We start from the raw sequence: 57,671 nt of genomic DNA, 5'->3' as shown, positions 1-57,671 counted from the left end.
GGTACTAGTCTGAAAGCGTAACTCATCGACCAGATTGACCACTTCACGAAGAGCGTAGCCACTTTGAACTTTGTTCTTTATCTCGCCAAAGATCTCACCGATTTTGTATTCAATCGTGTCGGTGGACTCGGCAGACGTTTTGAACTTCGCCAGATACGGGAACAGCTTTCCATTCACAAAGTCGATTAGGTCGTCGCCACTTAGTGCGGCGTGATGGTCGATCTCTCCATCCGCTTTGCGTGGCATTGCCCAGACTCCCCAGCGGTACTTCTTGCTGAGGATCGGCTTGTATTCCGTGCCCGACAGACTCGCGGCGGACTCTCGCTCTCGCTCCAGATCGTCAAGGTATTTCAGAAACAGCACCCACGAAGACTGCTCGACGTAGTCAAGCTCACTGCCGCATCCAGCATCCTTGTGAAGTACGTCGTCGATATTCTTGAATGTCTGCTCGAACAATTTGGTTTATCTCCGTAAAAGCTCGGTTCCTGCTAGCAGCGGAAGGCAAATCTAAGCTTCCGCGATTGATCGCACAATTTACCAAGCCTCGAGAGGGTCGGGAACGCTGCCCGGCAGAGATAGATCTCCACTGGACACCGCCCAACTTCGCCACGCTTTCCCTCGCAAACAACCAAATTGTCAAAGATCAACGAAGGTGCAGCCTTCACGGTCAAGCTGATTTTCTGACCATCAGTTCCCTCAGCCGATCTTCGTCAGCATTGTGGAACTTTCCATAGTGACGCTTCCTGACCTCGGCTGAATTTCCAATCCAAGCGTTCAGCTCAATTTCGGTGGCTCCATTCCTCGCAAGCTCGGCGGCTCGAAAACTTCGGAATCCATGCAGTGGCTGTGCCCACGTCGCGATCCCGTTGCGTTTTAGAATCTTGGTGAACGTCGTCGAAAGATTGGTCTCCCATCGTCCCTGTCGAATCCTTTCGCCTTTGGCGTTGGTCGTTTCAAACTCGGGCTTGGTGTCCAAGTTGCCGATCTTGTTCAATACGAACTCTGTACCTTCGGGTTGCAATGCCTTTAGACGCTTCAGCGACTCGACCATCTCGAAGAACAAAGGGACAACCTGAGTACGCTTCGCACCCTTGACGAACTTCCGCTTCGTTGCTGTGCGTTTCATCCGTAGCAAAATCTGATGTCTGTCGAAGTCAATGTCTCTCCAACGCAAGACCAGATAGCTTGAAACTCGACCACCACCAAAACGAAGCAAGTGAACCAACGCATTCCATTCGGCATCCTCAATTTCACTCCGTAGTGACTTCTTGCATTGAAGCAGACGCTCCATTGTTTCCAGCGTCATGTTCTGCGTTTGCGTCTGGCTTCGTTCTTCCGTCAGCAGAATCGTGAAAGCGGAACAAAGCTGAGATATGCTGTCCCTCTTGAACGGATTGGCTCGCAAGTGGCCCTTGTCAACTGCGTAGCCAACAAACGCCTTTGCTCGCTTGATCTGCGTTGCCACAGTGCTCTGGGCGTAGCTCTTATCGGCTGTGCGAATGAACTTGACTAGGTCATCGGAATCCAGGGTGCTGACTTTTCTTTGACCGTCAATGCTTCTTAAAAGACCGTTGTCCAAGGCGTTCCGATATTTACGGACTGACCTCGGATCAGCTGTCATCAGCTTGTCAGCAAGGAACTGGTCACGCAGTTCTTTGAGGGTTGGCCCCTTGTCCGCCTCGGCAATCAGATCGTGCTTACGCAACTTCTTCACCACACCAGACGGAAGTCGTCCCAGTCGCTTTCTAAGCTCAAGATTTGGCTCCTGGCCTCGGATAATCGAAGTCTCTAGCATCTCCAGGGTCGTGAAAATGCTTTGCTCTTTTGGCGTTCCGTCCACGTAGCCAATGCCAATTGTGACCTTACGTCCAATGTCCAGCACCACGTTTTTGTAAACGCCATTGTCGGTGCGATTTCCCACTCGTAATTTTGCCATGATTAGTTCCTCCTCAGGCTGCTGTATCGAAAGGGCCATCAGCACGATGCTGGTTGACAAAACGCTCTACGTCTTCTTTGGCGATGCAACGCACCTTTCCCATCGTGTACGACACCAGTGCCTTCGATCTGATCCAGGTCTTCACCATCGATACTGACACGCCGAGCACATCCGCGACCTCATCAACTCGATATTGAAGACGGTTGCTCCAATCTTTCTCCTTCAAATGGCATCCACACAAACTGCACTTGCATACCTTCATCTCTCATTTCTCCGATCCAAGGGGAATAGAGTCGCATCTTCTTGACATAAAGAAGATGGCCTCAGGAAATACTTAAAAGAAAGTTGATAAACAACTTGACGAAACAGATTGGCAAGGCAATAATTGTCGGTAATTAGTCGGGTTTGCCTGCCTTCGGTTGTGCTGGGCATTGTACAGTACCCTTCTTTTATGTCAAGGTGTTGCCTGCGAAAAGATTGACATAAAGGGGCTCGCACTGCATTCCGCTGCGTAAAACACGTGCTTCCTGAGGAGAAAATATTTTGCAAACACAGCGTGCATTTACGATCGATGAGCTGCGAGAATTCCGCGATCTGAAAAAGAGGCTTTCCGATGCGTATTCCAAGCGAATGGATATCAGCCTCAAATTTGCTGAGCTTTACGAGATCGACGAAAAGAACGAGGCCGAGATAGAGAAGCTTACAGCTCTGCTGGAATCTAGCTTCGAGGAGCTGGGCAAGGTTGAAGACCTGTTCGCTGCCAGTGAAAACCCCACTGACGCGGAATTGGCAGAGGTCAAAATTGAAGACACCGACTATGTGAAGAAAGAGACCAAGGGCAAGTTGTTGAAGAAGATCTTCGCCGATTACCAGACTGCGAATCCAAAGGCCACAACCATCAGCTACAAGCACATTAAAGAGACGCTGAAGCGAGAGTACAGCATCGAGTGCAAGAGCATTGCCAACTTCTTTGTCGGCATGTTGGATGGATACGAGACAGAGGGTGGAAATCGCAACAAGGCGATTGTTCTGCCCAAGGGGTGAGGGCCGCCTGCCATTGGCAGCATTTTGGCGGTCTTTACCGGTCAGAGAGGATTTTGGCCGGTTTTTGGCGAAAGCCAGAATCGCGAAACCCTGCAAATAACGCCATCTCCCTAAGCGGAGAGATGGGGTAGTACACCCGGCGGGGTTCGAACCCACAACCTTCGGCTTCGGAGGCCGACGCGCTATCCAATTGTGCCACGGGTGCGTGTGGATGAGCGGGGCTCATTCACGAAGTCAATTGTGACGGATCGAGAGAGGTTGCAACAGATGACTGTCGCGTGGCCTTCACTGCGGGTTGGGGCTGCAAGTCAGGGTTGGTGGCGACGGTGTTTCGGATGGTCAACCAAAGCGATGCGGATGTCGCAAACGTTCGTGCCAGTGGGGCCGGTGAGGAGCAGCCCGCCGACTTGGCGAAGGAAACTGTGCGAGTCGTTGCGTCGCAAGGCGTCGTGGACGTCGAGTCCGAGCTCAACGATTCGCCGGTGGACGCTGCCGTCGATCATCCCGCCCGCGGCGTCGCTGGGGCCGTCTTCGCCGTCCGTGCCGCCGGACAGAATGGCGAGTCGTGACCATTGATCGTCGGGCAGATTCAGTTCCAGCAGTCGAGCGTAGGCAGCCAGGACGAGTTGTCCGTTGCGGCCTCCGACGCCTCGGATCGATGCGTCCGCGAGTGAGACGGTTGGTTCGCCGCCGCTTAAGAACGCGTCTTGTCGATGCACGGTCGGGTCGGCTTGCAACATTGTGAGCGTGAGGTCGGCCAAGTGTCTGCCCACAGTTTCCGCGTCGCCTTCGGATTGGCGATGGCAATGCATGACGTGGTTGTAACCCAGGGCTTCCGCGGTGATTCCGGCTGCGTCGACGGCGACCGCGTTGTTGCCAAGCACAAACGTGGAATGTTCGGAAGCGTCGATCGAGGGTGCGGGGTGATCGGCCGCTCTTTGTAGGTGTTCACGAACGACCGCGGGCAGTTGGTGGTCGGGATCAAACTGGTCCAGGACAGTCAGCGCATCCGTCGCCGTGGAAGTGTCGGGGACGGTCGGTCCAGATGCGATCAGGTCGAGTGGATCGCCGAGGACATCCGAGAGCACGAGGGTGAGAAACTGGCCGGCCTGGTTGGCTCGCAGGAGTCCACCGCCTTTGACTTCGCTGAGGTGTTTGCGGACCGTGTTGAGAGCCACGATGTCGGCACCGTGTGAGCTGAGCCAACGTGTCACGGTCAGTTTGTCGTCCAGCGAAATGCCGGGCGATGGTCGGCAGAGGAGCGCGCTGCCGCCACCCGAGATCAGGCCAATCACCAAGTCGCGAGGGCCGGCGTCCGCGACCAGTTGGAGGATCCGATCGGTGCCTTGAATGGCGGCAACGGTGGGCTCGTTGACTCCTGCCGGTCGGGCTTCTCGAATCGTGATGCCCGGCAGATCGCGGTGACATCCTTCGGGCACATTGACGTGTCCGATGATGGGAAAGTCCTGACCGTCTCTGCTGGTCAGTTTGGTCCGGATGACTTTCGACAACCCCGCAGCCATCGCCGCGGATGCTTTGCCAGCACCGACGACGACAATGCGATCAAAGGAGTCTTTGCGGATCACGTGGTCGGCGACCAGCATGGCGGTCTCGTCAAACGAAACCGAATCCATGATCAGCCGGTCTCCCAGAACCGCTACGACGCCATGCGAGAACATGGCTTGGGCGTCGGTCAAAAGCGTTCCGGGAGTCATCGAGTTCACGCGGTGCCGTTGGGATCGAAGTAGGTCGGCTCTTTGCCTTCTTTCCACTTGATGTTGCAACCGATCGAGGGACGTTGCTCGGCTTTGGGCGAGCGACCCGCGATGGTTTCGTCGAGTGCCGCACGCAGGTCCGCTCCGGTGACGGGCAAGTCAGACTTGGGACGGCTGGCATCAAGCTGTCCGCGATAGGTCAGTTTGTGATCGCCATCGAACAAGAAGAAGTCCGGCGTGCATGCCGCTCCGTAGGCGACGGCGACCGATTGGTCTTCGTCCAAGGCATAAGGAAACGCGTAGCCGCGAGATTCCTTTTCGGCTTTCATGGCGTCGAAGTCATCATCGGCGTACTTCTCGATGTCATTGCTGTTGATGCCGACAACGCCGACACCATGTTGCATGTATTCATCGGTCAGCAACTTGAGTTGCTCGGCGACGTGTTTGACGTAGGGGCAGTGGTTGCAAAGAAAGATGACCAGCAGGGCCTTGTGATCTTTGAAGTCGGCCAGGGAAACCGTTTCGCCATCGGTTTCGGGCAACGAAAAGTCAGGCGCGGCGGTGCCCAGTGGCATCATCGTCGAAGCGGTGCGAACCATGGTCAGTCCTTGGGGATGGGGTGGGGGAGCAGTTAGCAGTTAGCTAGGAGCTACTTCGTTTGCTTTTTGATTTCGTCGAGCAGTCGGCCGGGGCTGCCCATGGCGTGGTAGCCACCGTCGACGTGCAGGATTTCGCCGCTAATTCCGGAGCTGGCGTCGCTGAGCAGGAAGGCGCCAGATTTTCCGACTTCTTCGTGGGTCACGTTGCGGCCCATCGGTGCCATGTGTTCGTACATGGTCAGCATCTCTTCGACACCCGCGGCGCGTCCGGCCAGGGTTCGAATGGGGCCGGCGGACAGAGCGTTGACGCGGACTCCGCGGGCACCCATGTCGAACGCCAGGTAACGCATCGAGGCGTCCAGAGCGGCTTTGCAGACTCCCATGACGTTGTAGCCAGGGACGCACTTTTCGCCGCCGTAGTAGGTCATTGTCAGCACGGAACCGCCTTGGTTCATGATCGGTTCGGCGGCGGAGGTGACTGCCAGCAGCGAGTAAACGCTGGATTCCATGGCCAATTTAAAGCCAGGACGCGAGGTGTGCATCGTTTCGCGGCCCAGGTCGTCCCGGTCGGCGAAGGCGATCGAATGCAGCAAAAAGTCAATTTTCCCGAAGGTTTTCTCGGTGTGTTCAAAAACCGTGCGGATGTCGTCGTCGTTATTCGCGTCCATGGGTAGCAGGAATTCCGCGCCATCTTCTGGATCTGTCAATTTGGCAACTCGGCGACGATTGCGTTGTTTTTCGTCGTCTGCACGGTCGGGAAGGTGGGTGAATCCGCATTTACCACCGTGGTTCAGGATCTCCTGAGCGATCGCCCATGCGATCGAATGGTCGTTCGCGACCCCAATGATCAGACCCTTTTTTCCTTCAAATTGCATCTTCAACCTTTTCGGCTTAGTTCTATTTGATTGTCCAGCGGTGAACATCATCGCGGCGGTTTCCATGACCGACAAGCCGACGTTCTTCTCTGGGCACCAAAGCGTGATTGGTTATTCCTCCCCCAATGTCGTCAAAGCAAATTCAACCATGGATCGGTCGCAATCTGTTTTGCCCCCGCATGTTCACTCCGCAAGTTCGGAGGCGACGATGACGCACGGCAATGCACTGTCTTCTTTTTTGCCAGTTCTGCTGGGGTTGTTTGGAAATCAAGCATCGCTTCGCGGCGGCGTGGTCAGCCAGATCCAAGATCGTTGGCAGCCGACATTTTGGACCGGAGAACGTTGGGGACAAGCGGAATCTTTGGCCAGCCAAGCTGGCGCGGACGATCAATTCGTCACCGCCGATGGTTTTGCGGCATTGAGCATCCCCGTCGCACCGGGGGCCGACATGGCCACTTCGGCGAGGAAGGAATCCGGTTCGGACAGCCTCGGATCGAGCCAAGATATTTTGCCAGGCATCGGCAGCGATGCGATTGTTCTGTCGATCGACGGCAAGCCGGCTGATTCCAGCAGTTTGAAGATGTTGGCGACCGCGGTGGGACGATTTTTGTGGTTGCAACGCAATCATCAAAACGACGCTCGGCGGTTGTGGCAAACCTCCAAGATGCTGCAGCATGCTGCGGAGTGGCAGCAGTTGGATAGCGACGAACAGTTGCTGGCTTCGATGGCCGATTGTGCCTGCGAAGTTTTGAACTGCGAACGCGCCACCATTTTCCTATGGGACAAACGAACGAAGAAGTTGATCGGCCGCCCGGCCATCGGCATCGAGGGCGGTGTTCTGGAAGTCGAAGACAACGCCGGGATCGTTGGCGAAGCCCTGCACAGTGGCAGTCCGCGATGGTGGTCGGCGGGCGGGACGGATGAAGGTCGCGTCAACCGACGCATTGACCAAGCTCAAAACTTCACGACGAGATCGTTGTTGGCCGTGCCGATGGTCAACGCTCGTGATCAAGTCATCGGTGTCTTCGAAGGCATCAACGCGCGTCCGGGCGATCATCGCAACGAGAGCTTTGATGCAGCGGATGTTCGAACGTTGACCGAGTTGGCGATGCACGCGTCGATCGCGATCGATTCGTATCGGACGCGGACCGACTTGACGGAGACTCGCGATCGATTGGTTGAACAAGCGGCGCAGTCCAAGCCGTTGATCGGCAATCATCAATCCATCCAGGAAATCCGCCGCAACGCCACAAAGGTGGCTCCGACAGATCTCAGCGTTCTGGTGCTGGGAAGCAACGGAACGGGCAAAGAAGTTTTGGCGCAACATATTCACTATCAGAGCGAACGTCGCAATGGCCCGTTTGTCGCGGTCAACTGCGCCGCTTTGGTGGAAACGCTGCTCGAGAGCGAATTGTTCGGGCACGAGAAAGGTGCGTTCACGGACGCTTCGGACACTCGAGTCGGCAAGTTTGAACTGGCCAACGGTGGCACATTGTTCTTGGACGAAGTTGGCGACATGAGCGCCGGTGGCCAAGCCAAGTTGCTGCGTGTGTTGGAAGAGAAAGTCGTCGCTCGAGTTGGCGGGTCGCGTTCGATTCCCGTTGATGTTCGTGTGATCGCGGCGACCAATCAACCGTTGCAGGAGCTGATCTCGGCAAAGCGGTTCCGAGAAGACTTGTTCTTTCGTTTGAACGTCGTGTCGTTGACGTTGCCGCCGTTGTCGCATCGGGGTGACGATGTGATGGAGTTGGCCGAGCATTTCTTGGCCGATTTCTGTCGGCAAATTGGTCGTGCGGTTCCAACGTTCGCAGCCAGTGCTCGGGATGCGATGCTGTCGCATGATTGGCCAGGCAATGTGCGGGAACTGCGTAATACAGTCGAGCGAATTTGTTATCTGACCACGACGGATGTTGTTGAGTCGAGCGATTTGATGATGTCGCCTTCAACGACTCGCAAGTCGGTGGACATGCCGATGTTGGATGATGCGGACGGCAACCTGAACTCGGCCACGCGAGAGTTTCAAGTTCAGCACATTGAGCGTTTGATTGCCTCTTGTGGTGGCAACATGACCGAAGCGGCCGGCAAGCTTGGTTTGCATCGATCAAATTTGTATCGAAAGATGCGTCAGCTCGGGATGCCGACCTCCAGTTAACCGGCAACGAGTTGAGCAACTTCGAACCACTGTCCCAATTGCGATTGATGACGCGAGTTTCGCTGAATGATTCGAGACAGTCATTCAGCGGGCTCTCAAACGATCGATTGGGCCGGTGGTTCGATTTGCTTCTGGGCTGACTCAACCGCCGCCCACTCACTATCCTGGGAGGCATGAACACTCCCAAGAAATCTTTTCATGAATCGTCATTCGGCGATCTCGCTTGCACCGTGGTGGATGGCTCCGACGAGCCTTGGTTGCCGGTCATTCTTTGTCACGGCTACGGGGCTTCCGGAGACGACTTGGTCGGTTTGACGGATTACCTGATCAGTAAACTTGGCGATGCGGCAGAGGCGGTTCGGTTTGTCTATCCGGTCGCGCCCGGTGATTTGGCCGATCAAGGCATGCCCGGTGGCCGAGCGTGGTGGCCGCTCAACATGGCTTCGCTTCAGCAGTTGCTGCAGACATCCCAGTTCGATCAGTTGCACGACCAGACTCCGCCCGGGATCGAAGCCGCCAGCGGCCAACTGGTGTCAACCGTCAAGGCTGTCTTGAACAGCATGCCCGCGGACCCGCCTGCATCTGATTCGTCGGCAACGAGTGTCGAGGGGACTCGGCCGTACGTGTTGGGTGGCTTCTCACAGGGTGCGATGGTGACCATGAACGCGGCGCTGACCGGGGACATTCCGCCGCCGGACGTCTTGGTTCAATTCTCAGGCACGTTGGTGTGTGGTCCGCAGTGGATTGAAGCCGCATCGAAGTCGGGAATCGGCCGATTGAAAGCGACGCGAGTTCTGCAGTCGCATGGCACGGTGGATCAAGTCCTTCCGTTTTCGAGTGCGGCGACTTTGGCGGACACGTTGCACGAAGAAGCCGAGGAATGGGAGTTCCTCGCATTCCAAGGGCCACACACGATTGAAGCGGGGACGCTGGACCATTTGGCCCAATGGATTCTTGATTTGACGGATCGCAAGTGACGTTCTTCAACGCAACGCTGATTCTCGGAACGCTGGCAGCGGTGGTGCCGATTGCATTGCACCTGCTGGCTCGCCGTGAACCGCAACGCGTTGTGTTTCCGGGTGTTCAGTTTCTGCGTCCTAAGTTGACCTCGCAGCGCAGTCGGTTGCGAATCCGGCGTTGGTGGTTGCTGGCACTTCGAGTGTTGGCGGTCATCGCCTTGGCGGTTGCTTTGGCTCGGCCGCACATCGATTCGGCTTTGTCATCGACGTGGTGGACCGTCGGTCTGATGGGGCTGACCGGAGTCGGTTTTTTGATTTTGGCCAGCGTCGCGGTTGCCCGTGGGATGGGGCGGTCGTTGGCCGTCGGCGTGGCGGTGGCAGGCGTGGTCGCCCTGCTCGGTTCGTTGTTCCTTGGGACACGAACTTGGGCGACATCGGGTGATCTATCAGAAGGCAACGAGCAACCTGTCGCCATGGCGTTGTTGATTGACAATGGCCCCTCGTCCAAGCGATTGATTGCGAGTTCAAACGGAACCAGTATCAGTCGTTTGGAGCAGGCAATCCGCGAAGCGGCGACGGTGATTGAACGATTGCCCGAAGGGAGTCGCTTGACGGTGCTGGATCGTTCCGCGACGCCGATCGGGTTTGCACTGGATTCCGCGTCGGCACGATTGCGTTTGTCTCAAATGAAACCGCTCGCCAATCCGTTGCCTGTTCAAGAACGCATGGACGCAGCGATCGAGTTGTTGCGTTCCAGCGATTTGCCGGGCAAGCAATTGGTTGTGGTATCGGATTGGAACGCGGCGTCGTGGAAGCCGTCTGCGCAAACGCCCGCGATGCAACCGGAAGACGTTGCGATCTCAATGTTGCAAGTCGATGCGATGGGGAATGGCAAAGCCGATGCCGCAGAGAGCAATCAGATCAATCGCTTTTTGTCCTCGCCGAAGTTGGTTGATGTGGCACCGGCGCCGGGGGTCTCCATCCCAATCTCGGTTTCGGTTGGAATGGAATCGACATCATCGAGCGAAGGTCAGTCCCTCAACGTGACGGTGCAATTGAGTTTGTATGAACGCGACCCGTCGTTGCCCGTCATTCGCGATGGCGATTTGGTGCTGCCAAGGCTTCGTGGCGTCGACCGAGCCTCGGTGACCGTTGCTCCGGGAGCCAACGCGAATGTGGTGATGACCTTGCCACCGTTGGATTTAGGAACTCATCACGCGGTGGTTGAACTCGTTGGCGATGACGCGTTCGATTGGGACGATCGGCGTTACTTGACGCTCAGCATTCCGGTGCCTCCACGAGTGCTGTTGGTGGGAGCCGACGCTGATGAACGTAATTTGCTGGGAAGTGCTCTGACGGCCCCAAAAGCGCCGGACGATGATGGAGCGGGTTTTCGTGTTGCCGGTGTGGCGTACTCTGATTTGTCAGCGGTTGATTGGCAGCTGATCGATGCGGTCGCGATGATTGACCCACCGATCCAAATTGATGCCGCATCTCAGTCTGTTGTTTCAGGAACCGGCCTGTCAAAGAATTCGGTGGATCAACTGATCGAGTTGTCTCTTCGTGGCGGTGGTGTGGTGATGATGTTGGGGCCGTCCACGGAAGTTTTGGGCGTCGCGAAATCAAACATGGCCACTGATGGCTCGCCAGCGACCGATCGGTTGTTGCCGCGATTGATCCGATCGTGGCGAGTGCCCTCGCCCGGTACTTTTTGGGAAGTGCGATCGCCTTCGCACCCTATTCTGCGACCGCTGGTTCAATTGGATGATCAACCCTCGTGGAGCTCGTTTCGAGTCAATCGCTACTGGCAAACGGAGCCCACGACGGGCGCCGGTTGGCAGTCATTGGTTCAGTACGCGGGGAATCAGCACGGTGCAATTTTGGCGAGGTCAATTGAGCCGAATGAACCCAAGGGAAAGAATGGCCGCGTCGCGGTGTTGACCACCCCGCTGCCTGCATTGTCCAAGGAAACAAGATCATGGAACCAATTGTTCAGCGCCGCGGATGCTTGGCCCGCGTTCGTCACTTGGCGTGGTCTGATGCAATGGGCGACCGGGGTTTCTGATCAAGCGATGACGGTGTCGGTGGGGGCAACCGCTTTGGTCCCCGAGAGTGATGCTGCGAACCAAGCCATTGGCGTTTCGAAGCTGTCGGCCGAAGCGATCGCAGAACTCAGCGTGCGACTGTACCCGCCTATGACGGAAGCCAGGGAGTCCAATGGTGAAGTGGTTATCAGCGAAGTGGACGTTGCCGAGCGTGGGGGCGTGTTCACCGAAACGAACGAAGTTGGAACAACGTTCTTGCGTGGGCCCGGCTATTGGGGCGGCTATTCGACGAACTTGGATCCTGTTTGGTCGCTGGACGATCGGGTGACCGCGACTGAGATGGACCAGCGGTTCGGTGCCGAACAATGGATTTCATCGGATTCCGGAGAGCAATTGTCGATCCGAGGCCGCGTCGGCGGATCGCCTCCGGTTTCGCTGCACGGACCGATGATGTTGTTGGCGGTGGTTGTGTTCCTCGCCGAGCAATTGCTGAGCAATCGGTTCTACCGAACATCGGGAGCGGCAGCGTGAGTTGGAGCCTCGACCCGATTTACGATTCGTTGCCGGTGGCTTTGCTGTTGGTGGGTTTGATCGCGACGATGTTGTTTACGATTCTGCCACCGGGAGTCAGCGGGCGTCGACGACGGGGCTTGTTGGTGCTGCGTGGTCTGGCATCCATCGCGTTGGCTCTGGTATTGCTTCGTCCGGCGCTGGTGAGATCCGATAATCGTCCCGCGGCAGCGACGCTTGCCATTGCAGTCGATACGTCGGCTAGCACGAATTTGCCATCCGATGGATCGGAGGATCGTTGGGAACAGCAGCGGCGGACGCTTGAACGATTGGCTGCCGGTTTGTCGGATTCTGACCAAGCGTTGCATGTCGTCGTGATGGGGTTTGATGCATCGGCGAACGTGATTGGCGAGAGCGGAACGAGTGACCTGCAAACGCTGACGCAACGCGTGGGCGAGATCGAGCATTCGGGGAAAGAGACCGATCTGTCGTCACCGTTGTTGATGGCGATGAACCGAGGACGGAACAGTCCGCTGACCGGAGTCGCCGTGTTCAGTGACGGAACGCAAATCACCAATCGGTCCGAAGGCAGCGATGCGGAGCAGTCGGACCCACGTCGTGAAGCCCGCTTGGTCGGTGCAATGGGCGTCCCGGTCTGGACCGTTCCATTGGGCCCGCCCGCCGAGGCTTCTCGCCGGATTGATTTGGCGATTGAATCGTTGCCCGAGACGTTTCGCATGTTCACCGGCAACGAATCGAACGTGTCCTTTGATGTGCTGACGCGTGGCATCGTCCAATCGCCTGCGAAGGTTTCGCTGCAGTGGATCGATTCGGCCGGGCAAACGTCGATCGCGGCGACTCGCACGGTCACACCTGAATCGCTGGAGCAAACCACCGCGATCGATGTGCCTGTGTTGGCTCCTAAGCCAGGCCAATATCGATTGGTCGCGAGCGTCGAAACCCGATCGGGCGAAACGATCACGGACAACAATTCGCAAGTCGCGTTTGTCGACGTTCGCGAAGGTGGCGGCCGAGTTTTGTACTTGGAGGGAACACCGCGATTGGAGCAAAAGGATCTGCGCTGGGCGCTCGGTCGCTTCCTCGATTTGGAATTGACCTATCGATGGATTCCGCGAGACACGGTTGGCGCTTGGCCGATCGATTTGGTCGATGACTTCAGTCGTGGTCGCTACGACGTTGTGATTTTGGGTGACTTGCACTCATCAGCACTCGGGAATGAACAACTGCAGGAGCTAGCGGACTCGGTGGGCGAAGGCACCGCCTTGATCATGCTGGGCGGCGAGCACACTTATTCGCGAGGCGGCTACGCGACAACTCCACTGGCGAAGGTCTTGCCGGTGCAACTGGATGATCGCCAGCGTCAGCCACCTGGACCGTTGGATGCATCGCGGCGGTTGGGTGACGAGGATGATCCCATGCGTCAGGCGGTAATGTTGCAACCGTCGACTGCGCATCCGATCACGTCGATCCAAGCGAGCCAACGAGGCGGGCCGATTGGTTGGTCTGATTTACCGCCGATGCCAGGTGCGAATCGGTGGCCTTCGGTTCGAGTCGCTGCTGGGGTTCAGGTGTTGTTGTCGACCGCTCGCGACGAACCGATGATGGTAGTTGGCGAATATGGCCGCGGCCGAGTGGCAACACTGGCGTTTGATTCGACTTGGACATGGCGACGTGCGGGACTGGGTGATTTTCACCGGCGGTTTTGGCGGCAGTTGATTCTGTGGTCGCTTGCTCGTGAGGATTCTTCGCAGCAAACGATTCAGCTGGAATTGTCACCGCGACGTTTCGTGGCGACCGAGCCACCTTCGTTCAACGCGACGATACGAGGCGAGTTGTCGGCGTTGCCCAGCAATCGATCGCTTCAAGCGGAAGTGATCCTGTCATCGGGTGAAACGATCGTGGTTCCGATGTCGAGCACCAGTTCAACTGGCGAGTCGGCGGTTTCGCTGGCGGGGCAGTTGCCAACCATGCCGGCCGGTTTTCATCGATTGCGTGTTGCTCCGGCAGCGGATGGCTCGTCGTCGGATTCTGGTGAGCCGATTGAGGCGGCGGAGGTCGCTTTTCAGGTGCTCGACGACACCCGGGAATTGACCGCTTCGGCGACCGATCACTCGTTGCTTCGTCAAATTGCTTCGGCGACCTCGGGATCGGGCGGCCGTGTGTTTGAGCCGGAACAGATCGACGAATTGGTGGAATTGATCCAGTCACGCCGGACGGAATCGACTCGCACGGTGATCGAAAAATTCAGATTGGGTGACGGACCGGTGAGCGGTTGGTTCATTTTCCTACTGTTTGCTGGGGCTTTGTCGGTCGAGTGGTTCTTGCGACGTCAATGGGGTTTGGCATGAGCGACGGATGCGTTCAACTAATGCTCCATCCCGCCTGATCTCCCACCTCGATTGCCGCCCCTCTTTAGGACTCCCGCATGCAACCGTTTGATCTTCATCCACGAACGCGAATCGTGTTTGGGCCGAACGTTTCAAATCAGATCAACGAGCTGGCTCGTTCGCTCGGCGGAGTGCTGACCTCGGGACGACCTCGAGTGTTGGTGGTTTGCGATTCGGGAATCGTCGCGGCGGGGCATTTCGATCGCATCACGGGATTGCTTCGCGAGAACGACTGGGAAGTGCACGCTTTTCATGACTTTGCCGAGAACCCAACGTCTGCGATGGTTGATGCTGGGGTCAGCGTCGCGGCAGAGTTTCAGCCGGACCTGCTGATTGGGCTGGGCGGCGGCAGCAGCATGGACTGCGCCAAAGGAATTAACTTCGTCTACAGTTGCGGTGGTCGCATTCATGACTACCACGGTGTTGGAAAAGCGACGTCGGAAATGTTGCCGATGATTGCGATTCCAACCACGGCGGGAACCGGCAGCGAAGCCCAGAGTTTCGCATTGATCAGCGACTCCGAAACACACGTGAAGATGGCTTGTGGCGATCCCAAAGCTGCGTGCCGAATCGCTTTGCTGGATCCAACGTTCACACTGACGCAGCCTCGTGGAGTGACGGCGCTGACTGGCATCGATGCGATCTCGCATGCTGTCGAAACCTACGTCAGCAAGAAACGCAACGTGATGTCGACGACCTACAGTCGGCGTGCCTTTGGTTTGTTGGGCCGGTCCTTCGTTCGAGTCCTGCAAGCTCCCGATGACTTGGACGCTCGCGCCGACATGCAACTCGGAGCGTGTCTTGCCGGAATGGCAATCGAAACATCGATGTTGGGCGCAGCGCACGCCACGGCCAATCCTTTGACCGCTCGGCACAACGTGGTGCACGGCCAAGCGGTCGGTTTGATGTTGCCCGCGGTGGTTCGTTTCAACGGAACCGTTCACGCGGATTGGTACGCGGAGTTGCTGCGTGAACTCGAGCCCAACGCCACCGTGTCCGAAGCACCGGTGCGATTGGCTGAGTTGATCGAGGAGTGGATGCGAGAAGCCGACCTCGCGACGACGCTGGATCATCTTTCCATTCCAACATCTGACATCGGTTTGTTCGTCGAAGATGCGCTGAAGCAGTGGACCGGCACGTTCAACCCCATCGAGCTCGACGAAGACTCCACGCGAGCGCTGTATCGCGAAGTGGTGTAGTAATCTCACAAGCAGCCACAAAGTGGCGGCGAATGTGAATGGTGCGGGCGTCTTAGCCACGAAGTGGCGGTTGGATGTAGGCGTCGGAGTTGCCCGATGGAAAGGGGGGTGTCTCAGGCAATCACTCGGCGTTCCACCACCAGCGATCACTGGGGCGCGCGTCGACGAGTTCGCCGTAGATGGCCAGGCTTGGGCGTGGTTGCACTTGCTTGGGGAGCAGGTCGGACGGTTCGACGCTGACTCCGCCGCTGGCCAGGATCAGTTGGTGCATTTTGTTTCGGTGGCGATATCGATGCAGGACTGCGATCGAGTCCACTTGGGTTGGCGTTGCCAATTGCGAGGATCGTTGGGAGGCGAAATGCAACAGCGCTCGTTGCAAAGTCGCGTGGTCGTTTTGTGGCGACACAGCGTTCGAATTCTTTTGGCTGTTTTGAACCCAGAGTTGCCCCAAGGCGGTGGCTTGGTAGACCGACTCGAGAGCGCCGTAGAGCGGGAAACGTGACCGGATTGTTGCCCACTGTTGATTGAAGTGTTTGACGAAAGCTTCCGTGGATGGGTCCAGGACAACGTTGCCGCGTCGACCATTCAGCAACGCCAGTTCATTCTCACCACTGAGTCGCAATGGCGTGCCAGTCAACTGCCAAAGGTTGGCAGAGTCTGCGCGCTCGTGCTGGACTTCCAAGGCTTGTCCGGTGAACCAAAGTCGAAGCAGCAGGTCGGCCGGCGGCGAGTTGCCCGCGGTGGCTTGAATGGTTTGCAGGTAATTGCGAACTCCATCGGGCATGTCCTCGTCACCGAGTGCCAACCGTTTCATGTGTCGATCGGCTTCGATGAGTAGCCATGCGATCTCGTGATCCGCAGAGGTTCCGAAGACGCGAATGTCTTGGCGACCCAAAGCTTCGGCCAACGACTCGGCCGCCAGTCCAATGGGCACATCACCGGAGACGATCGATTGTCCTAGAGCGGTCGCTTTCTTCAAACCGGCTTGTGTGGGATCGATCGTGCAACCAAACGGTCGTTGGTTGAGTGCGGCGGACAATCCGACGGCGAGCGATGTCAGGTTCAACGGTGGGAGACCCGATCGTCGATCAACTTGCCAACCGTCAATTTGCTCGAAGCCACCGACGGTGCCGGCCAAGACGATGTCGTCATCTGTCAGCAGGACCAGTGAGACTTTGGACAACCCGCCGGCATGTCCGAGTGCATCGTCGTTCGATCCCGGTTCTGATGTTTTGCGATCAGCGAGATTCTCAGCGGCGAGCGCTTGCATCCATCGTCGCACCGACACGCATCGGATTTTGGCTGGGGAGGTCCAGTGTTCCGGGACCAGTGTCGAAACATCTTCACGAGAACGCGCGGCGTCCAACATCAATGCGGTTGCGTGCTTCTTCCATTCCACCGACTTTGTGTCGGGAGCATCGCTCACCTCGGATTCGCGAAGCAAACCATCGGGAGCAACCACGATGCCAGCAGGATAGGGAGCCATCGTTCCGACTCCGCCGAGGGCTTCCCATGATTCAGGATCGATCGTGGTTTGAATGAGCTGCATCAACTGGCTGAAGTCAGCGAGTGACTGACCACCGGCTGCACCTGGGGGCGTGTTGGTTCCTGCCGAGCCCGCTGGATGAGCCGCGAAGCCACCGGGATCGTTCAGGCCGCTGTTGTCTTGGGCGAGTGCGTTTGGGGCTCCTGCGAAACCCATCCAAGAGAGAAGCCAAACACTGGCGAACAGCTTTTTCCAGTCGAACATCGTGACACCCCGAGAAGACGGCAAAGAGAAGGCGGTGCTCCTAGCGTAACGGTTGGCCAAGTCGCCGAACAGCAAAACTTGTTGAGCTTTGTGGTCTCGGTGTGGCTGACTGGTATCGAAGTCGTGATGCGTTCAGCGGGTGCCGATGCTAACACGACTCGTCGATTTTTCTGTCGGTTGGCCAGTCTTGGCCGATATCCACAACTTGGGCGGGCAAAAGTGCCTTTTTGTACCCCACATCTTTTGGGAGCCGCTTGCGTTGGGAATACAAGCGGTTTAAGGCTAAACATCCCTTGCCGAGGAATCATTAGTGTTTGATTAGCGGCGATTAGTGTTCCCTTGACCGCTCTGGTGGAACACTAATCCACTCTGATCGGACACTAATCTTTGGTGTTTCGAGATGTGGGGGATAAAAAGGCAAAAGTGCCCATCCTACATGCGTTCAAACCTGGTTGACGTTAAGTCGACAATCTGTAACGCGGCGGTGTAGGCCAGGTTTTACCTGGCGGGGGGCTGGTCGTGCGTCCGGGAGTCTAGCGGGAAGGTTGGACGCCTTGCTTTGTTCCAAAGCATTGGCTGGGTGTCAGGTGATAACCTGGCCTACGACGAAGGGCTGGACAGTCGGGACCGACTAACCGATAGCCCCTCTGTCGCCGGTGGTGGCAAGCGTCAGGTCGGACGCATAGCAATCGACGAGTGTGCCGAGGTTGGCGCTGCGGTCGATCTCGCGAAAAGTTCGAAGGGTGCGGTCGAGTCGCCGGTGGGTGGCGGGATCGTACTCACCCGAGCTCGCATCGGATCTCAATTGCCGGCGGTAGTGCTGGACGGCGATCGAGAAAACATCCCGAAGTGCCGCTCGTCGCTTGGGCACATCTTTGCTGATCGAATCGAGGTGCCCGTTGATCAAACGCACGATCGCGGTTGGGTCGGGCACTGGAGCGGCCAGCTGATTCCAAAGGGCTTCGCGAATTTGTTCGCCGCCCCCGCGAGCCAGCCTTGCTGCGACGTGCATGTCGCCGGCGGACAGTTCGATGGCAGCATCGAGAGCGTCGTCTGAGATCGACGGCAAGGGTTCCTCTTCATGTTGCGACTGGTAGTGATCCAGTTGTTTTCGCAGCAGGGCTCGTCCCGCTTCGCCCGGTGGCGTTTGAAAACGCAGGACTTGGCATCGTGAACGGATGGTTGGAAGCTGGCGTTGCTCGCTGCTGCCGATCAGGATGATCAATGCGTTCGCGGGTGGTTCTTCCAGCGTCTTCAGCAAGCAGTTCGCGCCTTCCTCATTGAGGAAGTCCGCGTCATGCAAGATTGCGACTTTGCGTTGAGCCTGCATGGGTCTCAGGTGCACGTCGTGGCAAAACCCTTCTTGCAAACGAGCGTCGACGGGGCCGATCAAGAGCTCCAAAGGAATCAGCGTCTTGTCGTCTGGTTTGCGGACCTGAATGAAGTCCGGGTGCGTGCCGGCTCGGACTTGAATGCACGATGGGCACTCGCCACAGGGAGCCATTTCACGTGCGGTGCTTCGTTCACACAGCAAGGTTTGCGTCAGCAGAATCGCGGCGGAGGTTTTGCCGACGCCGTTGGGACCGACGAATAGAAGGCTTCCGCCGAGGCGACCTTGTTGGATGGCTGCCGTGAGTCCCGTGATCAGGGCATCGTGCCCGATCAGGTCACTCCAGGACTTCAGCGGCGGCGCATCAACGGCGATTGCTCGCGTGGTTTTCGCGGCTTTGGCTGAGGACGTGGAGGCTTTCTTCGCAGCCACGAATTAGACGCCGCGATTGATGTCAGGCGTGTCGCTGCTGTCGATCGCGGTGATCTTGTCGACTCGTTGGGAGTGACGTCCGCTTTCGAATTCGGTGCGAAGCCACATCAGCACCAATTCGTCGACGGGGCGTTCGCCAATCAAATCGCCGGGCAAGCACAGCACGTTGACGTCGTTGTGGCGGCGAGACATTTCCACGATGACTTCGTCGTAGCACGATGCTGCGCGGACACCATGGAACTTGTTCGCGACGATTGCCATGCCGATGCCCGTCCCACAAATCAGGACGCCGCGATCCAATTTGCCGTCACGAATTTGCTGGGCAACGCGGATGGCGAAATCGGGGTAGTCGACGGGATCAGTCGTGTCGGTGCCTTCGTCGCAGACGTCGAACCCTTCTCGCTGAAGGGTTTGCAGCAGACGTGCCTTGATGTGCACGCCGCGGTGGTCGCTCGCTAGGCCTACTTTGATTGTCATGCCTTACTCCGAACCAACATTGTGCTGCGGTGGTTCGTCATCTGGACCTTCGCCTGGACGATCGGACGGGAAAAAATCGGGGGGTAGTTCGCCGAGCCAGCCTTCAAGTTCGCTGACCATTTGATCGGCACATTGTTCGTACACGTCGACTGGCATTCCGACCGGATCGCTGACATCGCCTCCATCTCGCCGAAGCGTGAAGACATGTTCGGCTCGGTCCGGCCAAGCTGCCACGATGGCGTCTCGGTGCCGGCGGGTCATCGTCAGCACCAGGTCTGCCATCGACATCAATGATTCTTCAAGCGGTTGGCTGGCGTGTCCGGTCAAATCCAATCCGCGACGGCCCATCACTTCCACCGCTTGGGGAGCCGCGCCGCTGCCGTGTCCCGCTGCGACTCCAGCCGAAACGACGCGAGCGACATCCTCGCGACCAAATTTACGCCGCAACGCTTCCCGGAGCAATGTTTCTGCCATGGGGCTGCGGCAGGTGTTGCCGGTGCACACAAGCGCGATGACTGGTTTCACAAATTGATTCATGGCAGCTTGTTGGATCACTCCTGTTCGCTGGACGTGCCAGTGATTGCCCGTCACACGGACGACCGTTCCCTCATCACCATAGCGACTGATGCCGTCGTCGAGCAGCAGTGGCAAGGAATCACCCGTTCCCGCGTTCAACGCCGATTGCAATTTTTCGGCTGTTGTGGGCGGCGATGCGTCGGGCAATCCGATTTCGCCCCACACCAACGGAGCGGACAGGTAGCGGTGGATGTGGCTGAGCAACCGATGTTCAGAAACCCGAAAAGCGACCGGGCCACCCGCCAGCGAGGTGTCTTGGCCGGCCCCCGCCCGCAAGGTGTTGGCCACGGATTCCGGTAAACAACTCATCGCCGAAACCGAGTCGTCACAGTCCGCGATCAGTGTCAGTGGGCCGGGAAAACATCTCTCGGACAGTCGACGAGCCAGCATGGTCATCGGCATCAGAAAATCGCCCGCTGCTTCGCCGCTGCGTAGGCACAAGGCAATCGAACCGGCGTCGGCCGGAGGAGCCACAAATCCGACTTTGTCAGTCTCCGATGCCTCAGAACCCGTTGGGCTCGAGCTAGCCGACCAACCTCGACACGCCGCCGTCCACTGAGCCAATCGACGCACTGCGGCCGGGCACAGCGAACTGGCCACCAACCCATAGACTGTTTCGCTGGGGACTCCGATGACCTGACCTTCGACCAATGCTTGGACACTGCGATGAACAATATCGCGCGGATCGTCGGTCGTTTGCAGGTCGTAAATCATGGGCACTGTGAGAGGAGGACGGCCCATCCGATTGAGATGGCCGTTAAACTCGGACGCAAACGCTAGCGAGACACCATATGCTAGCGATTCGAGCTCATTGATGGCAGCCTGCATGCGACGCGGCGGGCGTCACGTTCTCCAGGAAGCCTGCATGCACAAACCATCACGAATCGATCTTGCGGAATCCGATCCGATCGATCGTCGACAGGCATGTCAGCGAATGTTGGCCGGAGCGACCGCTTTGCTGGGACTGTCGAGTCTGAATGGCTGCGTTGCTTCCGCGATGGGCGGAACACCCGAGCTGGTTTGGGGGCGACGAGGGTTGTCCGATGGACGATTCTTGAAGCCGCGAGCGATGGCGATCGACCCGGACGACCAACTCTACATCGTCGACACGACGGGCCGGATCCAAGTTTTTGACGTCGATGGTCAACATTTGCGAACTTGGAAGACCCCCGAAACTGCGAACGGTCGACCCACCGGCATGATCTTCGACGGAGATCGTGGTCGCTTGTTGGTTGCCGACACGCACTACTATCGAATGCTCGCGTTCGCGCCGACCGGAGAAATCTTGCCTGACGATCAAATCGGTGGCACATCCGGAGACGGCCCCGGCGAGTTCGCGTTTGTCACCGACATCGCGGTCGATGGCGATGGTTGCCTGTACATCGGTGAGTACGGCGCGTCGGATCGGATCCAGCGGTTTGATCCCGACGGCAAGTTCATGGCTCAGTGGGGAGGAACCGGTCGCGAGGTCCAGCATTTTGTGCGGCCGCAAAGTCTGGTCATCCATGACAAAACACTTTGGATCGCGGATGCCTGCAATCATCGCGTGCAGCGATACGATCTTTCCACGACCGAGCCACAATGGATCGGATCGTGGGGGCACGAAGGCAAGCAACCCGGCGAGTTTTATTATCCCTACGGAATCGAAGTGGACTCGGACGGGACCGTTTTGGTTTGCGAATACGGCAACCAACGGATCCAGCGTTTGACTCCCGATGGCGAACCCATCTCATCGTGGGGCGCCCCGGGGCACGACCCTGGTCAACTCTATCAACCCTGGGGATTGGTCGTTGATTCCAAGCGTCGAGTGCATGTGCTGGACAGCAACAATCATCGTGTGCAGCGATTCACGCTGCCAGGTTAGCGGGCGACCAATGTCGCCGATTGGCTCCGGCCAATCGACTCACTTCGCTGTTGCGGGGGTGGATCTCCGTTGGGCGGAGCCAACGGGCGACGAACTCATTGGCGACGAATCAATCTTGCGTCTGTTCGCGGAGGACTTCGATCAGGCGATCGCGGATGATTTTTCCCCAGATGACATAGCCTTCTTCGTTGAGGTGCAATTGATCGTCGACGAACAGGTTTTCTCGCGGTTCGTTGTCGTGGGTCAAAAACGTTTCCGCGGTGGCAACAAAATGCACATTGGGTTCGGTGAAGCAAACTTCTCGCAGCATCGCGTTGAGCTCGCGAATTTTTGGCCAGGCGTCGTAGCGTGAGCGTGTCGGCGTGACTTCGACCAGCAAAACGGGTGCGCCCGGACGATGCTCACGAGCAACAGCGACAACGTGGCGAACCAATTGTTCGACTTCCTCGGGAGTGGCATCTGCTTCTTTGCCCGAGATGTCGTTGCCTACGAAGGCCACAATCGCACGGAAATCATGCGGGGTGATCAATCGCTCGGCGTAAACAGCGAGATCCGAATACTTGGCTCCACCGTAGCCCCGCGGGATGACTCGAAAGGGGGCCAGGTCTTCAGCGGCAGAGTCCCAGCGACGGATGCTGCTGCTGCCGATCAAGAGAATTCCGTCCGCCGGATCGGCGGTTTTCGCGTCCAGTGCCTCGTATTTCTGGATGTCTTTTTCCCAGCGTTTCGTGGCGGCTTCGCGATACGGGGCCAGGACGTCGGTTTCCGTCGCGGTTTTGCCAGCAGCGGCGGATTCCGGCGCAATCGCGTCTTGGGCCGTCGCAGCGGGAAGAATGGCGAGGCACGCCATTCCGATGAGCAGCCACACGGACAAGGGCATCAACGCGGAGCGGCAGACGCCGTGCTGGTGAGAAGCAGCGATTTGCGAACGCAGGATGGGAAAGCGCATGGTGGGAAATTGGGGGTGTGAGGCGGGAGCGGTGCCGTCGAGAGGGCACCGGTAGGACGCACCGGGGAGGGAGCGGAAACGGCAGGAAAGTTAAGATGCGTAGTTTAGCACGCTTCGCAAGGGCTTCAGAGAACACCTTCGCGGGTCAACCCGTCTTGTCACTTGGTGTTCAATCGCGAACACTGAACCTTCTTGCCCCGATTGGGCCTTTTGTTCATGACGGCAACCCTGTATTCCACGCCAAAGGCTACCACGAATGTCCGATCCGTTTGGTTCCCCATTTCCGTCCCTGCATGATCAGAACCTAAACGCGCAACACGCCATGGCTTCGGATCATCGTCTCGCGAACGCGGCTTCTTATCAGAGTTATCAACGTCAGCGTCAAATGACGTTGGGCGATTTGTTGCTTGAAAACCGAATCGTTTTCATGCAAGGCGAGATCCACTACGCCAACGCCAACGAAATCGTGATGAAGTTGTTGTATCTTCAGAGCGAAAATCGTCGCAAAGACATCCACCTCTACATCAACTCGCCCGGTGGCAGCGTCACCGCGACGTTGGCGATCTACGACACGATGCAAATGCTGTCGTGCCCCGTCGCAACGTACTGCGTCGGCGAAGCATGCAGCGGAGCAGCTGTGTTGCTGATCGGTGGCGCCAAGGGAAAACGATTCTGCTTGCCCAACAGCCGCGTGATGATGCACCAACCGCTCGGTGGCGTTTCGGGCCAAGTCAGCGACATCGAAATCCAAGCGGCGGAAATGTTCCGCTATCGCGACAAACTGAATCAAATCATTTCGAGCCATTGTGGCAAATCGGTCGAGCAGATTGCCAAGGACACCGATCGCGATTTCTTCTTGGACGCACAACAAGCCAAAGAATACGGGCTCGTTGACGACCTCTTGATGGGAACTCCCGCAAGCGAAGACGACGAAGACTGATCCATTTCAGACTTCGGACCTCCCATTCTCAACGAACCAAAACAACCAGGACATCAACATGCCCGTTATCCCATACGTGGTCGAAAGCAACGGCCGCGAAGAACGCACCTACGACATTTACAGCCGGTTGCTGAAGGACCGGATCATCTTTCTGGGGCAACAAGTCGACGACCAAATCAGCAACGCGCTCGTCGCTCAAATGCTGTTTTTGCAAGCCGATGATCCCAAGAAGGACATCCACATGTACATCAACTCGCCTGGTGGCAGCATCACGGCGGGGATGGCGATTTACGACACGATGCAATTCGTTTCGTGCGACGTCGCGACGTACTGCATCGGCCAAGCCGCTTCGATGGGTGCGGTTTTGTTGACCGCCGGTGCCAAGGGCAAACGATTCGCTTTGCCAAACGCTCGCATCATGATTCACCAGCCACTCGCTGGCATGCAGGGTACCGCTCGCGAAGTGGAAATCCACGTCGCTGAGTTGCGCCGGATCAAGCAACGCATGAACGAGATCATGATCGAACACACCGGTCACTCGCTCGAGAAAATCGAAGAGGACACCGACCGTGACCGCTTCATGTCCGCTGACGAAGCGTGCAGCTATGGCTTGATCGACAAGGTCGTCAAAAGCATCGACGACTGATCCCCTGCGATTCAAGAGACGGCCGGTTTGGACTGGCCGTCTCGCATCGCCCCCTTCGTCTAGTGGCCCAGGACATCGGCCCATATCCGGTCGGAAACGCTCGTTCGAATCGGGCAGGGGGTACTCTTGCTCTTGAGGCGTTCTTGCAGCGTCTTCGTGGTGCTGATCGCAAAGGGCAAATTGACAATTACAAAATGCAATATCGCGGATTCAGGGAACCTGATTCGAGCGTCATGACAATTTGAAATTTACAATTGTCAATTTCACTTTTTCAATGCCCTGGTGGTTCCTTGCTGACGCGTTCGGGTTGCGAATCCGGCTACGGTCTGTGGCGGCTTCGCACCGATTCGTCAGGCCAGGTGGGACCTGGCCTACGCTAATTGCCCACCGAGCGGCGTCGGTGGGCTACGAACTGTGCGAGCGGCGTCGGTGGGATACGGGTTGCGATGGTGTTGGTCACGCGTTTTCGAGGCGTGAGGTCCACAGCTGGATCTGCTCACGAACGCGTGCCGGTGCGGTGGAGCCTTCGCTGCGGAACGCTGCGATTGCGTTGGCCGTGCCAAGCACTTCGTAGACGGATTCGTCGATTTGGTCGCTGAGTTTTTGGTAAGTCTCCAGCGGCAGATCAGAAAGCGTCACACCTTGCTGCATCGCTTCGGAAACAATCGCGCCGACCAAATGGTGAGCGGTTCGTTGTGGCATCCCGCGAGCGATCATCCATTCCATCAACGTCGTTGCATCGAGGTATCCCTTTTCGATCCGTGCCGAGATGGATTCTCGTTTGAGTTCGGCGCCGCGAACGATTGGCGCGGCCAACTCCAACATCGCTCGGGTTGTGTCAAAGGCATCGAACAACGGCGGTTTGTCTTCTTGCAAATCGCGGTTGTAAGCCAGTGGCAGGTTCTTGATCAGCAGCATCAGGGTTTGCAGGGCACCCATTACGCGAGCTGATTTTCCGCGGGTCAATTCCAATGTGTCTGGATTCACCTTTTGCGGCATGATGCTGCTGCCGGTGCAGAACGCTTGTGGGATTTGGATGAAGTCAAACTCCACCGTGCTCCACAAAATCCATTCTTCGGCCCAGCCACTCAGGTGAGAGGCAATCAGCGACATCACAAACGTGGACTCGACCACAAAGTCACGGTCGCTGCTGGTGTCGAGGCTGTTCGCGGTGATGCCTTCGAAATCGAGCGCCGACGCGGTGTGTTGACGATCGATGGGCAGAGTCGTGCCGGCGACGGCGGCGATGCCCAGCGAGCACTGGTTGACTCGTTTGCGGCAATCGGCGATTCGTTGCCGGTCGCGTTCGAGCTTTTCGATGTAGGCCAGCCAGTAGTGCGGCGCCAGCACCGGTTGGGCTCGTTGCAGGTGCGTGTAGGCGGGCAGGATGATGTCAAAGTCATTCTCACAACGCGACAGAAACGCCGCTTGCAGATCCACCAGCAACGCATCGATTTCATCGAGGGATTGCCGGATCCACATTCGGGTGTCCGTGCTGACTTGATCGTTTCGGCTGCGAGCGGTGTGCAGTTTGCGGCCGGTGTCGCCGATCCGATCGATGAGGGCTTGTTCGACATGCATGTGGATGTCTTCGAGCTCGAATCGCATCGGCAACTCGCCGCGATCCAGTTCACCTCGAATGGTTTCCAAAGTGTCCTTGATGAGTTTGAATTCCTCGTCCGTCAGCAGATCCACGTCGCGAAGCATGTTCGCGTGGGCGATCGATCCGCGAATGTCGTGCTCGTACAGACGCGAGTCAAAACTGATGCTTTCGGCGTATGCTTCCAGTCGGCTATCGGTTTCGGCTTGGAAGACACCACTTCGAGACGGGCTGGCCACGGTTGACTTTCTGGGTGAGAGGTTTCGAATGTTCAGGATTCGCGTGCCCAATTCAGGCCCGAATAGAATGTCGCAAGACACGGCTGGTGAAAACCACGCTGCCGAACCCCACGAGACTCTGATCATGCCTTCCCCGTCTGAACAATCCACCCCCATTCGCACATTGTTTCCCGAGAAGAGTTTTCTCACGAAGGCGGTTTGCTTCGCCGGGGTGATGTTTGGCCTGTTGATCGCCGGTGACGCCGCGGTCGTGAATGCTCAATTGCCCGTCACGCCGCTCCAGCCCGCCCCGATTCCGCCGATCCCGTTTGGTGCCCCCGGCCAGGTTGCCCAGCCATTCGGCGGTGCAGCAAACGCAGTCGACGTTCGTGTGCAAGCCGTCACGGGCCAACCTTACGGCGTCGCGGTCATCGAAATGCCACTGCGAAACCCGGTGGTCGGGCCAAGCCCAGGTCCGCTGACGATCGACGGGGAGCCCGCACCGGCGTCGACCAAAGTCTTTTATCCCGTGAGCAACGATGTGCGGGTCACGGTCGGGCGTCCACCGTCGGAGCAACCTGTGCCGCAGATTGGCCGCGGTCGATTGCTGAACCGCGTCGGCAATTTGATTCGTGAATTGGCGTCGAGTGACGATGCCAAGGAACAAACGGTCGGACGCCGCGTCATGTTTTTGTTTTCAGGTGACCAACCATTCTCCGTTCCCGTGAGAGATCACTTGGGAACGTTGACGATGATCGACGTTCGACCGGTGGCTGATCCGGCACTCGCTCGAACGATGCAGACCGCATGGTGGGAGGAAACCACGGCCGCCGCGAAACGACAAATCGATGCCACGGACACTCCGCCGTGGGTTCCAACTTATTTGGTGGCGATGTTGTCCGGGCGTTTGAATCTGCCATTGCCGGCTTGGTTCGGACGCGGTGATGAAACCGAATCGGAAGACCCTCTGCTGAACACGCTCGAGTGGATCGGTGGTGCTGCCGGAGTCGCGAACGAAGTCTTCGCGGTCGCTGCGGCGGGAGGTGCTCTGCAGCAAACGTTGAATGACCCGACGGCAGCTCAGGTCGCCGCTTTGCCTTTGCCTGCACCACCGGTTTGGCAGCCACCGGTTTCGACCGCTCCCATTGAGCCACCCGCGATGGAAGTGTTGGCGGAACACGTGCCTCCAGAGTGTTTCTACTTGCGGTATGGCTCGTTCGAAAACTATCTGTGGTTTCGCGATTTGACGCTGGAGTATGGCGGCGACATTTCACGCATGATCACACTGCGTGGAATCAGCAACGAATCGGCGGAACGCTTGGAACGTCAGTTGGGCGTGCAAACCAATGCGATGAGCCGTTTGCTCGGTCCCAGTGTGATCGAAGACCAAGCCTTGATCGGTCGCGACATGTACTTGGACGATGGTGCATCGATGGGTGTGTTGTTTCATGCCAAGAACGTCTTCCTGTTGCGAAGCAGTTTGAATAGCGACCGAACCAAATTGGCGGACAGCAACGATGCGGTGACGCTGAAGAAAGTCGAGCTTGCAAACGGCTCTGCCACGTTGCTTCGCAGCAGCGACAACAAAGTGCGATCGTTCTTGGTGGAAGCGGGGCCTTGCATCTTGGTCACAAACAGCGAAACGATCGCGGACCGTTTTCTGGAGGTAGCACAGACCGGCGAGTCCCTGGCTGCAACGGCTGACTTTCAGTTGGCACGCAGCTACATGCCGCTGGAACGCAACGACACGATCTTCGCGTATTTCTCAGCGGAGATGCTGCAGGGACTGTTGGCCCCTTCGTACTTGATCGAACTGCGCCGGCGGATGCAGGCTGAGGCTGACATCGCCTTGGTGCGTTTGGCTCGCATGGCGGCGCGGTCGAACGCCGTTCTTGGTGAGCCTGTGATTCAAGAGATCGATGGGTTGATCAACGCAGGGTTCTTGCCAGAGAACTTTGGCGATCGGGCCGACGGAACTGGTGTGGTTTCGTTCGCCAACCACTTGGTCGACACGCGTCGCGGTGCTCGCGGAACGTTCTTGCCGATCGCTGATAACCCTGTCGAAATGGTGACCGCCAGCGAATCGCGTTGGTATGGCCAAATCGCGGCTGCCTACAGTGATCAATTCAGTTCGTTGGATCCCATCGTGATCGGTGTGCAGCGGGAAGAGTTCCCGATCGATCCGTCGGGACCCGCGTCTGGTGAACGCCGCGAACGGTTGACGATTCATGCCGAAATCGCTCCGTGGCAACCGGAGAACTACGGCAGTTGGGCGAAGCAACTCGGTCCGCCCACGCAAGTCGCGATGGAGTTTGCACCCGATGACGTCGTGTCGTTGCAAGCTCACGTGGCATCCGACACGCTCGGCCCGCCGACGCATTTATTCGCTGCAATCAAGGATTCGTTTCCACCTGAACCCGAGTCGATCGATGGCTTGATCAGCAAGTTTCGAGCGCTCAAGACGTTGCCTGGATACTTGGGCGCGTGGCCTCAGCCCGGAGCACTGGACCGATTGCCTTTGGGTTTGGGACGTGGTCAACCGGTCGGCCCAGGCATGAATCGTCTGATCGGCGGTTTGTACCGCTACACGGGAGGCGGCTTCAGCGTTTTGTCGTTCCAGCCCGACGTGCTCAACGCGTCGCTGCCACACCTCGCTGCGAATGAAGTGGACGATCCCGCTCAGGTACGAGGCCGAATCGACAATCTCAAGGGCACCCAGTTGGAAGGCTGGGTGAACCAGCAGCTCTACGAACGAGCCGCCGCGGCCAGTCTCGCGGGAGCTGAGTTTCTGAATTCGTTGGTGGCTCAGTTAGGTGTGCCGGTGGACGAAGTGATTGACCAAGCCGAATTGGTTTTGGGTGGTCGGCCCCAATGCCCGCTCGGAGGCGACTACCAATTCGACCCGGCTCGTCGTCGCTTCATCAGCACGGCTTGGCCGCTGGATCGTTTGGGCCCTGCACCGTTCGCTCCGGCGAATTACCAAACTCCACTGCTAAGTTGGTTCCGTGGTGCCGAGGCTCGTTTGACCCAGTACACCAACCGCCTGATCGCTGACGCAACGATCGAAATTGCGCGAGCTCAATAGGCGGTCCTCACTAGGCAGGTAGGCAGGGATGATTCGGTTCAACCCTGCGAGCCGGTTGCGCTCAGGAACCTTGATGAACACCAAACGGCTCCAATGCGCGAGGGCTCCTTCATGCCTGGTTACTTGGTTTCCAAGCAGCACAGTTGGTCGTTGATTCGTAGGAACAAACGGCCTCCGGTGAACGCGGGAGTGGCTCCGACTGGGCCGCCTAGATCAAACTTCTGTGCTCCGGTTGGTGAATCGCTGGCGGGCATCACATGAGCGGTGCCGTCCAGCGAAATGGCCAGCAACTGATCTCCGATGATGATTGGCGATGCACCAAAATTGCCACCCAATCGTTTGGTCCAAACTTTCTCGCCGTCGTTTTGCCAATCGATGCAGGTCGCGATTCCTGTGTCAGAAATCAAGAACATCAGGTTGCCTTTGACGGCCGGAGTGGGCACATACGGGGCGGATGTTTTGATGCGGAATGCTTCGCTGGGTTTTTCGGAGGCACTTTGAGGAATTCGCACGGCGGACAAGTAGTTTCCACCACCGCCGCTACCGCAGGTTCCAATCGCCAAGTCACCCACCACCAACGGCGAACTGCAACATCGCTTGTTGAAGACCTTGATCGACCACTGCATCTTGCCCGTTTCAGGGTCCAGTCCAAAGACTCCATCGCCGGTGCTGGCACAGATCAGTTGTTGCCCATCCGTGGTCGGCACACCATACGATGGTCGCGTTGACGTCACCGGTGTCTCCCAAATCGTTTCACCGGTTTTGAGATTGAACGCCAACATGGAACTCTTGCCTGGAGTCTGCCAAGATTCCAAGCTGGTGGATTGCTGATCGTTGAACAACAGCAACTTCGAATCGATCACTACCGGGCTGGAACCAAAGCCATGCACTCCTGACCAAGGCCCGAGGTCTCGCGACCAAACGGATTCACCCATCATGTCGTAAGCCAACAACTCGGCGTGGTTGGCGTCTCCGTATGCGAAGTAAACGTGTCCTTCATGCACGACCGGTGTGCTGGAAGCCGCCGTGTTTCGGCTGTGTCGATGACGCTCGGCGAAGGCGTGTGAGCGACGCCAAAGGGTTTCGCCGGTCGTGGCATCCAGGCTGACCAAGTCCAGCTTCATCGATTGGTCGGATGGATCGGTGGCGGTGTCGAGTAAGAAGACTTGGTTGTCCGCCACGACGGGTGAGCCCACATGCCGAGCGTTGAGCTTTGTCGTCCATGCGTAGTCTTCTTCGCTCCATGTCGTTGGCAGCGTGCCGGCACCTGCGTCACCGTACGAGTTTGGACCGTGGAACTGAGTCCAGGTTGAGGGTGCGGATTCGCCGGAGGTTGATTCGTTGGCCGACAGACCGATGCCGCAGATGGAACTGGCCGCCATGCATCCGGCCAACGCGGCACGGCGAATCAGAGTTGTCCGGCGCGGATGAAATTGCGATGTGCTGCGGATTGCTGACGTGGGCATGGGCTTTGGTGGGATGGTGGGACGGTTCGCAGCGGGTTGCGATGGTTGTGCGGGTTGGGTTGAGTCTTTGCGTGAAGACGCACCGATTGTAAGTCAAAACCATTCGTTTGTTGCAATGGGCAATCGGGGGGTGGTCTAAAGTTCCGCATGATCCACATTGAAATTAGCGATTCGCCCGAAAACTTGTTGGCCGACGGAAACACCTGGGACCGCCTGGCGGGCGGGATTCCATTTCGGCAAACGGTTTGGTTACGCTCATGGTGGCAGCAGTTTGGCGATGCCGAACGAGCCTTTTTTCTGGTGGCCCGAGACGAATCGGGTGCCTGCTGTGGGTTGCTGCCGTTGGAGCGAACCGACGGCGATCTTCGTCGATTGCAAACCATCGCTGCGGGAAATGTCTGCACCGATCACGTTTCGATTTTGACGCGACCCGAAGACCGCGAAGAGGTTGCCACCGCTTTCGCGAAACATTTGATCGAATGTTCGTCAGATCGAACGCACGGTTGGGACCAGATTGATTTCGACGGCACGATCGCCGGCGATCCCGCGATGGAAATTTTCGCGAGATGCCTCGAAGATCAAGAAGTGCCGACCAGCATCCGCAGTCGAATGCACCTTTGGTTCAATCGTTGCGAAGCGACCTGGGAAGATCTCCTGGCAACGCGATCACGCAAGTACCGCAATCGAGTTCGTGGGCTGCTTCGCAAGTTGGACGAAAGCGACGGAGAACTGTTCGTGCGAGATGCGGCTGCTCCGGAAGAAGTCCACATGGGGCTGTTGAAGCTGATTGAGCTGCATCAAAAACGTTGGCAGGACGCCGGCGAACCCGGAACCTATGCCGATGATCGAATGATCCGGTTTGTGACCGATGCCACATTGGAAATGAGCGACCGAGGTCGGTTGGTGTTGCCTCAGTTGATCTATCGAGACGAGGTCATTGCAACCGAACTGCATTTCATCGGAGATGACAGGCGACAGTATTGCTACAGCACTGGCGTCAATCACGCGTATCCCGATCTGAAGCCTGGCATCATGTTGAATTCGCACATGTTCCGAGAGGCTCATCGTCTCGGCCGTGCAGGAATCGACTACATGAGAGGCGATGAAACATACAAAGGACGCCTGCACTCGCGGCCCATTCCACTCTTGGAAATCTCCGTGTTCGCCAAGCATGCTCGCGGGCAAGTGCGAATGGCACAAGACCGCGCGACTCAGTTGTTGAAAGTACAGTGGCGGCGTGTGAAGGATCTGCCTCAAGATCAACCGCTGACCATCGAGGAAGCCTTTGCTGAAGAGCATCGAAGCTTTCTTCCTGACCAGACGCCACTTCCAAGTCCGACACTGCATCACGAGGTGAGTGCAATGTTGCCGATCCGAACGGTTGAGTCGGAGATCCTGTTCGACGCCGATGAGGAAACGTCCGAGCCACCAATGATCTACTCGATGAGTGACTATCGACGATCGGATGCTCATTCGCACGAACCCGAACCGAGTAACTGAGGTTTGGATATGTCTGCGACGTTGGCAACTCTTTATCGAGCGATCCGGCGACTGCACGTGATGGATGTCACATGTTTGTTGCACGCGACCTCAGAGCCATCGAACGGTGGTGATGATGCGAGAATCGTGCATGCGGGATCGGATGGTCTTTCGTTTCGAGCCATCGGCGAGGACGAGCTTCAGCAGTTGCGTCGCGAAAGTCTCATCGATTCGACGGTCGGCACTGGGATCGCTCACACCAATCGGACAACGGATCACGGCAGCGGTGATCAATGGTTGTACGGCGTTTGGAAACAGGATTGCGTGATCGCGTTTGTCTGGGCAGCCACTGGCTACATTCCGGCTTCTGAGAACTACAGCCGCAGCGTTCACCTGGGTTCGTCGTTGACCATGCCTCCTCATTGCGGATTTCTGTTCAACGCATGGACTGATCCAGAACACCGAGGTCGCGGGCTGATGGCGGCGCTGCTTCGAAAATTGACCGTCGAGGACGCGCTGAACTTGAATCTGCACGACTGGTTTGCGACGACGGACTGGACAAACATTGCTTCGCAACGCACTTTCCAGAAAAGCGGCTTTGAACGAGTCGGTCGGCTCTATCGCCTTGGCCGCGGACGCATGCAAGCCAGCTTGGTTCCCGATCTCGAACGTCGAATGAAGGCAACTCTGTTGTTGGACGCGGCTCGTCAAAAGCCACGAATTGCCTCGGATGCGCCCGGGCTACGTTGGTCGCTGTGATCGGCGAATCGCCCAATCGAGAGCGTTGTTGATCGCGGGGCGGTGCTCTTCTTCCAGCACATCGTCGTGACTCAATCCGGACAGTTCCACAACCAAACTCGGTCCCGAGTACGCGGAGTGAATTGCCTTTTGATACTCAGGCAACACCAAAGCATCCTTCTCAGACATCAAGAAAACCGCAGGGATTCGGCAGCGATTGGCCAAGTCAACTGCGTCCACGTCTTTTGGCAGCACGGCCGAGACGTGTTGCATCGCGGTGGTTGCTCGATACCTCGCTGAGATGTTGAGAATCACGCGTCGCAAATCAGGAGGATTGCGAACCCAAAGAACGGCGGAGGGATACGCATCCATCAGTGCCGACGCAACATGCATCGCGGGCAAGCATCCTAGACTGTTGCCGCTCAGCCAAATGCGTGTGGGGATTGCTTCGGTGGATGATTGAGTGCGAGCGGCGAGGACCTTTTCGGACCACCTCGCAGCGGCACCCGACAGATTTTTCAGGGTTGCTTCGCCGGGACTGCCGCCATACCCGGGCGGATTCCACGTCCACACTTCTGCGGACTTCGAGATGGGAACCTTGGTTTGCATCGGAAACGGTGTCGACCGCTCCGCTCGTCCACCGGTACCCGGGAACTTCAACACGAGGTCGTTGGGCGGCGGGATTTCTCGCCAATCATCCAGGCTGCCGTTGTCAGCAATTTCGTTGGAAGAGCCGTTCGCCGATGTGCTTCCGACCCGATGAACAAAGGATTCGATCCAGGCATGGGAAGCGGATTCAACGGAATCAGATCCATCGTGTTCCAGCAGCGAGACGCGGCAACGAACTTGTGGCCGGTAGTCGATCGGGTCGGTCGTCGGTCGCAAGACAAAGCGATTGAGCAGTCCAAACCGAATGCGTCGGGACCAATTTTGAATCGGACGCATGCTTTTCATCCACTCACACCCGCGGTCAGGTGGTCATCGGCTGCGGGAGCGATTGCAGTATCGATGCGAGTGGCATCGACATCGGCCGCATCAACGCGGCGACGAGGCAACCATCCTGCCAACGACAATCCGATCAGAGGGCTCAGCACGGAGAACAACATGAAATTCGAAAATAGGGCTATGGATGTGAACACGACCGCACCAATGATTGCTGCCCAGCGAGCGGGAAGCAACCAAACAACCAGCCCCGCGACGGTTTCGACCAGGACGACTTTTCGGCTGTAGATTGTCGCGATGCTGCGAAGTGTTTCAGTATCAAAGTTGGATCTCAAAAGATTGAAAACCCAGAAGTCTCGGTCGAGAAAATAGATTTCCCACAACACGTCACCGGACCAATATTCTGCCGTCCATTTGCCGGAGGCTCCGCCCAGCAACACAACCGAAACGATCACTCGGCTGAGACGCCCGGCCTTGCGACTGAGTTCCTCTGGAACGTCAATTTCCAGCCGTGTGGTGTACCAAAACGCCCACAGGCTACACCACCAAAACGTGACAAACGTCACGTCGTTGTAGCTGCCTTGATGACACAGCATCACGGTGGCTGCGGACCAAGTCACTGCGGCGGCAAAACATCGAGGGAAACGTTGTTCAGTGATCCATGCGGCGACAACTGAAATGCCCGCCGTCAAAAATGCTACGCGTAAAACCGTCGCGGATTGCAACCACGCGGGGAAAAAATCGTGTTGGATCGGGATGGCTTCGTAGATGCGATCCGCCAGCAGAAAGAACGTCCACTTCCAAAACAGGCCCAGCATCATGCCGGCCCAGGTCAGGTGAAGCGGCGTCAATTCGGTCCAGCGAAACTTTGGCGGAGAAGCAATACCATTCATGGCGATGTCTCCTCTGCCAATACCATTTGCCAAACGCCGGCATCGTCACGGGTCAATTCATAAGTTGATTGCATCGACTCGCCGCGATAGTGGGACTCAACCACCAACCATCGCGGGTCGTCTTCCTGCAGGTAACGAACTCGACCGTTGGCAAACGTGAACTCACGCACCGGATAGTGGTTGATCGTTCGTGTGGCTAAGACCCCCAGTCCACTCGTGTCTTCTTCCAGAGGCGACAACCAGAGCGGGTCAACCAGCCCGGCCAGTTCACCTTCCGGTGGCAAGTCGCGAACCTCGGTGGTGTTCTTGAAGTTGTACATCGCCGGGATCGGCGTTTGGATCGCCCACCAGGCGAACGACGGCGTTCGCAAGTGGAACCGCTGCATCGTCGACTGAACAATCGGCGGACAAATGGGCATCAGCAGCAACCAAGCAGCGACAATCGCGGCGACGGTGAGCAGGATGCGATATCCCCAATCCGGTTTCGCTCGATTCAACGAAGATGTCGCGGGAGCGTTCATGGGACCTTGGCCGATGGATGAAGTCCGACGGGATGTCGTTGAACGACCGCACGCCGAATGAGAATACTCAAGCGTACCCCACACCCAATCATCGGCACCCAAGGAGGCGTTTCTGCGACGTCACGCCACCGTTCGGCTCACGACTGGATCCAGACCGGAACGATTGTGCCGATTGTGCGGGAACGCTGTCATCCTCCACCACGATCCGCGAACTACATCTTCGCGATCAGGTCGATCAGCAATTGGCGGACGGCTTGTGGCGAAGCGTTGGGGTTCTTCTTCTTGGCTTGTCCGATCAAGGCACCCACCGCTTGTTGCTTGCCGCCCTTCACGTCCTCGACGACTTGCGGGTTGTTCGTGAGCAGTTCCTTGCACAGCGATTCCAACGCGTCGTCGTCGACCGCTTCGATGCCCAATGACTTGGTCGCTTGTTCGATCGACTCGTCGTGCGTCAGCAAGTGTTCAAACACATCGCGAGCGCGATTGTTGTCCAATTTTCCATCGGCGATCATTCGAATCAATTCACCAAGCCGCTCGGCTGGAATGGGGAACGCATCGATGTCGATGCTGCGTTCCTTCATTGTCCGCATCACGTCCTGCATCATCCACGACGATGTGCGACGTCCATCACCGCTGGCTCCCACGGCGGTCTCGAAGTATTCGATCACGTCCGGGCCTTGGTTGACGATCACGTCGGCGTCGTAAGGCTTGATCGCATGCTGCGTCTGCAGCCGCTCTCGCGTCACCGCTGGCAATTCACCCAATGATTCTGAGATCGATTCCACGTATTCGCGAGGCAGGCGGACGGGCAGCAAATCGGGGTCGGGGAAGTATCGGTAGTCAGCCGATTCTTCCTTTTCTCGCTGAGCAAAGGTTTGCTCGGCGGAGTCATCCCAACCGCGAGTGGTCTTGGGAGCATCGTCGATCGTTTGACGTTTTTCTTCCCAGGCAATCAGCTGACGTTGGACTTCGTAGTCGATCGAACGTTGGACGTTTCGGAAGCTGTTCAGGTTCTTGATCTCAACGATCGGTGTCGCGATCTTTTTGCCCTCGACGTCGATGTGCAAGTTCACGTTGGCGTCGACTCGCAAGCTGCCTTCCTGCATTTCGCAATCAGAAACCTTCAGGTGAGTCAGCAACAACTTCAGCTCGCTGAGATAAGCCTTGGCCTCATCGGCCGACCGAAGGTCCGGTTGGCTGACAATTTCCAACAGAGGCGTGCCGCATCGGTTGAGGTCGATCTTCGTGTCGCTGATGCCTGACGCCTCGTCGTGCATGCTCTTGCCGGCGTCCTCTTCCAAGTGAGCTCGCACAAGACCGATTCGGCGTTCGGTCTCGCCGTCGTCCGTGCTGATCGTCAGATGCCCGTCGGCGCAGATCGGCAAATCGAATTGGCTGATCTGATAGCCCTTCGGCAAATCGGGGTAGAAGTATTGCTTGCGGTCCCACTTGGTCAGCGGCGGGATGTCGCAGTTGAGTGCCAATCCGGTTTTGACTGACAACGCGATCGCTTCGCGGTTCATCACGGGCAGTGCTCCAGGCATTCCGAGGCACACCGGGCAAACTTGGGTGTTGGGTGGAGCACCGAATTCGGTGGTGCAGCCACAGAACAGTTTGGTTTGCGTTTTCAGTTGGACGTGGACTTCCAACCCAATGACGGTGGTCACGGGGTATTTTTGGCAGGCCAAGATCGCGGAGGCAGTCATGCGGTGAGCCGGTGAGTCAGGAAAAGCGGAGATTCCCCGGCAATATCCCGCATCCTTCCAATGGGCTCAATCCCCAGCGGTTTGGCGAGCGACCCGAGTCACCCAGTTCGTCAGATCACGAAAATAAGGGCGTGGGTCGGGTTCGAACTCAAACGTGTGGGCCGCTTCGTCGTAGCACGTGCATTCTTTGTCGCTCGCCGCCATCCGATCCAACATTTCGCGTGTTTTCGGGTTGTCGACGATCCGGTCTCGCCCAGCCAAAACCAACCAAGTCGGAGTGCGAATTGTCGGGGCGACCTCCCGGGCGTGCTGGGTCAGCTTCCGGTCTTCCAACGCGAATCGCACGCTGACTTTGCGAAGCGTTAGCGAATCCTTTTGGATGAACGATTGCCAGCGAGCGACTCCCGTGAACAACGCGGGATCCTTCAGCGGAATCGGAACCCGCAATCCGCTCAGGCCCAACCGCGAAAGTCCGCCGAGCAATCGGTACTTGGCTGGCGAAGGAAACTGCGCCGCGTAGATTCCCGGGCATACCAGTGCCAACCCATCAATCAGATCAGGATGCTCGGCCGCCAGCACGGACGCTAGTTTGCCGCCCCAACTTATCCCGCCCAGGATCAATGCCACATCACGCGGTTGAGTTTTCAGAAAGCAAACCACGTCGTCGATCCACTGACGCCAGTCATCGACATCGCCACGCCGAGACGGGTTGCCTCCCGAACCGCGTCGGTCCAGAAAGTGGACTTCAAATCCATTTTGAGCCAGAGCATCGCAACTGGCCAAATACCATCCCGAGTGACTGACGATACCGTGCAAAAACACCACGCGACCGCGCGGACGAGTCACACTCCAGCGTCGCGACATCAATCGCAGCCGACCGGCACCGTCGAACATCTCGATCTCGCACTGTGGCGATTGCTGCATGCCATTCATTGAGCATCGACCACAAACGTGCGTTCCGCTTTCGCGTTCTGTCGCAACCAATCTTCGCGAATCGTGACGCCCAGGCCCGGCGAATCGAGTGCCGGTGCCCACCCGCCGTATCGGAACGTGATGTCCTCCTGCGTTGGCAACGTGGTCAGCAGGTGTCGATCGTACGAACCTTCGAGGTAGCGAATGTCGCGAACGGAGCTGGCCCAGTGTCGGCCGGCTGCCGAGAGGACACCGGACTCGCCGGGATGGCACCCGAGTTGGTAACCGAGTCCCGATGCTCGGGCGAGCGCGGCCAAGCGAAGGCAACTCAAGAAGCCACCGCACTTGGAAAGCCGAAGGTTGAACAGGTCGCACGAGCCCAGCTCGATGGCCCGCTTGGCATCCATGCGGCTGGTCAATGATTCGTCCAGCATGATCGGAACGCCAATCGATTCGCGAAGCGTCGCGAGAGCATCGACCTGATCGTGAGCCACCGGTTGCTCGATGCAAGTCACACCAAACTCGCGAAGCGGACGCATCTTCTCGATGACTTCCTCGGGACGCCAAGCTTCGTTGGCATCCAACCGCAGGTCCACTCCACCGCCGATCCAGCGTCGAATACGAGCGACACGTGACGGGTCGTCTTGCCCGTCCACACCGACTTTGATTTTGCATTGAGCGAACCCATAGGCACGCATTTTAAGAGCGGAGATTCGCTCGCTTTTGGCACCCGAGGATGTGATTGTGGTGGAGTAACGAACGCGAGGTTGTCTCACATGGATTTCCGCTGCTTCGGCAACGTGCGGCACCACCGCGCTGACAGGTTCGCCGAAGTGTCTGCCAAAGGCATCGAGCAAGCTGAGTTCGACCGCGCATCGCAGCGAATTGGAACCGCAGCCGCGCGGATCGTCGGAGTCGTTGTTGAACTGCAATGCATCACAGATTGCGATGACCTCGGGCCAGTTCGATGCGGACTGCATCAACGCGGGATGAAGGTTGGATCGCGAGAGTTGTTGCAAGCATCCTTCGGGCGTTTCTCCGGTCACATAGGGACGCGGGACGCCTTCGCCCCAGCCGATCGTGCCGTTGGACAACTGGCATCGGATCAGCAGATTGATGCTTTCCGTTCGCGTGAACGAAGCATGTTTGATTTCGCGTTTGAGCGGCAGCGGAACCAGGAACGCGGTGAGTTCAGTGACTTGCATTTTCTGCCGCCCACTTCAGTGCGTCTTGGATCCCTTCGCGAAAATCGACTCGCGGTTGATAGCCGAGCAAGCGTTTGGCTTTCTTGATGCTGAAGTCCAAGTTCAGCGTCATGAACTTCATTGTCGCGCCGGTCAGCAAAGGTGGCTCGTCCGCACCGCGAATTCGGCCGTAGGTTTCGAGGACCGGGCGAGCGACTTTGGCGAACCACAGCGGAACACGTTTGGGAGGTGGAAGCTCAAGGAAGTCCGCCACCGCGCCGAGGAATTCCGCTCGCGTGACCAAACGCTCGTCTCGCAAGTTGAAGGTCTCGCCCACGGCCGCGTCGTGGTCGATGCACAGGAACAATCCGTCGATGAGGTTGTCGATGTTGGTGTTGTTCAGCACTCGCTGGCCGTCGCCGATCATCCGGATCGAACCGTTTCGGAATCGCTGCATCAGCCTTGGCAAAATCCGTCGATCGCCTTCGCCATAAGTGAACCCGGGTCGAGCGATCACGGTTGGCATGCCGTCCTTTTGGTGAGCGGCATTCACGAGTCCTTCCGCGAGTGCTTTTGTGTGGGTGTAGCCATCGAAACCGCGAAGGTCGACGGGTGTGGCTTCATCGGTGCCGAAGTGGTGCTTGGCTTGGTAGACACCGAGTGCACTGAGGTGAACGAGCCGACGCAATCGATCCGAGCCTGATGCAAAACGCAGCAGGTCTTCGACCGCGTCCAAGTTGATCGCTCGGTAGGTCGACACTGGCCCCCAGTCACCCACGTGCGCCGCGGTGTGAACGATCACGTCGCTCTTGCGAATCGCGTCTTGGTAAGCGGCATTGGGATTGGTCAAATCCGAATCCACCCACTCCACGTCGCAGCCATCCAGAACCCGACGATCCGATCCCGATCGCACGACCGCCCGCACGTGGTGACCCGCGGCCGCCGCACGTCTCACCACCGGGGCACCAATCATGCCCGTCGCTCCGGTCACCAGAATGTTTTCGGGATGGGGCATGGTTGCAATCGAAAGGCGTTCGCGAAGCGAAGGGGGAATTGGCGGTGGAACTTGGTGCAGTTCATCGCGTCCAAGAAAGATGAAACGCAAGCCTAATCATGACACACGTTGAGGGAACCCACCTTGCCCCATCGAAACCGCTATCTTCGTAGGTATCCGACGCTTGAAAGGCGAAACGTTGGCAGGCCGTTTCTCGTTGGAGTCGTCTCGCGAAAAAGTTCGAGTGCTGAATCAGGGGGCGATTTTCGATGAGTGTTGAGCTGGTCATCCAGTGTCCCAAGTGCCAAACGCGATTGAAATATCGGGGCGAAGCTGGCAGTCGTGTGGTTTTGAACTGCCCGAAGTGCCAGCAGAAAATACAGACCACCATTCCCGCTCAGAAGCCAGCCAGCTCACGGCAGAAGACAGCGGTGTCTCCTCCCGCCACTTCGGCGCGGGGCACTTCGCCTGCACGTCGAATGCCGGTTCAGCAGGCCAGCGATCCACTGCAATCCGCTCAGCCCTACCGCCCACCTCGAGCCGCGACCAAATCCAGTTCCTCCTCGCTTCCAATCGCCGCTATTCTCGGTGTGGGAACCGCGGTCGCGGTCTTGGCTTTGCTGGGGGCGGGCGCGTTTCTGTTTTTGTCGGGCCGCGAGGAAGTCGGCCCGGTGGCGATGGACGTAACGAGTGGCACCGGCGATTCAGTCGGTTCATCGACCAGCGACACTTCTCTCTCAGGCAACGCCAATGCTCCCGCAATCGTTGTGTCTTCGATCAAGCCGATGACGCCCGAGCAGATCGTCGATGAATGGTTCCAAATACGGGAAGCCAGCGAGGAAGGCCAGCGTGTTGAGGTGCTTGAAAAGGGAACCCCGGCATACGAAGAACGGGTGAAACGAATGATCGAAGGCGAGAAACGCAGTCGCGAACTGATGCGAGTCGCGTTGGCGTCTCCCACGGGCGATCCAGCACTTCAGGAATCCATTGGTGAACGCAATCGTGCCTTCTTCGACAAGTACATGTTCGGGTCGGGGAACCAGCAGACGGTCGCGAGCGAACACGCACTCTCGAAGGACCCCAGGATCGGCAAGCGGTTTTGGAAGGACGCGATGCAAAAGTATGTTGGGTCGGCGCTGTTCCCGCTGTCAAAACCCAGTCAGTTCAAGGCTTCCAAAATCTATCTCGAATTCATCGAGACGCTGGATGACGTCGCCAAACGGGTCAACCAATACGAAGCCGAAGGGCAACCTGATGTTGTTCACCAGGAGTTGGCGAAGCTGAACGATCAACTCATCGAAATCGCGATCAAAGGCTTTGAAGCGGATGGCTATTTCACTGTCCCAAAGGATCATGCCGATGCTGAGCAGGCTTTCTTGCCTTTCATCAATGGCACGCTGGACGAGCTGGTGAAATCGGGGCCTGATCGTGAGGAAGCGAAGACGCTTCAGAAAGAATTTGAGTTCGCTCATCGTCAATTCGAAGATTCAACGACTCGCAACGTGGCGTCGCTTCGGAGGCAGTGGGCCGAACTGAAGAACCCGCAACTCAAAGCAGATCGCGAGCAGGCGGAGAAGCTGGCGGCGGCCGCCAAGCGAGCGGAGTCGGAAGCCAAGCAACGCGAGTCGGATGAGAACCGCCAACAGTTTCGTGATGCAATGCGAGGCGGCCCACGCGGTTCGGCTGGCGGAGGACGTTCCGGCGGCATGCCATCAGGATTGCGAGATCGATTTGGGAACCGCGGCTCAGGAAGTGGTCCGCGGGGCGGACCAAGAGGCGGGCCGGGCGGTGGTGGAGAGATGTCGTCGGGCGGTTCGAGGTCGTTTTCCGACGGGTTCATGCTGCGGATTGAAGGAGACCGCGATACGAAGGCCAAGGCGGATGCCATGATCGAACGATTGGGCTCGCAGCTCTACAGCTACAGCCGCTCGGGATCAACGACCGTCGTGCTTCTCAAATGGACGGGCGCTCCGGAGGAGATCGCCAGCGAAATCGACTTCGGCAAAGTCACGCGAACCGCTGAAAAGCTGATCCTTGTGGACGCCACGGAGGTACCCTAGTGGTCTGTTACAGCTAAAAGTGAGGGTTGATCGTAGTGGACGAGGCGACGAGTCCTTGGATTTGACGCCAGTTCGGGACTCGTCGCCTCGTCCACTACCTCAAGAATAAGTCGTGACAGACCACTACCCTTTGGATGCGGATCAAAGGGGACGGAGGTAGATTGTCCAAAACCATGCACCGGAGCGGGAGACCGCTGCCCTGGTGTCGATTTCTGAGTTCAGCAGCGACACGATGCTTCGGCATGATTTGGTCGGGTGACCGCCACGCAAGTCATGATTCATTGAACTCGTCGGACTCGATCAGGCCGTCACGCAATCGTATCACTCGTTTCGCTCGTTCAGCGACTTCGTCTTCGTGCGTGATCATGACGATCGTCTTGCCGCTTTCATTCAGCTTCTGAAAAAGGTCAAGAACTTCGTCCGTGGTTTTGGAATCTAGGTTTCCAGTCGCTTCGTCAGCCAGCACAAAGTAAGGGTCGTTCACGAGACTTCTAGCGATCGCCACTCGTTGTTGCTGACCTCCGGATAATTCTGTCGGTTTGTGATACAACCGGTCACCCAGACCAACCTGCTGAGCAAGTTCGCGGCATTTTTCGTTCGCGTCCTTGCCGATCAAACCCTGGTACTGCAGCGGCACCTTGATGTTTTCCATCACATTGAGTTGCAGCAGCAGATTGTACGATTGAAAGACGAACCCAATTCGACGACCACGGATTCGCGACAACTGATAGTCACTAATTGTCGAAACATCATCGCCGGCCAGGAGGTACTTGCCGCTCGTCGGTCGATCGAGGCAACCAAGCACATTGAGCAGCGTGCTTTTCCCCGATCCCGATGGTCCCATGATCGCGATGTATTCACCTTGCAGCACATCAAACGAAACACCTCGCAAGGCGTGAACAGTTTCTCCTTTGAGAAAATACGTTCGATAGATGTCCTCGACTCGAAACGCATAGTCGCTTGCCGGACGAGTTTTGGCTTGGTCAGTGTTTGGATCAGCGATGCTTGTCATGAGCCTTCAAATCATCGCGTAAAAGGTAAAATGTCGAGTGCCGATGTCAGTCCGAAGCTTTGGAGAAACCAGGCCGTCAACATCGACACCCGACCATAGATACCCGACCGTGCCGGTGATCGTGGACAATCGATTTTTCAAATACAGCGAAATTTCATCATTCATGGCGCAGCGCCTCAATCGGATCTAGGTAGGCCGCTTTCCTAGCCGGATAGACGCCAAACAGGACGCCAACTCCCAGCGAAATGCCGAGCGACAGAACGACGGACCACATCGCGATCCGAGGTTCAAGCGAGTCAACGATTGGCGGCAATGACTCGGGAGAAATCGTTGAGATGACACGTTTGATCAGCCGAAACATCGGGCCAACCGACAACCCGAACAAGACTCCTGCGATTCCTCCACTGGCCGTTAGCACAACGGTCTCGATCAAGAATTGACCGATGATGTCGCTTCGAGTTGCACCGAGTGCCCGGCGAACACCAATTTCGCGAGTTCGTTCGGTGACGGTGGCCAGCATGATGTTCATGATGCCAATCCCACCGACCAACAGCGAGATACCTGCGATCACGACCAACAGCACATTAAACATCGTGCGGGTGCGCTCGGCTTGCCGTAGCAATTCTCGCGGGACGACGACGGCGTAGTCTTGTTTCTCGTGGTATTTCCGGAGCAGTGTTTCGATAATTTGTGCGGTCTCATCAACTTCCTCGATATGGTTCACTTCGACCGTGATCTGACTCAGTTCGACATTCTCTCCGGTGAAGTTGAACCCTTGACCGCCACCGACGCGTTTCATCACCAGATCACCAACGCGCTGGCGAAGTGTTTGAAGGGGAATGTAAGCGTCCAAGTTGTAATCACGCGAGTCGAGACTTCCGCCAATCGCTGCCGACGCGGTGCGGTCGTTCGTTTGCCCGATGACCGTATAAAACTCGCTACCGACCCAGATGGCGCGGCCAATTGGGTTCTCGAATGGAAACAATCGCTTGGCGGTCTCGTCGGCCAACACAATGACCTTTTTGCCTCGATCGCGAGGGGACAGCCAACGACCGCGGGCAATTTGCAAACGGTTCAGTTCCAAGTATTCCTCCGCACATCCGACCAGCTTCGCGTCGGCGGTTCGGTCATCAAGCCGGAGTTCAAATTTCAGTTCGCGCATCGGAATCGCGCGTCGAATATTTGGAATGTTTTCGACGATCCGCCGATAATCCGCTCGCAACAAGCCATAGGTTTTGACTCGGCTGTTCGCGTCTTCATCACCGCTGGCGTTTGGCTGGACGGTGCGAACGATAACGTTTTTGGCACCCAATTCAAGAATTTGTTGCTGCGCGCGATAGCTGACCCCTTCACCCATGGCAACGAGCCAGATGACGGTGGAGGTGCCGATGAAGATTCCCAACGCGGCCAATCCTGCTCGAAGTTTTTGGACGAGCAGACTCTTGATGCCAAGGTCAACGGTTTGAAAGAACTGCGCGATCAAGAGGTTCGGTTCCTATTCGGATCGCGGGGGAGAGGTTTTCCGTCGAAGCGGCTTCGACCGTGAAAACGCCAAGACAGAGCGATAGGCGGGACGCCCCTCACCCCCGGCCCCCGAAAAAGACAATGCAGTTTTCTGATGTCGCCTTTCGGCTGATTTCTACATAGCGTACCTCTCCCGAAACGAAGTTTGGGGAGAGGTCGAGCGACGCCGTTCAGGCGTACGCGAGGGTGAGGGCCGGGCATGGTAAGTGCCGCGCACTGCCCTCCCCGGAATTCTCGCTGAACGCTCGCATTCCGACCCTCCCCAACTGCGTTCAGGAGGGTGATTTCAACCTCGCGAGCACTGCACTGAAAAACTGCACGACGTCGAAGCGGGGAGATGGGAGCCAGTGTAATATTGGTGATATTGTCATCGCTTTCACTTGTGACCGGAGCTTCGTATGCATATGGATTCAATAGCACTTCGTCACCTTCTTGTAATCCTTGCGTGACGATGGTGAACACATCGTTGCTGTCGCCCGTTTTGATTTCACGACGTACTGGGCCGTCGGGTGCCTGGATCCAACAGTAGGTCCGATCGTTTTGCTCAGCGATCGCAGCAACGGGAATCAGCAAGACGCTCTCGTACCGAGCAACCTCGATTTGAGCCTCGGCACTCGTTCCTGGCCGGAGTCCGTCGACAGACGGCAGGGAAACAATCGTGTCGTAACGCACTTGATTGCCGGTCCACCAGCCCGCAGGTTTCGTGATCGACGCGACTTCGGTGACAAGCCCTTGCAGCGTCCGGGTTGGAAGTTCGACTGAGGCCGATTGTCCCGACTTGACTCGCTTGACCGCTGATTCATGAACGCCCATTTTGACCTGCATTTGATTCAAGTCCGGCATCAGCAACAGCACTTGATTCTTGTGAACGTTCGTGCCTTCTGAAATCGGTGCGGTTTCCCACTTGGCTGCATTGGGGTGGATCACCAAGCCGCTGCGTGGTGCTTTGATGGCACAGTACTGCAACTCTTCGACCGCCCGGTCTCGGCGAGATTTATCCGCCAGTGCTCGTTCAACGTTGGCTTTGTGAGTTGCTTCGATGGACGCCAATTCTCCCTTGAGGGTTTGCAGTTGTTCTTTGTACGTAAATTCTTGAAGCACTTCCAATTGGGTTTGCTTCAATTGCACATTCAGTGCAGCCTGTTTGACCGCAAACTGTTTCTCTTCGACCTCCAGTTCGCTCAGGTAGCCGCTGTCCGCCATCACGCCGATATGGCGCACTCTCTCGCGAGCATTCTGCAGAGTTGCTTTTGCGATGGCGACGTCCTTCTCAAGGGTCAGCAATTCAGACTGAAATCGTCCCTGGTCGTATTCTTCGACTGCGATACGAGCTCGTGCCACTTGAGCAGCAGAAGCGTCCGCGCCGGATTGCGACCAATTCGCATACTTGGTCCGCTCGTCGACTTGCTCTTGGATAAACAAGGCGTCTAGGCGAACAAGTACGTCACCCTCGTCCACGAAAGTTCCGCTATCGACAATCCACAGCACCGCGTTGTATCCGCGAACCTTTGATTTGATCTCCAGGTTCTCTGCACTTTCAAGCGTCCCCTGCTCCGTGACCGTCACCAACAAGTCACCGCGCGAGACGACATGTGTCATGGCATTGCTTGTTTCCTCGTTGCGAAAGCTTCCTGCTAGAGCGACGGCAGCTAGACACAACCCACCCAGCAGCGCAGTGGCGGCAGTGATCTTAACCAGCATCGGCAGCCTTGAGGAATTCGATTCCGCGATCATGGCTCCCCTCTCCCCGCTCCGAGGTCGTGCAGTTTTATTTCACCCTCCCTTTGGGAGGGTCGGCCCGCTTCGGGCCGGGGAGGGTTACGCGCTGGATCCAATGCTGAGCCCTCCCCTCGCTTCGCTCGACCCTCCCAGAGGGAGGGTGATGACAAACGCCCGGCAATACAGCATCTAAAAACTGCACGACCTCGAAGCGGGGCGAGGGGAGCCAGTGTGGAAGCGAAACGGAGCGAGTAGGTCATCATATTGCTACAAGATCGAGTCCTCATCCCCGAATATCCTGGCCGCTTCGACTTGGGCTTCGGGGACATTGGCGAGCGGATCGAGAATGACTTGTTCGCCCATGATCACGCCGTCACGAACCCATAAAAACATATTGCTGCTGTCGCCAACGTCGAGCGTGCGACGCTGTATGCCGGCGTCTTGTTGCACCCAGCAGGCGAATCCATCGGACGTTTCAATGCACGCCGCGACCGGAACAAGGACAACGTCTTCGTGCTTGGCCAATACGATTTCGACTTCGGCGCTCATTCCCGGCCGCATCCCGATTTGGGACGGCAACGAGACGATCGCATCATATTTGACGACGTTCCCTGTCCACCAAGAGGCTGGTTTCGCCACCGATGCGACAAAGGTAACCTCAGCCGGAATCGATTCCCGATTCAAAGTAACGTTGGCCGTCATGCCTACGTCGATGCGTTTGACGACCGATTCGTGGACACCAACTTTGACTTGCATCTGATTCAAGTCAGGCATCAGCAGCAGCGTTTGATCCTTGCGCACCGTCGCTCCCTCTTCGATCTCCGGAGTGTCCTTCCACTCTTCTCCAGTTGGATAAATGACCAGTCCCGCACGCTCGGCACGAATGGTACAGAACGCTAGTTCCTCTTGTGCACGCTCCAATCGTTTCTTATCCGCTAGGGCTGTTTCCACGTTCGCTTTGTGAGTCGCTTCGGCAGCACTCAGCTCGCCTTTGAGCCGGATCAGCTCTTCCTTCTTTGTAAAGTTCTCGAGAACGTCGATTTGCGTCCGGGTCAATTTGGCGGTCAACTCGGCCTGGGAAAGAGCAAACTCCTTTTCCTCCAGCTCTAAGTCGCTGGCGTACTCGCTGCGAGACAACATTTCCGAATGTTGCAGTCGATTCTTTGCGTTTAGTAATCTGGATTCCGCGACGGCAAGGTTCTTTTGCAAAGCCGCCAGTTCTGAAACGAATCGCCCCTCGGAATATTCGAGCACTGCAATCTTGGCCCGCTCGACGTCCGCGCCCGATCGGGCAACCTGCGACTGAGCCAGGTGAAAGAGCTTTGTTCGATTGCTGATCTCTTCTTCGATGGCGAGGGTATCGAGTTGCACGAGAATATCACCGGCGTTCGCTTCGGTTCCGCTCTCGACCACCAAGGTGACTGTGTTGTTGCCACGAACACGGCATTTGATCTCGGTGTTGTTGGAACTTTCCAGAGTCCCCAGTTCTGTCACCGCAACCGTCAAATCGCCTCGCGTTACCGTGTGTAGAAAACTCGGGTCGACCGTCGTCACCTGCTGGGACGACGGCAACCATGCGACGGCCGAAAACCCCAACGACGCAACGAGCACGAACAGCAAGCCAGCGATCTTCATGAACCGGCCTCCAGTCCCTCGGTCGCCTCAGTGTCTTGACTCGCATCGCTACTCGCCTTCGCCTTCTGAGCAGTTTCCGATTGCTGTTGAGAGAGAGTTGTTCGAGCGTCTTCTTCGGCCTCACTGATCAACGCCGTCGGATTCAACACAACCTCGTCACCTTCCGTCAGTCCCGCGAGGACCTCAATGAAGACATCGTTGCTGTCGCCCAATTCGATCAAACGCTTCTGTGGACCAGCTTCAGACTTTACCCAGCAGAAAGTTCCGTCCTCCGTCTCGACAACAGCCGCGACCGGAATCGTCAGCACGTCTTCGTGAACCGCCAGAATGATATCGACCTCCGCACTCATACCGGGCTTGAGGCCCTCGTCGGCGGGCAATTCGATGATCGTGTCATACTTGACCACATTGCCGGTCCACCATCCGGCGGGCCGCGTGACGGTGGCGACTTCCGAGACGGTTGCCTCCAGAGTTCGGTCGGGCAACGTCACGATCGCTTTCAGTCCAGGGCGAACACGTTCGATGACAGATTCATGGACTCCCAGTTTAACTTGCATCTGAGTCAGGTCCGGCATCAGCAACAGGACTTGATCCTTCCGCACCGATGCCCCTTCGGTAATGTCCGGTGTGGATTTCCACGAAGCGGCGGACGGATAAATGACCAGCCCACTTTTCTCGGCTCGAATCACGCAATCTTCAAGCTCCTGTGCGGCACGGTCGCGTCGTTTGATCTCCATCGCAAGTCCGGCCTGGTCAGCGGCGAGCTTCGATTCGCTTGCGGTCTTGTTGCCACTGAGCGTTTCAAGTTGCATCTTGCGAGTGAACTCTTTCAGGACCTTGATCTCGGTCTCTTTGACCTTCAACTCTAACTCAGCTTGTGTCACCGTGAACGCTTCGCCTTCGACTTGCAACTGCGTCACGTAGCCTTGTCGGAAAAGCGACTCGGAACGCTGGTACATTTTGCGAGCCGTTTGAAGATTTCGCTTGTGCGCCGCAAGATCTTTTTCCAAGGCTTGTAGTTGCGAACGAAACCTTCCTTTCTCGTAGGCTTCGATGGAGATCTCCGCCTTCTCAACGTTGGCTTGCGATTGGGCCAAGGTGGCTTCGGCGATGAATGTATTGGTCTTGGTCAGACTGTGTTGCTCTTCGATGACCTTGGTATCCAGACGCACCAACTCCTGGCCTTCTTCGACGACGGTGCCCGCCGGTACGACGTAGGTGACGAGAGAGAAGCCACGAACCTTGCACTTGATTTCGGTATTGTTGGAGCTTTCGAGCGTACCTTGCTCGGTCACCGATACGGTCAATTTCCCACGGGAAATTGAGTGGGACAGCAGCGGCATGCTGTCCGCGGTCTCGCCCGATGATAGCCCGACCGCAGCCGCCCCCCCAGCAATCGCAAGCACACCAACCATGACGAAGATCCGCACGAAAATTCGCTCGGCAGATTTCGGGGTTGCTGTGGCAAGAACGTCTGTTGTTGACAAGGTGAGGTCTCAAGAAAGGCGGGGGATTCAAGCCTAGTAGACAAACCCACGCGCCAATTCGATCGTGGACAATAATCTACCGATTTTTTTCGAAACCCGTTATTTTTTCAGCCATTCTCACCAGCGGATGATGCGTCTTTTTCACCGCCGGAGCATCCTCGGTTCCTCGCTGTGAAATTGTCACCGGTCCGCTCCTGGCAGGTCCCCCCTCCTGCTGATCCAAATCCTGTTGCCCGACCACGTCAATCTCAAACACTTCGATCGGGACCGGGGGCGGCAATGGTTCAACGTCTTCCGTGGCAGTGTTGGAAGCATCACCCGAATTGAACTCGACGGAGTTCTCGATCCACTTCCCTGTAGGATCCAGCTGCATGACGCCCAGTTCACGGTAGAGACGAATCCGCGCGGCGTAGTAGTTCAGCCACGCCGCCAAGAAGCTGTTCTGAGAGTTTTGCAACGCGCTTTGTGCTGCCAGCAAGTTGATTGCCGTCGTGGGATTGATTTGAGGTCGCGCGCCCGGCTGTCCCTGGGGTGGAGGAGTCAACAGCGACAGTTCGGTTTGATCGACTCGCCGAAGCGCGATGGTGACCGCGCGACGTTGAATCTCCAGTTGCAACTTTCGCTGCTGGAGCGTTCGCAGCAGCGCACGCAAACCGAGCTGAAGCTGATCTTGAGATTGAATCAAATTACGGCGGTTGCGTTGATAGTCAATCAGAGCCTCGCGGTATCCGTTGCGTTCGAGCAGTCGAGCCAACGGTGCGTCAAACTCGACCCCAAGTCGCAGCCTACTCGTGGACGCTCGAAAATCGACCGGGTTGTTCGTGGCGGTTCGCACGTCGCCACTGCCTGTGATACTCAAGTCCGATTGCAAAGCGTCGGCAGCTACCTGGATCGCTCGCCAGCGATCCACCAATGCTGCGCGACCATTCATAAAATCAAGTCGATTCTCCAACGCGATTTGGAAAGCAGCTTCAGGTTCCAAATCCACGTCATCAACCGTAACGACCTCCAAGCGTGCTTGCGCCGGCACCAGGGCAAGTCGCTCAATCAGCTGCAGATACGATTGAATCCATCCGGTCAGCCCGCCAATGGTTGCCACACGTTGCTCGATCGAGTAGCCATCTCGCAAGCGGTACAACTCGGAAATCGTATTCGCCAAACCCGAATCGCCGAACTCCAGATCACTCAATCGCTCATTCAATCTGACTCGATCGAGCCGAAACCTTGCCTTCTCTTCGTCACGCATGAATCGCTCACGCTCAGGGGCAGTCTCCTCCATTCGCTCCAAGTCACGGCGTGCGACCGCGAATAATTCGCGAGCTGGCTCGATCAGTCGCTCCGCATCGGCCAGCACGCCTTCAGGCTCCAGTGCCAAATTTCCTGCTGCAGACTGAATCAGCACGACCCCGCGGCTGAGCGACAGGATATCGGTAAACAAGTCGGAATTGGCATCAACCAAGTCCCCCAGGTTCTCCTCATTCATCGAGCCGAGGATTTCTTCCAGTCGCATGGACGCCTCAGCAAACTGTTGCACCAACTCCTCGCGTCCTTCTTCTTTCTCAAGAATCGACAAGGCTTCCTGGAGTGACTTTCGCTCGGATGCACCAAACTCCTCGATCCTGTCGTCTAATTGGTCTTCCACGCCGGCGAAATCACTCGGCAAATCAAAAAGCTGTCGTCCGGTGGCATCGACAATGCCTTTGAGTTGGCCAAGGGCAAGATCGACGTCAACGAAGTCTTGCTCGGCGAGGCGAGGCAGCTGCTCAGCGAGAATTTCAAGGCGGGCGGTCAGACTAAACAGTTCACCGATGTTGCCGATTCGTTGCTGCAACTCTAGCAGTTCGTCCGCCAGCAGCACCGTCTCCGATGGAATCAGCTGGAATTGCTCCATCAAGTCCTCGTCCAGTTCGATCGGCAAGTCCGACGGCAAACCAAGAACCTGTGTGGTGTAGTTGTCGATCGCCAGTTGAAGGCCATTGGTTTGATCAAGCAGATTGGCGCGAGTGACTTCGATGTTCTGTCGAAACTGATCCACTTGAACAATGTCGATCAATTCGTTTTCGTAGAGTGCTTCCAAGCGATCGAGGGTGCGTAGTTGCAGACGTAGGTTGTCCTCGGTGTAGCGAATCTGCTGTGCTTGTTGAAGCAGGCCAAGGTATCCGTTGACTCCGCCGAATCCCGAGAACGACTGCAGATTGGTCGTCGGACCAAAACGTTGCGGACCGGTGACTCCAAGTTCACCAATCACAATTTGCGTGAAAAATCCCTGACGAAACTGACTGTAAGCTCGGAGGTTTGCCAGCAGTCTGCGTTCGCTGAGTGTCAATTGCTCCAGTGCGACATCGCGACCAGCACCTCGCAACAAGGGCTGGATAAACGAGAAGTTGGCAAGTGAACTGGCAAGGTTGACATCGCTGCCGGTGAATTCAAATGCAAAGGAATTCGCAAAACCGACCAGCACTTCGCCAGCAGTCGCAAACCGGCGGCTCGCTGAAAGGTCGTCGGTAACCGCTAAACGATTGATCTCAGGCACATCGAATGGTCCCGCCACAACGTAGCGATTAAGCAATGGATTGAAGCCGATCGTTGCCGGTTCCAGATTGCCTTGGTGACGATACGCCACTCCGGTGCCACCAAAGAACTGGGTGTCCAATCGAAACCGCTCTCCCGTCACATCCAACGATGTCAGGTAGAGTGTTTCCAACGCATTCTGATTCTGCGGTGAATTGACATAAGCCAACCGCACAGCAGAATCGACGTCCAGCTTGACTTCGTTCTGCTCGGTCAGTTCCGCGTACTCAGCCAACTGAACCCGCCATTGAGGGTTTTCAAGTTGAGCTCGCACGCCATTGCGTCCCCAGTGCTTCCAACCCTTCTTACCATCCACGCAGTGCATGTACCGATGCGAAGCTGGATCATCCCAAGGCATCGGTGAACAATCCGGATTGTACGGATCGAAATACCGACTTCGCGGATCCATATCGATGCTGACATCCGGCTCTGACCAGCGAGGGTCATGGTTCCGTTCGGCAATCGTGCAATAGGCCTCACGATCCGCGTTGAGCCGATGCTGCGTTTGCGAGCAACCCGCGAACGACTGCACCAGGACAGCCATCAAGGCCAATCGTCGAAGTCGCTTTCGATTTTCAGTCCGCACGAAGAAACCTCGCATGTTGCAACCGGCGTCTGCACGGCTGGCTATTTGTGTAGGGAAGCAACGCACGATGAATCAGAAACGCATTTCGCAGTGGACGAAGTTGCGAGTCCCGTGTGACCGGACTCGTAGCCTCATCCACTACGCTAAAAAATGAACGCTCGTTGCTAAGTCAATCTGGTTTCTCCTCGGGTTGTTATCGTTGCTCCGGTCATTCCGCCATGAGCGATTGTGACGCTGGCCGCGCCAGAGCGAATATCCCGCAAAGTTGAACAGTCAAATTTGCCGGTCCGGGTGCGTTACCGCCAGAAAACCCTCAAAATCTGCAAATCGGATGTCCACGATGGTGCCGTGATTCCAGGTATGAAAGTGCAGACTTTCGAAAAGTGCGATTGGTAGCGAAACTCGTCAAGACTTTCGGCCGCTCCCGCAAATTGCCGAAAGTCTTGACGACTTCCGCTACGTCTCTCGCTAGACCAAGGCAACCATGACCGGCTCCGACGAACATCGCGAACATGTGCTACGAGCAGCCTTCGAGCTCCGCGAAGAGTTGTTGGCGTATGCCCGGTCCTTGTTGGGCAACTATTCCGCCGCCGAAGATGCCGTCCAGGAAGCATTTCTCATCGTGGTCAAGAAGCACGAAAGCTTCCAAGATGGGACTTCACTGCTGGCATGGTGTCGGGCGATCGTTCGAATCGAGGTCTTGAAGGCAAAAGATCGCTATCACCGCGATCGCAGCCTGATCGAACGCGTGCTGGATGATTCCGTTGATGCTGCGTTTGAAGAATTTCAACAGTCGCGTTCGCAAGCCGAATCCGACCAACGAAGAGATGCCTTGGTGAATTGCGTTGAGATGCTTCCTGAGCGGGCGCAAAAAGTCCTGAAATCGCGTATGGCAGACGAACTGGGTTACCCGCAGATCGGTGAGCGATTGAGTATGTCGATCGAAGCCGTCCGAAAATCGTTGTTCCGAGCTAAAAAGCAAGTTCGCGAGTGTGTTGAATCCAAACTGAGGCCAGCCTGATGGGTAATACAGCCAAACGGGGCGATGCAGTGCAATGAGCGATTCTGGCAAACCCAATGATGACGTGTGGAATGATCTGGTTGAGCGCCACTTGCGTGGTGAGCTGAACCAGCGTGAACAGGAACAACTAGCGGGATGGCTCGATAGCGATGCCTCGCTTCGCGAAGATTTTGTGCGACAGGCCACCTGGGATACCGAGTTGGCCGAAGTGGTTCGCGCCGGTGGTGATCGTCCATCCGAAATGGAATCTTTGCTCGCCAGCAATGACGATAAGCAACCGTGGCGAACGCCCAAGCTGATGCGCGCGATGCTCGCCATCGCGGCGACAACGATTCTTTTACTGTCCTACGCACTGCTGACGAGGGATTCTGACGTCAACGCCATTGATCCAACTAGTGGCTCCGTCGCCCATATCACCGGCCTGAGCGGTTCGCTGATTTGGACCGGAGATCGGGGCGAGTTGGTGCGTGATATCAGTGTCGGCACCGATTTGGCTGGGGGCACGATTGAAGGACTCTCGCCGGATTGTTGGTTCGAATTACAGTTCAACGACGGCTCCGAGGTCGCGATCTCCGGCGCGTCCATGTTGACGTTCAGCGACGATGGGCAGAAGCGATTGCGTCTGCGTGAAGGCCGTATGTCTGCCGATGTGGCTCCGCAACCGGATGGAAATCCGATGGTCATTCAAACTCGTACCGCGACGCTAACCGTGTTGGGAACGAGCTTCGACGTCGAGGCCGAGCTGCCGACCACCGCAGTCATCGTCCGAGAAGGAACGGTGCGTGTTACGCGCACCAGCGATGGCAAGGAAATCGATGTGTCAGCGAATCATCGCGTCGTCGCTGCGGCGGACCAAGACTTCGAACGCAGGCAAATCGCAAGCGTGGTTCGCAACTGGGAAAGTCGCATTGACCAAGGTCCCGATGAGACCTTTGGTAAATGGATCGCTGCCACCGAAACTTCCCCGGCATCACTGAAGGCCGTGGCTTTTGTCCCCGAGCAAAATCCCAATGTGGTCCTCTACTTGTTGGGGTTGGGAGTACGCAGCGAGGAAGGCGCCCCTGTTGAAGTCAACGAGGACTCACACTTTGAAATCCATGGAAAGATCGACGTCGAAACTCAGATCTACTTTGGAATTCAAGTCGCTTACGCCAACGGTGATTTCGCGGGCAAATTTCGGGCAACGTGCAGTGTTCATCGCGACGCTTCAGGAAATTTCGTCGCCCGAGCCGATCTATCCGACTTCGAGCTCGACCCGTCCGTTGCGGCATACAAGGACAAACTCGCACCGTCCCCCGAGGGATTGTTCGTCAACGGAGTTTGGAGCTTTACCCATTCCGAGACGCCATCGGGAATGCGAATCAGCGAAATCAAACTCGCCAATCGCCGCAAGTGATCACCTTTGGTAGCTCGTACGAAAGTCGTCAAGACTTTCGGCCAGTTAGAATCACGATCGAATCTCTTGACGAGATTCGCGACCCGCAGTTCAGCAGTCGTTGACCGGAGGAGTTTGGACGATGGATGCAAAGAGATGTGTGTTCTTTCTTATGAGTGGCTTGGCGCTGTTCGCATTGGCTTGCAGCGCGAGCGCAGAATATCCCCAGACGACACCAGCTTCAATCGAGGCGAATTCAGAAGCGCGCCTGCGCGAAGTCGTCGTCAGCCATACCGATGACAACGGTATCCTCCAGCTCTACCGCATGAACGAGGACGGATCAAACAGCCGCCAGCTGACGCATTCCCAGCTCGGCTGCCGCATGCCCGCTTGTTCTCCCGACGGTAAGAGGCTGGCTTATGTTCAACAGGTCGGCCACGGTCTGTCGCTTTGGGTTTCTGATCTCGATGGCAAGAATGCCCGTGCACTTATCAATCGCGGAAACAATCTGCTGCCGTCTTGGGTGCCTGACTCGAAACACGTGGTTTGGATGAAGCCAAAGCCGGGAAAGGATCCTTCGCATGATAGCCAGATTCACCTCATGAACACGGAAACCGGTGAATCGCGCAGACTGTTCACCGATCCCGAGCAAATCAAATTCAGCAACTCGATGCCATCGGTTTCGCCCCGCGGCGATAAGATCGCTTTCGTCTCCAACCGAAGCGGCCCGATGCGTATCTGGATGAGCGATCTCGATGGAGGCAACGCTCGAGCGATTTCCACCGTTACCCGCGATCTCGAAGAGACGCTCCAACTACCGGTCGAACAAAAGGTTCCCGCTTGGTCGCCGGATGGCCAATGGATTGCTCATTGGGAAGGCGTGGAGATGACCCACCTGAGCCAATTCACCGGGAAGCAGGATCACGAAAGAGACAGGCAGATCACTCAAACCTGGCATGTTTGGATTGTCGGCAACGATGGAAAGAACAAGCGAAAAGTTGGGCGTGGAGATGATCCCACTTGGTCACCCGATGGATTTGTCACTCGGGCTTTTCCGGATCCAGAAAGGGGCGGTCCCAAGGTCGTGATCGAAACTAATTCTGGCAACAAGGAGTTGCCGATTGTGCCTCATAAGAAGAACTGGGGTCGATTCACTTGGGTACCGCAGAACGCACGACATCAGGCGGACTGAACAGAAACCTCTGACCGTCGTGGCGGCTTGAGGATCGAACAGGCATTGGATAAACGGTGAGGGGGCAGACAGCGGGCCGCACCGGTGCCAGACCAGCGAGTCGAAGCAGGGCGAGCACAAACCGTTTCCCAGCTTGGGCCAGCCCGCTTTCGTTTTTTGCCCGGAGCCCCCTTCGCTCTCAGCCAGGGTACATGGTTACCTGCTGAGCTTCCAATTTTTAAACGGGTGCCACGCTCACCACTTTGGACCAGAGATTCGGCAGCGGCGCATTGCGAATCAGTTGGATCTGCTCAACCCTCCAACCACTGGTCGCGACAAAGAACCTGCCGAGATTCCCCTTGGTGGTACGAATTCCCAACTGCTTGACCCACTGTGGGGGGCACCTCATACTCGGAATTAACGCCAACCGGCGACAACGTCCGTGGAACCGGCGATAACATCCAAGGCATACCCCGCGATAACACCTTTCTCGCGACCTTATCTCCGGCCCAACCGTGGGTAATTACATCGTTCGTCGACAGATAATATCCATCGAATGACCAACTCAATCTTGAACGTCTTGGTATTGGCACCGATGCTGCTCTTCGTTGGTTGCCAATCGCGCGACAACGTTAAGGTCGCCGAGCGTCCAGCGCTGTCGGACGACGACCTCCCTGCTGCCAATGACGGCTTTGATCCAACGATTGAGGAAGCGAAAGCAGTCGAGATTGCGTCGGCATCGCCTCAGAAAGAAGAGACGGTAAAGCAACCAAAGCCACTTGAACATCGCGACATCGATTTGTATCGGCACCTAATTTCCGAATTGGATGAACCGTCGCCCGACCGCGTCTACTTCCTGACGCTCACGCCAATGGATGATTGGGGGGAACATGGGAATTGGATGCCGTTTCCCAAGGAAACGACCGAGGGAATACCCATCGCAGGGAAATATCGGCTTGATACGGGGAATGCGCATCTCGTCGACGGCACGGTCCTGCAAAAAGGCAAGCAATCTGAGACATGGATGGAATGGATCACTATCAAGCGATGGATTAGCGATACTGAAGCTGATGTCGAAACCGGTGTTTGGTGCTGCCCGCTCGGCGGTGGTGCTTCAACGGCGACGTACAAGAAGCTGAATGGGAAGTGGAACATTGTTGACCTTGGTGCTTCTTGGGTCTCGTAGATTCGGCGAACCATCGGTTGCAAAGGAGCGGCGGTGGTGCGTTTTTCCGTCTGCTTGCGAGTCGTCCGCCGCCGCCCGCTGAACCGTACCGACTATGAAGTCCTAGGTTTGACAAGTGGTTTTTGTCATGTGGTTTCGATTTCTTTGTTTACATCGTGCCGGTACTTGATTGGTTTGGCG

General features: G+C 56.9%; 43 protein-coding genes, 2 tRNA genes and 1 pseudogene (1 of these 46 running past the window's edge). 18 read left to right on the top strand and 28 right to left on the bottom strand.

Going from position 1 to position 57,671, the window contains the following annotated elements; translation table 11 throughout:
• The 3 genes from CEE69_RS29375 to CEE69_RS33775 all read right to left on the bottom strand — a co-directional run.
• Window positions 1–456, bottom strand: partial view of a class I SAM-dependent DNA methyltransferase gene (locus CEE69_RS29375; RefSeq protein WP_199169986.1) — the 5' portion only. It extends 408 nt beyond the left edge of the window; the window shows 456 of its 864 coding nt (coding positions 1–456); its start codon is at window positions 454–456; its stop codon lies beyond the left edge, outside the window.
• 211 nt (window positions 457–667) lie between these two features.
• Complete coding sequence (locus CEE69_RS29370; protein WP_158231100.1) at window positions 668–1,936, bottom strand: tyrosine-type recombinase/integrase; 1,269 nt, start codon at window positions 1,934–1,936, stop codon at window positions 668–670.
• Between the two features lie 13 nt (window positions 1,937–1,949).
• Window positions 1,950–2,084 carry a hypothetical protein gene (locus CEE69_RS33775; protein WP_390180008.1) on the bottom strand — a complete coding sequence of 45 codons (135 nt, stop codon included), beginning with the start codon at window positions 2,082–2,084 and terminating at the stop codon, window positions 1,950–1,952.
• 482 nt (window positions 2,085–2,566) lie between these two features.
• Here CEE69_RS33775 and CEE69_RS29360 point away from each other — a divergent pair, with 482 nt between their 5' ends.
• On the top strand, window positions 2,567–2,980 hold the full coding sequence (locus CEE69_RS29360) for a DUF1003 domain-containing protein (protein WP_143549370.1): 414 nt from the start codon (window positions 2,567–2,569) through the stop codon (window positions 2,978–2,980).
• Between the two features lie 131 nt (window positions 2,981–3,111).
• On the opposite strand, the gene CEE69_RS29355 is transcribed toward CEE69_RS29360, so the two are convergent.
• From CEE69_RS29355 to CEE69_RS29340, 4 genes are all read right to left on the bottom strand, one after another.
• Window positions 3,112–3,185 (bottom strand) — tRNA-Arg (locus tag CEE69_RS29355).
• A gap of 103 nt (window positions 3,186–3,288) precedes the next feature.
• The gene (locus CEE69_RS29350) at window positions 3,289–4,695 is read right to left on the bottom strand and encodes a glycerate kinase type-2 family protein (RefSeq protein WP_099264098.1); all 1,407 of its coding nucleotides are present in this window, start codon (window positions 4,693–4,695) and stop codon (window positions 3,289–3,291) included.
• Window positions 4,696–4,700: 5 nt separating this feature from the next.
• Window positions 4,701–5,294, bottom strand: coding sequence for a thioredoxin family protein (locus tag CEE69_RS29345; RefSeq protein ID WP_099264087.1), 594 nt, complete (start codon window positions 5,292–5,294; stop codon window positions 4,701–4,703).
• Between the two features lie 50 nt (window positions 5,295–5,344).
• Window positions 5,345–6,169, bottom strand: coding sequence for an enoyl-ACP reductase FabI (locus CEE69_RS29340; protein WP_099264086.1), 825 nt, complete (start codon window positions 6,167–6,169; stop codon window positions 5,345–5,347).
• Window positions 6,170–6,209: 40 nt separating this feature from the next.
• Between CEE69_RS29340 and CEE69_RS29335 the strand changes: the two genes are divergently transcribed.
• The 5 genes from CEE69_RS29335 (at window position 6,210) to CEE69_RS29315 (ending at window position 15,442) form a co-directional block, all read left to right on the top strand.
• Window positions 6,210–8,321: a sigma-54-dependent Fis family transcriptional regulator gene (locus CEE69_RS29335; protein WP_099264085.1), complete on the top strand. Its 2,112-nt coding sequence runs from the start codon at window positions 6,210–6,212 to the stop codon at window positions 8,319–8,321.
• A gap of 173 nt (window positions 8,322–8,494) precedes the next feature.
• Window positions 8,495–9,298 carry an alpha/beta hydrolase gene (locus CEE69_RS29330; RefSeq protein ID WP_099264084.1) on the top strand — a complete coding sequence of 268 codons (804 nt, stop codon included), beginning with the start codon at window positions 8,495–8,497 and terminating at the stop codon, window positions 9,296–9,298.
• A complete protein-coding gene (locus CEE69_RS29325) occupies window positions 9,295–11,856 on the top strand; it encodes a BatA domain-containing protein (RefSeq protein WP_099264083.1) in 2,562 nt (853 codons plus the stop codon). The genes CEE69_RS29330 and CEE69_RS29325 overlap by 4 nt, the downstream gene beginning before the upstream one ends.
• On the top strand, window positions 11,853–14,204 hold the full coding sequence (locus CEE69_RS29320) for a VWA domain-containing protein (protein WP_099264082.1): 2,352 nt from the start codon (window positions 11,853–11,855) through the stop codon (window positions 14,202–14,204). The genes CEE69_RS29325 and CEE69_RS29320 overlap by 4 nt, the downstream gene beginning before the upstream one ends.
• Window positions 14,205–14,281: 77 nt before the next feature.
• Window positions 14,282–15,442 carry an iron-containing alcohol dehydrogenase gene (locus tag CEE69_RS29315; protein ID WP_099264081.1) on the top strand — a complete coding sequence of 387 codons (1,161 nt, stop codon included), beginning with the start codon at window positions 14,282–14,284 and terminating at the stop codon, window positions 15,440–15,442.
• Window positions 15,443–15,563: 121 nt separating this feature from the next.
• Here CEE69_RS29315 and CEE69_RS29310 read toward each other — a convergent pair whose 3' ends face one another.
• The 5 genes from CEE69_RS29310 to CEE69_RS29290 form a co-directional block, all read right to left on the bottom strand.
• Complete coding sequence (locus tag CEE69_RS29310) at window positions 15,564–17,192, bottom strand: DUF1598 domain-containing protein (protein ID WP_099264097.1); 1,629 nt, start codon at window positions 17,190–17,192, stop codon at window positions 15,564–15,566.
• Between the two features lie 533 nt (window positions 17,193–17,725).
• Window positions 17,726–17,881: a DUF1589 domain-containing protein gene (locus tag CEE69_RS33770; protein WP_143549369.1), complete on the bottom strand. Its 156-nt coding sequence runs from the start codon at window positions 17,879–17,881 to the stop codon at window positions 17,726–17,728.
• A complete protein-coding gene (locus CEE69_RS29300; protein WP_099264079.1) occupies window positions 17,824–18,954 on the bottom strand; it encodes a DNA polymerase III subunit in 1,131 nt (376 codons plus the stop codon). The genes CEE69_RS33770 and CEE69_RS29300 overlap by 58 nt, the downstream gene beginning before the upstream one ends.
• A 3-nt stretch (window positions 18,955–18,957) precedes the next feature.
• Window positions 18,958–19,431, bottom strand: a complete 474-nt coding sequence (gene rpiB, locus CEE69_RS29295) for a ribose 5-phosphate isomerase B (protein WP_099264078.1) — start codon at window positions 19,429–19,431, stop codon at window positions 18,958–18,960.
• A gap of 3 nt (window positions 19,432–19,434) precedes the next feature.
• Window positions 19,435–20,835, bottom strand: coding sequence for an arsenate reductase/protein-tyrosine-phosphatase family protein (locus CEE69_RS29290; RefSeq protein ID WP_099264077.1), 1,401 nt, complete (start codon window positions 20,833–20,835; stop codon window positions 19,435–19,437).
• A 37-nt stretch (window positions 20,836–20,872) separates the two neighbouring features.
• Between CEE69_RS29290 and CEE69_RS29285 the strand changes: the two genes are divergently transcribed.
• On the top strand, window positions 20,873–21,871 hold the full coding sequence (locus tag CEE69_RS29285; protein WP_099264096.1) for an NHL repeat-containing protein: 999 nt from the start codon (window positions 20,873–20,875) through the stop codon (window positions 21,869–21,871).
• A gap of 109 nt (window positions 21,872–21,980) precedes the next feature.
• On the opposite strand, the gene CEE69_RS29280 is transcribed toward CEE69_RS29285, so the two are convergent.
• The gene (locus tag CEE69_RS29280; RefSeq protein WP_099264076.1) at window positions 21,981–22,820 is read right to left on the bottom strand and encodes an SGNH/GDSL hydrolase family protein; all 840 of its coding nucleotides are present in this window, start codon (window positions 22,818–22,820) and stop codon (window positions 21,981–21,983) included.
• Between the two features lie 322 nt (window positions 22,821–23,142).
• Between CEE69_RS29280 and CEE69_RS29275 the strand changes: the two genes are divergently transcribed.
• From CEE69_RS29275 to CEE69_RS32645, 3 genes and pseudogenes are all read left to right on the top strand, one after another.
• The gene (locus CEE69_RS29275) at window positions 23,143–23,760 is read left to right on the top strand and encodes a ClpP family protease (RefSeq protein ID WP_099264095.1); all 618 of its coding nucleotides are present in this window, start codon (window positions 23,143–23,145) and stop codon (window positions 23,758–23,760) included.
• A gap of 49 nt (window positions 23,761–23,809) precedes the next feature.
• Window positions 23,810–24,406: pseudogene (gene clpP, locus CEE69_RS29270) on the top strand (ATP-dependent Clp endopeptidase proteolytic subunit ClpP); the annotation flags it as partial.
• Window positions 24,407–24,454: 48 nt separating this feature from the next.
• Window positions 24,455–24,529: transfer RNA gene (locus CEE69_RS32645), tRNA-Met, on the top strand.
• 333 nt (window positions 24,530–24,862) lie between these two features.
• Here the strand turns inward: CEE69_RS32645 and argH are convergent.
• Window positions 24,863–26,245, bottom strand: coding sequence for an argininosuccinate lyase (argH, locus tag CEE69_RS29265; protein WP_099264094.1), 1,383 nt, complete (start codon window positions 26,243–26,245; stop codon window positions 24,863–24,865).
• Between the two features lie 124 nt (window positions 26,246–26,369).
• Between argH and CEE69_RS29260 the strand changes: the two genes are divergently transcribed.
• Complete coding sequence (locus CEE69_RS29260) at window positions 26,370–29,309, top strand: hypothetical protein (RefSeq protein ID WP_233215769.1); 2,940 nt, start codon at window positions 26,370–26,372, stop codon at window positions 29,307–29,309.
• A gap of 119 nt (window positions 29,310–29,428) precedes the next feature.
• On the opposite strand, the gene CEE69_RS29255 is transcribed toward CEE69_RS29260, so the two are convergent.
• Window positions 29,429–30,775 carry an outer membrane protein assembly factor BamB family protein gene (locus CEE69_RS29255; RefSeq protein WP_233215768.1) on the bottom strand — a complete coding sequence of 449 codons (1,347 nt, stop codon included), beginning with the start codon at window positions 30,773–30,775 and terminating at the stop codon, window positions 29,429–29,431.
• A 147-nt stretch (window positions 30,776–30,922) separates the two neighbouring features.
• Here CEE69_RS29255 and CEE69_RS29250 point away from each other — a divergent pair, with 147 nt between their 5' ends.
• Both CEE69_RS29250 and CEE69_RS29245 read left to right on the top strand, forming a co-directional pair.
• Entirely contained in the window at window positions 30,923–32,275 is a 1,353-nt protein-coding gene (locus tag CEE69_RS29250; protein ID WP_099264075.1) for a GNAT family N-acetyltransferase, read from the top strand.
• Window positions 32,276–32,284: 9 nt separating this feature from the next.
• Window positions 32,285–33,013, top strand: coding sequence for a GNAT family N-acetyltransferase (locus CEE69_RS29245; RefSeq protein ID WP_099264074.1), 729 nt, complete (start codon window positions 32,285–32,287; stop codon window positions 33,011–33,013).
• Here the strand turns inward: CEE69_RS29245 and CEE69_RS29240 are convergent.
• The 7 genes from CEE69_RS29240 to CEE69_RS29210 form a co-directional block, all read right to left on the bottom strand.
• Window positions 32,996–33,937, bottom strand: coding sequence for an alpha/beta hydrolase (locus CEE69_RS29240; RefSeq protein ID WP_233215767.1), 942 nt, complete (start codon window positions 33,935–33,937; stop codon window positions 32,996–32,998). The two genes, CEE69_RS29245 and CEE69_RS29240, sit on opposite strands and share 18 nt — an antisense overlap.
• Window positions 33,938–33,942: 5 nt before the next feature.
• Complete coding sequence (locus CEE69_RS29235) at window positions 33,943–34,827, bottom strand: hypothetical protein (RefSeq protein WP_233215766.1); 885 nt, start codon at window positions 34,825–34,827, stop codon at window positions 33,943–33,945.
• Window positions 34,824–35,348 carry a hypothetical protein gene (locus CEE69_RS29230; protein ID WP_233215765.1) on the bottom strand — a complete coding sequence of 175 codons (525 nt, stop codon included), beginning with the start codon at window positions 35,346–35,348 and terminating at the stop codon, window positions 34,824–34,826. Before CEE69_RS29230 ends, CEE69_RS29235 begins: the two co-directional genes overlap by 4 nt.
• Before the next feature lie 212 nt (window positions 35,349–35,560).
• Window positions 35,561–37,054 (bottom strand): Asp-tRNA(Asn)/Glu-tRNA(Gln) amidotransferase subunit GatB, encoded by a 1,494-nt coding sequence (gatB, locus tag CEE69_RS29225; protein WP_099264072.1) that lies wholly within the window; start codon window positions 37,052–37,054, stop codon window positions 35,561–35,563.
• A gap of 66 nt (window positions 37,055–37,120) precedes the next feature.
• Window positions 37,121–37,978, bottom strand: coding sequence for an alpha/beta hydrolase (locus CEE69_RS29220; RefSeq protein WP_233215764.1), 858 nt, complete (start codon window positions 37,976–37,978; stop codon window positions 37,121–37,123).
• A 5-nt stretch (window positions 37,979–37,983) separates the two neighbouring features.
• Complete coding sequence (locus CEE69_RS29215; RefSeq protein ID WP_099264070.1) at window positions 37,984–39,171, bottom strand: dipeptide epimerase; 1,188 nt, start codon at window positions 39,169–39,171, stop codon at window positions 37,984–37,986.
• Window positions 39,158–40,165 carry an NAD-dependent epimerase/dehydratase family protein gene (locus tag CEE69_RS29210; protein ID WP_099264091.1) on the bottom strand — a complete coding sequence of 336 codons (1,008 nt, stop codon included), beginning with the start codon at window positions 40,163–40,165 and terminating at the stop codon, window positions 39,158–39,160. Before CEE69_RS29210 ends, CEE69_RS29215 begins: the two co-directional genes overlap by 14 nt.
• A gap of 248 nt (window positions 40,166–40,413) precedes the next feature.
• Between CEE69_RS29210 and CEE69_RS29205 the strand changes: the two genes are divergently transcribed.
• Window positions 40,414–42,204, top strand: a complete 1,791-nt coding sequence (locus tag CEE69_RS29205; protein WP_099264069.1) for a hypothetical protein — start codon at window positions 40,414–40,416, stop codon at window positions 42,202–42,204.
• A gap of 271 nt (window positions 42,205–42,475) precedes the next feature.
• On the opposite strand, the gene CEE69_RS29200 is transcribed toward CEE69_RS29205, so the two are convergent.
• The 6 genes from CEE69_RS29200 to CEE69_RS29165 form a co-directional block, all read right to left on the bottom strand.
• Window positions 42,476–43,216 (bottom strand): ABC transporter ATP-binding protein, encoded by a 741-nt coding sequence (locus CEE69_RS29200; protein WP_099264068.1) that lies wholly within the window; start codon window positions 43,214–43,216, stop codon window positions 42,476–42,478.
• Between the two features lie 6 nt (window positions 43,217–43,222).
• Window positions 43,223–43,381, bottom strand: a complete 159-nt coding sequence (locus tag CEE69_RS32640) for a hypothetical protein (RefSeq protein ID WP_158231098.1) — start codon at window positions 43,379–43,381, stop codon at window positions 43,223–43,225.
• Window positions 43,374–44,699, bottom strand: a complete 1,326-nt coding sequence (locus CEE69_RS29195) for an ABC transporter permease (RefSeq protein WP_099264067.1) — start codon at window positions 44,697–44,699, stop codon at window positions 43,374–43,376. Before CEE69_RS29195 ends, CEE69_RS32640 begins: the two co-directional genes overlap by 8 nt.
• Before the next feature lie 2,027 nt (window positions 44,700–46,726).
• Window positions 46,727–48,094 (bottom strand): efflux RND transporter periplasmic adaptor subunit, encoded by a 1,368-nt coding sequence (locus CEE69_RS29175; RefSeq protein ID WP_099264064.1) that lies wholly within the window; start codon window positions 48,092–48,094, stop codon window positions 46,727–46,729.
• Window positions 48,091–49,509, bottom strand: a complete 1,419-nt coding sequence (locus CEE69_RS29170) for an efflux RND transporter periplasmic adaptor subunit (RefSeq protein ID WP_233215763.1) — start codon at window positions 49,507–49,509, stop codon at window positions 48,091–48,093. The genes CEE69_RS29175 and CEE69_RS29170 overlap by 4 nt, the downstream gene beginning before the upstream one ends.
• A gap of 148 nt (window positions 49,510–49,657) precedes the next feature.
• Window positions 49,658–52,696: a TolC family protein gene (locus CEE69_RS29165; RefSeq protein ID WP_158231096.1), complete on the bottom strand. Its 3,039-nt coding sequence runs from the start codon at window positions 52,694–52,696 to the stop codon at window positions 49,658–49,660.
• Between the two features lie 526 nt (window positions 52,697–53,222).
• On the opposite strand from CEE69_RS29165, the gene CEE69_RS29160 reads away from it, so the two are divergent.
• From CEE69_RS29160 to CEE69_RS29145, 4 genes are all read left to right on the top strand, one after another.
• Window positions 53,223–53,759, top strand: a complete 537-nt coding sequence (locus tag CEE69_RS29160) for an RNA polymerase sigma factor (RefSeq protein WP_099264061.1) — start codon at window positions 53,223–53,225, stop codon at window positions 53,757–53,759.
• A gap of 34 nt (window positions 53,760–53,793) precedes the next feature.
• Window positions 53,794–55,155 (top strand): FecR domain-containing protein, encoded by a 1,362-nt coding sequence (locus CEE69_RS29155; protein ID WP_099264060.1) that lies wholly within the window; start codon window positions 53,794–53,796, stop codon window positions 55,153–55,155.
• A 580-nt stretch (window positions 55,156–55,735) separates the two neighbouring features.
• A complete protein-coding gene (locus tag CEE69_RS32635; RefSeq protein ID WP_158231095.1) occupies window positions 55,736–56,326 on the top strand; it encodes a TolB family protein in 591 nt (196 codons plus the stop codon).
• Window positions 56,327–56,861: 535 nt separating this feature from the next.
• The gene (locus tag CEE69_RS29145) at window positions 56,862–57,491 is read left to right on the top strand and encodes a hypothetical protein (RefSeq protein ID WP_099264058.1); all 630 of its coding nucleotides are present in this window, start codon (window positions 56,862–56,864) and stop codon (window positions 57,489–57,491) included.
• The last annotated feature ends 180 nt before the right edge of the window (window positions 57,492–57,671 follow it).

The organism is Rhodopirellula bahusiensis (assembly GCF_002727185.1).
GTDB classification, from domain to species: Bacteria; Planctomycetota; Planctomycetia; order Pirellulales; family Pirellulaceae; genus Rhodopirellula; species Rhodopirellula bahusiensis.
This window is presented reverse-complemented; position numbering and strand designations above follow the sequence as displayed.

What these genes read in the sequence shown, in the direction of transcription:
- CEE69_RS29370 (WP_158231100.1), bottom strand. Translation starts at nt 1,936, where the DNA reads ATGGCAAAATTACGAGTGGGAAATCGCACCGACAATGGCGTTTACAAA.
- CEE69_RS33775 (WP_390180008.1), bottom strand. Translation starts at nt 2,084, where the DNA reads ATGGTGAAGACCTGGATCAGATCGAAGGCACTGGTGTCGTACACGATG.
- CEE69_RS29360 (WP_143549370.1), top strand. Translation starts at nt 2,567, where the DNA reads ATGGATATCAGCCTCAAATTTGCTGAGCTTTACGAGATCGACGAAAAG.
- CEE69_RS29350 (WP_099264098.1), bottom strand. Translation starts at nt 4,695, where the DNA reads ATGACTCCCGGAACGCTTTTGACCGACGCCCAAGCCATGTTCTCGCAT.
- CEE69_RS29345 (WP_099264087.1), bottom strand. Translation starts at nt 5,294, where the DNA reads ATGGTTCGCACCGCTTCGACGATGATGCCACTGGGCACCGCCGCGCCT.
- CEE69_RS29340 (WP_099264086.1), bottom strand. Translation starts at nt 6,169, where the DNA reads ATGCAATTTGAAGGAAAAAAGGGTCTGATCATTGGGGTCGCGAACGAC.
- CEE69_RS29330 (WP_099264084.1), top strand. Translation starts at nt 8,495, where the DNA reads ATGAACACTCCCAAGAAATCTTTTCATGAATCGTCATTCGGCGATCTC.
- CEE69_RS29315 (WP_099264081.1), top strand. Translation starts at nt 14,282, where the DNA reads ATGCAACCGTTTGATCTTCATCCACGAACGCGAATCGTGTTTGGGCCG.
- CEE69_RS29310 (WP_099264097.1), bottom strand. Translation starts at nt 17,192, where the DNA reads ATGTTCGACTGGAAAAAGCTGTTCGCCAGTGTTTGGCTTCTCTCTTGG.
- rpiB (WP_099264078.1), bottom strand. Translation starts at nt 19,431, where the DNA reads ATGACAATCAAAGTAGGCCTAGCGAGCGACCACCGCGGCGTGCACATC.
- CEE69_RS29290 (WP_099264077.1), bottom strand. Translation starts at nt 20,835, where the DNA reads ATGCAGGCTGCCATCAATGAGCTCGAATCGCTAGCATATGGTGTCTCG.
- CEE69_RS29285 (WP_099264096.1), top strand. Translation starts at nt 20,873, where the DNA reads ATGCACAAACCATCACGAATCGATCTTGCGGAATCCGATCCGATCGAT.
- CEE69_RS29280 (WP_099264076.1), bottom strand. Translation starts at nt 22,820, where the DNA reads ATGCGCTTTCCCATCCTGCGTTCGCAAATCGCTGCTTCTCACCAGCAC.
- CEE69_RS29275 (WP_099264095.1), top strand. Translation starts at nt 23,143, where the DNA reads ATGGCTTCGGATCATCGTCTCGCGAACGCGGCTTCTTATCAGAGTTAT.
- CEE69_RS29260 (WP_233215769.1), top strand. Translation starts at nt 26,370, where the DNA reads ATGCCTTCCCCGTCTGAACAATCCACCCCCATTCGCACATTGTTTCCC.
- CEE69_RS29255 (WP_233215768.1), bottom strand. Translation starts at nt 30,775, where the DNA reads ATGCCCACGTCAGCAATCCGCAGCACATCGCAATTTCATCCGCGCCGG.
- CEE69_RS29250 (WP_099264075.1), top strand. Translation starts at nt 30,923, where the DNA reads ATGATCCACATTGAAATTAGCGATTCGCCCGAAAACTTGTTGGCCGAC.
- CEE69_RS29245 (WP_099264074.1), top strand. Translation starts at nt 32,285, where the DNA reads ATGTCTGCGACGTTGGCAACTCTTTATCGAGCGATCCGGCGACTGCAC.
- CEE69_RS29240 (WP_233215767.1), bottom strand. Translation starts at nt 33,937, where the DNA reads ATGCGTCCGATTCAAAATTGGTCCCGACGCATTCGGTTTGGACTGCTC.
- CEE69_RS29235 (WP_233215766.1), bottom strand. Translation starts at nt 34,827, where the DNA reads ATGAATGGTATTGCTTCTCCGCCAAAGTTTCGCTGGACCGAATTGACG.
- CEE69_RS29230 (WP_233215765.1), bottom strand. Translation starts at nt 35,348, where the DNA reads ATGAACGCTCCCGCGACATCTTCGTTGAATCGAGCGAAACCGGATTGG.
- gatB (WP_099264072.1), bottom strand. Translation starts at nt 37,054, where the DNA reads ATGACTGCCTCCGCGATCTTGGCCTGCCAAAAATACCCCGTGACCACC.
- CEE69_RS29220 (WP_233215764.1), bottom strand. Translation starts at nt 37,978, where the DNA reads ATGCAGCAATCGCCACAGTGCGAGATCGAGATGTTCGACGGTGCCGGT.
- CEE69_RS29215 (WP_099264070.1), bottom strand. Translation starts at nt 39,171, where the DNA reads ATGCAAGTCACTGAACTCACCGCGTTCCTGGTTCCGCTGCCGCTCAAA.
- CEE69_RS29210 (WP_099264091.1), bottom strand. Translation starts at nt 40,165, where the DNA reads ATGCCCCATCCCGAAAACATTCTGGTGACCGGAGCGACGGGCATGATT.
- CEE69_RS29205 (WP_099264069.1), top strand. Translation starts at nt 40,414, where the DNA reads ATGAGTGTTGAGCTGGTCATCCAGTGTCCCAAGTGCCAAACGCGATTG.
- CEE69_RS29200 (WP_099264068.1), bottom strand. Translation starts at nt 43,216, where the DNA reads ATGACAAGCATCGCTGATCCAAACACTGACCAAGCCAAAACTCGTCCG.
- CEE69_RS32640 (WP_158231098.1), bottom strand. Translation starts at nt 43,381, where the DNA reads ATGAATGATGAAATTTCGCTGTATTTGAAAAATCGATTGTCCACGATC.
- CEE69_RS29175 (WP_099264064.1), bottom strand. Translation starts at nt 48,094, where the DNA reads ATGAAGATCGCTGGCTTGCTGTTCGTGCTCGTTGCGTCGTTGGGGTTT.
- CEE69_RS29170 (WP_233215763.1), bottom strand. Translation starts at nt 49,509, where the DNA reads ATGGTTGGTGTGCTTGCGATTGCTGGGGGGGCGGCTGCGGTCGGGCTA.
- CEE69_RS29165 (WP_158231096.1), bottom strand. Translation starts at nt 52,696, where the DNA reads ATGGCTGTCCTGGTGCAGTCGTTCGCGGGTTGCTCGCAAACGCAGCAT.
- CEE69_RS29160 (WP_099264061.1), top strand. Translation starts at nt 53,223, where the DNA reads ATGACCGGCTCCGACGAACATCGCGAACATGTGCTACGAGCAGCCTTC.
- CEE69_RS29155 (WP_099264060.1), top strand. Translation starts at nt 53,794, where the DNA reads ATGAGCGATTCTGGCAAACCCAATGATGACGTGTGGAATGATCTGGTT.
- CEE69_RS32635 (WP_158231095.1), top strand. Translation starts at nt 55,736, where the DNA reads ATGAACACGGAAACCGGTGAATCGCGCAGACTGTTCACCGATCCCGAG.
- CEE69_RS29145 (WP_099264058.1), top strand. Translation starts at nt 56,862, where the DNA reads ATGACCAACTCAATCTTGAACGTCTTGGTATTGGCACCGATGCTGCTC.